The organism is Nocardia brasiliensis NBRC 14402, from assembly GCF_000308475.2.
In the GTDB taxonomy this organism is placed as follows: Bacteria; Actinomycetota; Actinomycetes; order Mycobacteriales; family Mycobacteriaceae; genus Nocardia; species Nocardia brasiliensis.
In genome coordinates this window covers 1-57,671 of the sequence record NZ_BAFT02000037.1, presented here as the reverse complement: position 1 = coordinate 57,671, position 57,671 = coordinate 1, and the positions used below count along the sequence as shown (strand labels likewise).

The 57,671-nt window shown below is 67.2% G+C and carries 44 protein-coding genes, 4 tRNA genes and 2 pseudogenes (1 of these 50 running past the window's edge); 20 read left to right on the top strand and 30 right to left on the bottom strand.

The features are described 5' to 3' along the window. Positions 1-806, bottom strand: the 5' portion of a protein-coding gene (locus tag TY25_RS11225; protein ID WP_042255861.1) for an MFS transporter. 397 nt of this gene lie to the left of the window's left edge; only the first 806 of its 1,203 coding nucleotides appear in the window; it begins with the start codon at positions 804-806; its stop codon lies beyond the left edge, outside the window. 169 nt (positions 807-975) lie between these two features. Next, a complete protein-coding gene (locus TY25_RS11220; RefSeq protein WP_042255860.1) occupies positions 976-1,518 on the bottom strand; it encodes a gamma carbonic anhydrase family protein in 543 nt (180 codons plus the stop codon). A 205-nt stretch (positions 1,519-1,723) separates the two neighbouring features. Here TY25_RS11220 and TY25_RS11215 point away from each other — a divergent pair, with 205 nt between their 5' ends. The 8 genes from TY25_RS11215 (at position 1,724) to TY25_RS11180 (ending at position 11,231) form a co-directional block, all read left to right on the top strand. After that, positions 1,724-2,143 (top strand): hypothetical protein, encoded by a 420-nt coding sequence (locus tag TY25_RS11215; RefSeq protein WP_146153920.1) that lies wholly within the window; start codon positions 1,724-1,726, stop codon positions 2,141-2,143. A 64-nt stretch (positions 2,144-2,207) separates the two neighbouring features. After that, positions 2,208-3,353 carry an LLM class flavin-dependent oxidoreductase gene (locus TY25_RS11210; protein ID WP_042255902.1) on the top strand — a complete coding sequence of 382 codons (1,146 nt, stop codon included), beginning with the start codon at positions 2,208-2,210 and terminating at the stop codon, positions 3,351-3,353. A gap of 13 nt (positions 3,354-3,366) precedes the next feature. After that, the gene (locus tag TY25_RS11205) at positions 3,367-4,215 is read left to right on the top strand and encodes a class I SAM-dependent methyltransferase (RefSeq protein ID WP_081868809.1); all 849 of its coding nucleotides are present in this window, start codon (positions 3,367-3,369) and stop codon (positions 4,213-4,215) included. Between the two features lie 77 nt (positions 4,216-4,292). Further along, the gene (locus TY25_RS11200) at positions 4,293-6,650 is read left to right on the top strand and encodes a hypothetical protein (protein WP_226887250.1); all 2,358 of its coding nucleotides are present in this window, start codon (positions 4,293-4,295) and stop codon (positions 6,648-6,650) included. Between the two features lie 37 nt (positions 6,651-6,687). Beyond that, positions 6,688-6,969 (top strand): acyl carrier protein, encoded by a 282-nt coding sequence (locus TY25_RS11195; RefSeq protein WP_014986612.1) that lies wholly within the window; start codon positions 6,688-6,690, stop codon positions 6,967-6,969. Then, complete coding sequence (locus TY25_RS11190) at positions 6,966-9,308, top strand: MMPL family transporter (protein WP_042255857.1); 2,343 nt, start codon at positions 6,966-6,968, stop codon at positions 9,306-9,308. Before TY25_RS11195 ends, TY25_RS11190 begins: the two co-directional genes overlap by 4 nt. A 25-nt stretch (positions 9,309-9,333) precedes the next feature. Continuing rightward, entirely contained in the window at positions 9,334-10,326 is a 993-nt protein-coding gene (locus tag TY25_RS11185; RefSeq protein WP_042255856.1) for an enoyl-CoA hydratase/isomerase family protein, read from the top strand. Positions 10,327-10,355: 29 nt separating this feature from the next. After that, a complete protein-coding gene (locus tag TY25_RS11180; RefSeq protein ID WP_042255855.1) occupies positions 10,356-11,231 on the top strand; it encodes a MaoC/PaaZ C-terminal domain-containing protein in 876 nt (291 codons plus the stop codon). Between the two features lie 58 nt (positions 11,232-11,289). Here TY25_RS11180 and TY25_RS11175 read toward each other — a convergent pair. From TY25_RS11175 to TY25_RS11125, 12 genes and pseudogenes are all read right to left on the bottom strand, one after another. After that, positions 11,290-14,439, bottom strand: a pseudogene (locus TY25_RS11175) (type I polyketide synthase); the annotation flags it as partial. A 20-nt stretch (positions 14,440-14,459) separates the two neighbouring features. After that, entirely contained in the window at positions 14,460-18,383 is a 3,924-nt protein-coding gene (locus tag TY25_RS43975; RefSeq protein ID WP_156055078.1) for a type I polyketide synthase, read from the bottom strand. Positions 18,384-18,531: 148 nt separating this feature from the next. Beyond that, positions 18,532-20,100 (bottom strand): annotated as a pseudogene (locus tag TY25_RS43630) (type I polyketide synthase); the annotation flags it as partial. 36 nt (positions 20,101-20,136) lie between these two features. After that, positions 20,137-21,519: an NAD(P)/FAD-dependent oxidoreductase gene (locus TY25_RS11165; RefSeq protein ID WP_042255854.1), complete on the bottom strand. Its 1,383-nt coding sequence runs from the start codon at positions 21,517-21,519 to the stop codon at positions 20,137-20,139. Between the two features lie 55 nt (positions 21,520-21,574). Continuing rightward, entirely contained in the window at positions 21,575-22,573 is a 999-nt protein-coding gene (locus TY25_RS11160; RefSeq protein WP_042255853.1) for a 3-oxoacyl-ACP synthase III family protein, read from the bottom strand. A 20-nt stretch (positions 22,574-22,593) separates the two neighbouring features. After that, complete coding sequence (locus TY25_RS11155; protein ID WP_042255852.1) at positions 22,594-23,466, bottom strand: SAM-dependent methyltransferase; 873 nt, start codon at positions 23,464-23,466, stop codon at positions 22,594-22,596. Position 23,467: 1 nt separating this feature from the next. Continuing rightward, positions 23,468-24,403, bottom strand: coding sequence for an SDR family NAD(P)-dependent oxidoreductase (locus TY25_RS11150; protein WP_042255851.1), 936 nt, complete (start codon positions 24,401-24,403; stop codon positions 23,468-23,470). 6 nt (positions 24,404-24,409) lie between these two features. Continuing rightward, positions 24,410-25,453 carry an SDR family oxidoreductase gene (locus tag TY25_RS11145; protein ID WP_042255850.1) on the bottom strand — a complete coding sequence of 348 codons (1,044 nt, stop codon included), beginning with the start codon at positions 25,451-25,453 and terminating at the stop codon, positions 24,410-24,412. Further along, on the bottom strand, positions 25,450-27,114 hold the full coding sequence (locus TY25_RS11140) for an AMP-binding protein (RefSeq protein WP_052382919.1): 1,665 nt from the start codon (positions 27,112-27,114) through the stop codon (positions 25,450-25,452). Before TY25_RS11140 ends, TY25_RS11145 begins: the two co-directional genes overlap by 4 nt. Further along, complete coding sequence (locus tag TY25_RS11135; RefSeq protein WP_042255849.1) at positions 27,111-28,112, bottom strand: acyl-CoA desaturase; 1,002 nt, start codon at positions 28,110-28,112, stop codon at positions 27,111-27,113. Before TY25_RS11135 ends, TY25_RS11140 begins: the two co-directional genes overlap by 4 nt. Continuing rightward, complete coding sequence (locus TY25_RS11130; protein WP_014986625.1) at positions 28,109-28,381, bottom strand: acyl carrier protein; 273 nt, start codon at positions 28,379-28,381, stop codon at positions 28,109-28,111. The genes TY25_RS11135 and TY25_RS11130 overlap by 4 nt, the downstream gene beginning before the upstream one ends. A gap of 158 nt (positions 28,382-28,539) precedes the next feature. Beyond that, complete coding sequence (locus TY25_RS11125; protein WP_052382918.1) at positions 28,540-29,559, bottom strand: ParB/RepB/Spo0J family partition protein; 1,020 nt, start codon at positions 29,557-29,559, stop codon at positions 28,540-28,542. 635 nt (positions 29,560-30,194) lie between these two features. On the opposite strand from TY25_RS11125, the gene TY25_RS11120 reads away from it, so the two are divergent. Next, positions 30,195-30,677, top strand: coding sequence for a DUF2867 domain-containing protein (locus TY25_RS11120; protein WP_052382917.1), 483 nt, complete (start codon positions 30,195-30,197; stop codon positions 30,675-30,677). A gap of 99 nt (positions 30,678-30,776) precedes the next feature. After that, positions 30,777-31,877: a glycoside hydrolase family 183 protein gene (locus tag TY25_RS11115; RefSeq protein ID WP_042255848.1), complete on the top strand. Its 1,101-nt coding sequence runs from the start codon at positions 30,777-30,779 to the stop codon at positions 31,875-31,877. A gap of 20 nt (positions 31,878-31,897) precedes the next feature. On the opposite strand, the gene TY25_RS11110 is transcribed toward TY25_RS11115, so the two are convergent. From TY25_RS11110 to TY25_RS11080, 7 genes are all read right to left on the bottom strand, one after another. After that, on the bottom strand, positions 31,898-32,722 hold the full coding sequence (locus TY25_RS11110) for a carbohydrate ABC transporter permease (RefSeq protein ID WP_370466268.1): 825 nt from the start codon (positions 32,720-32,722) through the stop codon (positions 31,898-31,900). Positions 32,723-32,753: 31 nt separating this feature from the next. Continuing rightward, on the bottom strand, positions 32,754-33,677 hold the full coding sequence (locus TY25_RS11105) for a carbohydrate ABC transporter permease (protein WP_042255846.1): 924 nt from the start codon (positions 33,675-33,677) through the stop codon (positions 32,754-32,756). Beyond that, positions 33,674-34,984 carry an ABC transporter substrate-binding protein gene (locus tag TY25_RS11100; protein ID WP_042255845.1) on the bottom strand — a complete coding sequence of 437 codons (1,311 nt, stop codon included), beginning with the start codon at positions 34,982-34,984 and terminating at the stop codon, positions 33,674-33,676. The genes TY25_RS11105 and TY25_RS11100 overlap by 4 nt, the downstream gene beginning before the upstream one ends. A gap of 20 nt (positions 34,985-35,004) precedes the next feature. Further along, positions 35,005-36,189, bottom strand: coding sequence for a glycoside hydrolase domain-containing protein (locus tag TY25_RS11095; protein ID WP_042255844.1), 1,185 nt, complete (start codon positions 36,187-36,189; stop codon positions 35,005-35,007). Between the two features lie 24 nt (positions 36,190-36,213). Continuing rightward, a complete protein-coding gene (locus TY25_RS11090; protein ID WP_042255843.1) occupies positions 36,214-36,843 on the bottom strand; it encodes a hypothetical protein in 630 nt (209 codons plus the stop codon). 105 nt (positions 36,844-36,948) lie between these two features. Further along, positions 36,949-38,412: an aldehyde dehydrogenase family protein gene (locus TY25_RS11085; protein WP_042255842.1), complete on the bottom strand. Its 1,464-nt coding sequence runs from the start codon at positions 38,410-38,412 to the stop codon at positions 36,949-36,951. A 62-nt stretch (positions 38,413-38,474) separates the two neighbouring features. Further along, positions 38,475-39,008 (bottom strand): GNAT family N-acetyltransferase, encoded by a 534-nt coding sequence (locus tag TY25_RS11080; RefSeq protein ID WP_042255841.1) that lies wholly within the window; start codon positions 39,006-39,008, stop codon positions 38,475-38,477. A gap of 390 nt (positions 39,009-39,398) precedes the next feature. Here TY25_RS11080 and TY25_RS42570 point away from each other — a divergent pair, with 390 nt between their 5' ends. Continuing rightward, positions 39,399-39,725, top strand: coding sequence for a hypothetical protein (locus TY25_RS42570; RefSeq protein WP_146153919.1), 327 nt, complete (start codon positions 39,399-39,401; stop codon positions 39,723-39,725). A gap of 49 nt (positions 39,726-39,774) precedes the next feature. On the opposite strand, the gene TY25_RS11075 is transcribed toward TY25_RS42570, so the two are convergent. Beyond that, positions 39,775-40,032, bottom strand: a complete 258-nt coding sequence (locus TY25_RS11075) for a hypothetical protein (RefSeq protein WP_146153918.1) — start codon at positions 40,030-40,032, stop codon at positions 39,775-39,777. 254 nt (positions 40,033-40,286) lie between these two features. On the opposite strand from TY25_RS11075, the gene TY25_RS11070 reads away from it, so the two are divergent. Next, positions 40,287-40,658: a hypothetical protein gene (locus TY25_RS11070; protein WP_042255839.1), complete on the top strand. Its 372-nt coding sequence runs from the start codon at positions 40,287-40,289 to the stop codon at positions 40,656-40,658. A 124-nt stretch (positions 40,659-40,782) separates the two neighbouring features. Here the strand turns inward: TY25_RS11070 and TY25_RS11065 are convergent, their stop codons facing one another. The 3 genes from TY25_RS11065 to TY25_RS11055 form a co-directional block, all read right to left on the bottom strand. Then, positions 40,783-43,335, bottom strand: coding sequence for a LuxR C-terminal-related transcriptional regulator (locus TY25_RS11065; RefSeq protein ID WP_042255838.1), 2,553 nt, complete (start codon positions 43,333-43,335; stop codon positions 40,783-40,785). Between the two features lie 361 nt (positions 43,336-43,696). Further along, positions 43,697-44,809, bottom strand: coding sequence for an MFS transporter (locus tag TY25_RS11060; protein WP_162184198.1), 1,113 nt, complete (start codon positions 44,807-44,809; stop codon positions 43,697-43,699). A 435-nt stretch (positions 44,810-45,244) separates the two neighbouring features. After that, positions 45,245-45,316 (bottom strand) — tRNA-Val (locus TY25_RS11055). Positions 45,317-46,027: 711 nt separating this feature from the next. Here TY25_RS11055 and TY25_RS11050 point away from each other — a divergent pair. The 3 genes from TY25_RS11050 to TY25_RS11040 all read left to right on the top strand — a co-directional run bounded on the left by TY25_RS11050 (position 46,028) and on the right by TY25_RS11040 (position 46,293). Further along, positions 46,028-46,100: transfer RNA gene (locus tag TY25_RS11050), tRNA-Gly, on the top strand. 46 nt (positions 46,101-46,146) lie between these two features. Then, a tRNA-Cys gene (locus tag TY25_RS11045) sits at positions 46,147-46,217 on the top strand. 1 nt (position 46,218) lies between these two features. Beyond that, a tRNA-Val gene (locus TY25_RS11040) sits at positions 46,219-46,293 on the top strand. A gap of 336 nt (positions 46,294-46,629) precedes the next feature. Here TY25_RS11040 and TY25_RS11035 read toward each other — a convergent pair. Further along, positions 46,630-47,217, bottom strand: a complete 588-nt coding sequence (locus TY25_RS11035; RefSeq protein ID WP_146153916.1) for a hypothetical protein — start codon at positions 47,215-47,217, stop codon at positions 46,630-46,632. A gap of 179 nt (positions 47,218-47,396) precedes the next feature. Between TY25_RS11035 and TY25_RS11030 the strand changes: the two genes are divergently transcribed. Beyond that, positions 47,397-48,341: a LysR family transcriptional regulator gene (locus TY25_RS11030; protein ID WP_052382914.1), complete on the top strand. Its 945-nt coding sequence runs from the start codon at positions 47,397-47,399 to the stop codon at positions 48,339-48,341. 34 nt (positions 48,342-48,375) lie between these two features. Continuing rightward, a complete protein-coding gene (locus TY25_RS11025; protein WP_042255836.1) occupies positions 48,376-48,672 on the top strand; it encodes a DUF6506 family protein in 297 nt (98 codons plus the stop codon). A 565-nt stretch (positions 48,673-49,237) separates the two neighbouring features. Here TY25_RS11025 and TY25_RS11015 read toward each other — a convergent pair. Further along, a complete protein-coding gene (locus TY25_RS11015) occupies positions 49,238-50,254 on the bottom strand; it encodes an NmrA family NAD(P)-binding protein (protein ID WP_052382913.1) in 1,017 nt (338 codons plus the stop codon). Between the two features lie 121 nt (positions 50,255-50,375). Between TY25_RS11015 and TY25_RS11010 the strand changes: the two genes are divergently transcribed. Then, positions 50,376-50,894 (top strand): winged helix-turn-helix transcriptional regulator, encoded by a 519-nt coding sequence (locus TY25_RS11010; protein WP_042255835.1) that lies wholly within the window; start codon positions 50,376-50,378, stop codon positions 50,892-50,894. Between the two features lie 66 nt (positions 50,895-50,960). On the opposite strand, the gene TY25_RS11005 is transcribed toward TY25_RS11010, so the two are convergent. Together TY25_RS11005 and TY25_RS11000 are read right to left on the bottom strand one after the other, a co-directional pair. After that, positions 50,961-51,782: an aminoglycoside adenylyltransferase domain-containing protein gene (locus tag TY25_RS11005; protein ID WP_042255834.1), complete on the bottom strand. Its 822-nt coding sequence runs from the start codon at positions 51,780-51,782 to the stop codon at positions 50,961-50,963. A gap of 536 nt (positions 51,783-52,318) precedes the next feature. Continuing rightward, entirely contained in the window at positions 52,319-53,317 is a 999-nt protein-coding gene (locus TY25_RS11000; RefSeq protein ID WP_042255833.1) for an NADPH:quinone oxidoreductase family protein, read from the bottom strand. A gap of 301 nt (positions 53,318-53,618) precedes the next feature. Between TY25_RS11000 and TY25_RS10995 the strand changes: the two genes are divergently transcribed. Both TY25_RS10995 and TY25_RS10990 read left to right on the top strand, forming a co-directional pair. Beyond that, a complete protein-coding gene (locus TY25_RS10995) occupies positions 53,619-54,683 on the top strand; it encodes a cobalamin-independent methionine synthase II family protein (RefSeq protein ID WP_042255832.1) in 1,065 nt (354 codons plus the stop codon). Between the two features lie 86 nt (positions 54,684-54,769). After that, positions 54,770-55,981 carry a sigma factor-like helix-turn-helix DNA-binding protein gene (locus TY25_RS10990; protein ID WP_042255830.1) on the top strand — a complete coding sequence of 404 codons (1,212 nt, stop codon included), beginning with the start codon at positions 54,770-54,772 and terminating at the stop codon, positions 55,979-55,981. Here the strand turns inward: TY25_RS10990 and TY25_RS10985 are convergent. Next, positions 55,947-56,894, bottom strand: a complete 948-nt coding sequence (locus tag TY25_RS10985) for a hypothetical protein (RefSeq protein WP_226887249.1) — start codon at positions 56,892-56,894, stop codon at positions 55,947-55,949. The two genes, TY25_RS10990 and TY25_RS10985, sit on opposite strands and share 35 nt — an antisense overlap. Positions 56,895-57,671 lie beyond the last annotated feature (777 nt).

The following is a 57,671-nucleotide window of genomic DNA, read 5'->3' as shown; positions in this document are numbered from 1 at the left end:
CTGCTCAGAGTGGTCGCGGCGATCACCGCACCGACCACGGCCGGCCCCGTGCCCAATTCCGCCAGCAGGAACGGCAACTGGGTGGGCGCCATGTAGAAGGCGAGCGTCACCAGGAAGGCGAGCAAATACAGCCCGGCGATCGGCCGGAAGATGCCCGGCTGCGGCAGACCCGCCTCGACCACGCCGACCGGCCCGGTAGCTTTGTCGCGCCGCTGCTCTCGCAAGGCGAACAGTGCGAACGGCAGGATGGCGATCGAGGCGGCATAGATCCAGAACGGCGCCTTCCAGTTCGAGGCGGCGAGCAGGCCGGCCAGCGGCAGGAACACCACGCCGCCGATGCTGGCGAAAGCCTGTTGCAGCCCTAGGAAAGACGCTCGCTTCGGGCCGTCGAACCAGTCGGTGATGGTGGCGCTGACGGCCGTCATGATGCCGCCGACCGCGACGCCGACCAGAGCTCGGGTCACCAGCAGCACGCCGAGGGTGTCGACGAAGAATCCGGCCGCGCCCGCCACGGCGAACAGTGCCAGACTGCCGACCAGCAGGGGTTTACGTCCGATGCGGTCGGCGGTCATCCCCGCCAGCGGTGCCGTGATGCCGATGGCCAGTGACGTGATGGTCAGCACCAGCCGCACCAGCACGTCCGCCCCGGCCACTCCCGCGAAGACCTCGCGCATGGCGGGCAGGCTCGGCGCGATGACGGCCGGCGCCATCACCGTCAGCATCGCGGCGGCCAGTATCGTGGCCCGGGCGGTGCGCCCCGGTGCGGCAGCTTCCCTCTGCACCCCCTCGTCGATTGCCGCGCTCATGGTGTTCCTCCTCGATGTCCCGCAGGTCGTGCTCCCTTGCTGACATCGACTTTTCCACCCCCGCCCCACCCCTCGCGTCGGTGATTTTCACCTAGATCCGCCTAGGTGGCGGCGTAGGTAGCGCGGCTGATCCGCCCCGCGGCTGATCGGGGTCGCCTGAGGAATCTCCTCAGTCGACCGCGGTGCCCGGCACGGCGACAACACCTTTACGGTGGCGCCGCGCGAGGTCCGCGTAGTAGCCGGGATTGATCTTGATCCACGCCTCGAAATCGGTACCCTCGATCGGCCGCCGGACCCGCATCGGCGCACCCGAGGCGAGCACCCCGGGCGGGACGTCGAATCCCGCGGGCACCAGGGAGTGCGCCGCGATCAGCGAACCGGCTCCGATTTTCGCGCCGTCCAGGACCGAACTCATATTGCCGAGAATGCATTCCGCACCGAGTATCGCGCCGTGCACCAGACAGCCGTGCGCCACGGTCGCGCCGGGGCCGATCTCGGTGAGCATGTCGGGCACACCGTGCAGAACCGAATTGTCTTGAATATTGGCGTCTTCGCGAACGATTATCGGTGAGATATCTCCGCGCAGCACCGCCCCGTACCATACGGACGCACCCGCCGCTATCCGGACATCGCCGATGAGCGTCGCGGTCGGCGCAATGAATGCCGTGGGATGGACGACCGGACATTTGCCTTCGAACTCAAAGAGATTCATGCGGAGACAATAGGTGCCACCGCGGCACGGACACCATGCGTACGGGCGTCCCCGACACCGGGCGGAAACGGCTTCCGGCCCCGTTGACACCCGCGATCGAGACCGCCTACCGTGCAAATATCACGGCGGGAATCGAAGTCGAAAGAATATCGCCGCATCCGGCAAAGGCCTATAGCTCGTCGCATTGTGCAGGAGGGGGTTTCTCGTGTCGAATCCACCTGACCGCCGGCTTTTACTCATCGGCTGGTCGGCCTATATGACGGGTTTCGCCCTGCATTCCGTCGCACATATCTACCTCTGGCATCAGACACCGATTGCCGTGCGTATCTGTGGCATATTCGCCGATGTGGTCGGCTTCGTCGTGCTGGCACTCATCGTGCGCCGACACCCGTGGGCCGCCGTCCTGCTCGCGCATTTCGGTTCTTCGGTGGCGTTGAGCCTGATCGTGATCCATATTCCTTTCTACTGGGGGCCTTTCAGCCAACCGTGGTATCTCGGCGAAATCGCACTGCCCTACTGGCTGTCGCTCATCGCGGGCGTCGCGGGCGGACTGATCGCCACCGCGATCGGAATATCCGCGCACCTCCGCTCACGCGACCGCACGGATGCCGAGCTTCCGCAATGAACGACCACGCCGTGCCCAGATACCCGAACCGCAGCCAACGAAAAGGTCACTCATGGATCTCACGATGAAACGTTTTCGGACCGGATTACTCGACGCCGGCCTGCATCCCCGATTCACGCCCGACATGCTGCTGCGCAGCAGCCAGATGCTGGCGGCGGCAGGCGGCGCGGATTCGCTGTGGGTTCCCGATCACCTGATCTCGTTGCAGCCACAATCGGTGTGGACACCGAAATACGTCGGCGCCGCACATCTGGTGCCACGTATCCACGCCTGCTACGACCCGTGGCTCGCGCTCGGCTATCTCGCCGCGAAGAACGGCCTGGCCCGCAAGCGGCTCGGTATCGGCGTGACCGACACCGGTCGCCGCAATCCGGCGGTGACCGCGCAGGCTGCCGCGACATTGCATCTGCTGACCGGCGGGCGTTCGATCCTCGGTATCGGCCCGGGCGAGCGCTTGAACAATGAGCCGTTCGGCGTCGACTGGCGGACACCCGTGGGCCGATTCGAGGAGGCGATGGCCACGATCCGCCTGCTGTGGGATTCCGACGGTGCGCCGGTCAGCCGCGAATCGCCCTATTTCCCTTTGCACAACGCGGTTTTCGACGTGCCGCCCTATCGCGGCACCCGGCCGGAGGTGTGGATCGCCGCGCACGGACCGCGCATGCTCCGCATCGCGGGCCGGTACGCCGACGCCTGGTTGCCGGGACTGTCCATCCAACCGGAAGACTATTCGGCGGGCCTGGACCAGATCCGGACCGCGGCCTCGGACGCCGGGCGCGATCCGATGGCCATCCTGCCCGCGGTGACCTTCACCATCCTCACCGCACCGACTCGTGACGCGGTGGACGAACTGTGCGAGAGCGTCGTCGCACGGACGCTCACCATCAATGCGTCGGCCAAGATGTGGGCCCGGCACGGCGTGGCGCATCCACTGGGATCGACCTTCTCGGGTGCGCAGGATCTGCTGCCGCAGAAGCTCGACGAAGCGACCATGCTGTCCTACGCCGAGAAGGCACCGAGCTCGCTGGTACGCGACCTGAACATGGTCGGCACTCCGAGCGAGATCGTCGAACAGATCGCCGAATGGCGCGATCACGGTGTCCGCTACGCCGTTCTGTTGAACGTCAGCTATTTCCAGCACAGTCTGAGCAAGGGCATGGCGGCGAACGCGCTGCTGGTCCAGATCATGCGGCGGCTGCGCCGACTCTGAACGGATAACCCACGTGGCCGAATCACTGATCTCCGATATTTCCGATACCGCGCGCTGGGTCGCCACCTATCGCGCAGCCGAATCCGCCCGGCCCGACGCGCTTTTCGACGATTTTCTCGCCGCGGAACTCGCGGGCCGGCGCGGTGCGGCGATCGCCGCGGCCGCCAAACGCACGCTGCTCGGCGCGTGGTTCTTCGTGGCCCGCACGAAACTGATCGATGACATGATCGCGACCTGCGTTGCGCGCGGCTGTGATCGCGTCGTCAATCTGGCGGCCGGGCTCGACACGCGGCCCTACCGGCTCGATCTACCGCCCGATCTGGAATGGCACGAGGCCGACCTGCCCGCGATGATCGACGAGAAACAACAGCGGCTCGCGCTGCGCACACCGCGCTGCCGGATCAGCAGACACCGCGTCGACCTGGCCGACCCGCAGGCGCGCCGCGACTTCTTGGACAGCGCCGTCGAGCACGCGGGCAAAACCGTGGTGATCACCGAGGGACTGCTGCTCTATCTCGCCGAAGCCGAGGTCCGATCGCTGTCCGCGGACCTGACGCGTCCCGAAATATCCTGGTGGATAACGGATATCATCTCGCCGGCGTTCGTCGCGCTGTCCAAACCCGCCCTGCGCGGCAAGATGAACAACCTTGTCGTCAAATTCGGCCCGGCCGCGGGCATCGGCTACTTCGAGCCGCTCGGCTGGACCGTCGAGGAGTGCTCGTCGCACCTCGTCGCCGCGGATCGGTGGCATCGGCTACCGCCGCTGTTGCGGCCGTTCGCCCGCCTCCCGCAGCCCGATCCCCGACGGCCGGGCTGGTTGCCCACCTCCGCGGTCGCCCTGCTCGGACGACGTCCGGACTGATCCTCGAATCTCACTGTTCCAGCTGTGGAGGAAGCCAACTCATGTCTGTCAGCCGCACCAGACGCATGCTCGCCGTCGTGTCCCGAAGCGCTACCCTCGGCCCCTCGGCCGCCCGCGTACTCGCAGACCTGGCCGGACCGCGCGACGTGGATATCGCCACGACGCCCGCTCGGGCCCCCGCGCAACCGGAATACGACCAGGTGCTGACCAGGGCCCGCCGTTTTCTGGACGCGGTCGCACCCGATGACCCGCTCTCGCTCGTGCTCGCGGACTCGCTCGAGGCGCTACCGGATGCGCTCGCCGCCGCGGCGGCGGGCCACGCCGCCGTGCTCACCTTGCTCGTCATCGACCACGACGACTGCCGGTATCGGGCCGCCGAGCCCGACACCGTGAACAGGATGCTGGCCAAGGTCGCGATCTCACTGCCCGGCACCGTCGAATTCGATCCCGGCCCGCACACCGTGCACGTGTACACCGCCCCGGACCTCGATACCTTTTACGCCGAGGAACATTTCACGCCGCGGTGGCAGCCCGAGCACGATTGGGTCGTCGCGGCCGATATCGCCTGTGCCTTCGTCGACTCGCTACAGGTACATCTGCACCAGCGGCTGCGCCCCGACTTCTCCGGAAGCGCGGTGGCGCGGGAACTTTCCGCATTTCTCAATCGGCGGGCCGGTCAGGACTGGGGTCTGCACTACTACACGGGATCCGGCGTCGCCACCTTCATCGATGACATGGAAGCTCATGCCACGGCGAACGGCAACCCGATCGTCCGAGCGCCGAGCGAGCACAGTCACGGGTGTTCCGCGCTGGCCCGCTGGACCCTGGACGGCGCACCGTTCGTCATCGTGACGACCAGCGGGATGCACGACGAGTTCCGCGGCACGCTGGCCAACCACGTCGCCACGCGCAGTAAGGGATTCATCGTCTGCTGCGATTCGCGGCCGAACCAGTGGCATCCCTTCCAGGGCACCATCCACCGCACCGGCGATGCGCGGCCGTCCCTGCAGGCGCGCGGGTTTCCGGTGGTCTACATCGAACGGACCGAGCATATCGGCGAGGGCCTGCAACAAGCTTTCGCCGCCTACGACGCCGACCGCGGGCCGGTGATGATCCTCGCGACACGCGAAGTACTACAGGCGAATCCGGAAATGGCAGCTCCTGTCGAACCCGTGGCTCCCGATCGCCCCGCGGCGACCGACCTGCCCGAACTCGCCCGGCTGTCCGAGCTGCTCAACTCGGCGCGAGTCCGGTTGCTGTGCCAGGTCGGCCCCTTGTCCGGCAACGCGCAGCAGCTCATGTACGAACTGTCGCACCGCGCGGGCATCGCCCTGGCCGACTCGGTCGCACAGCCGGGCACAGTGACCCGCTATCGCGACGGAACCGTGGTCCCGGAGTACCTCGGCACCCTCAGCATGTACGGCTACTCCGCGCGGGTGCACCAATATCTTTACGACAGGGGTGAATTGCGGCCTGCCGACGAACAGCAGGTGATCTTCCTGAACAGCGCCATACCGCAGATCGACACCCCGTTCGCCGACTCGTCGCTGCGCAGGCTGGCCCCGATCCAGATCGTCGGACACGCCGTCGACCAGGCTCCCTTCGCGGGCCTGACGGTGACCGGAAACATCGAGAAGGTCTTGCGCGCCCTGCTGGATCGACTCGACGTCGACCCCGAGGTGCTGGCGTATCGGCGCGCCGCCATCGCCGCGAGCACCGACTCGTATGGTGACGTGGTCGGCTTGCTGCCGCTACGGCCGATGACGACGAACTACTTCTTCCGCCGTCTCGGGTCGGTGCTGGAAGAGCTGATCCAGCAGCGTGATTACCGCTACGTCGGCGTCTACGATATCGGCCGGGTCGGCCTCACCGCGGTGAACAACCTGCCCAGGACCAATCGGGGCTTCTCCGGTTGGTACGGACGCGGGCTGATGGGCGACGGCCTGATGGCACTGCCGGGCGTCGTCACCCGGCGCGACGAGCACGTGCTGTGCTTCACCGGTGACGGCTCGGCCGCGATGACTCCGGACATCCTGCCCGCGCTGGTCCATCAGATCGCCGTGGACCGTGCACCGATGCCGAAGAGCCTGAACATCTTCCGGTTCGTCAACGGCAGCCACTCGGTCATCCGCACCTATCGCGAGGGTCTGCGGCCCGGCGCGGTGAGCGGACAGACCGGGGTACTTACCTTCACTCCGGAAGATTGGGACCGCCGGGTCGGACCGCTCACCATCCGCCATCGGCGCGTAATCGCCTTCGATGATGTGCCTTTCGCCGATCAGCTCGACCAGAGCAACACGATCAACCTTTATTCGATCTTTCTCGGCCACAACAACGAAGGTGATGGTTTGAGCAGGTTTTCTGTGTTGGGATGGCAGCGGGACGAACTCGCGCCCGCCGCGCTGGCGGCAGCGGGGACTGCATTGCCATCTTGACGAGATACCAACGCCGAGTGGACCAGGAGGGGACGTTATGAACAGGGTCGAGATCGAGGAACGCGTCATCGCGTTGATCAGCGAGACGATGGCTCTGCCGGTCGAGGAGATGTCGGATCCGGCGACCAATCTGCGCGAAGACCTCGGCATGGATTCGATGGATTTCGTCGACCTGCTCGTGGACTTGGAACGCCACCTCGGACACCGGGTCGATCGAGAACTCCTGGTCGACATCCGCACGGTGGGTCAGGTGGTCGACCTCGTCGACGATCTGGCCGCGCGGCGGGCGCAGGCGGATGCGGCCGAGGCCATTCGTTGACCCGGCAGGCGTCCCCGGCGGCCGACCGTGACGACGCCGGCCGGGACCCGGCCGGCTCCGATGACGGAATCCGTTCGGGCTGGCCGGATCTGGTCGCCCGCTTCACGGCCGGACGGGTCCGATTGCTCACCGTGGTCTGGATCGTGCTGCTCATGCTCGGCGCGCTCGGCGGCGCCACGCTGGCCGAGTCGCTGAACAGCCAGGGCTGGGACGTGCCCGGGTCGGGCACCGTCGCGGTCCGCGACGAGCTCGCCGCGGGCTTGGCGGGCCGCGGCGCGACCGACGTGCTGCTGGTGATCCATGACAAGCAACAGACCGTCGACAGCCCCGCTTTCGAACAGCGAGCGCGCGAGGTGTTCGAGACCACCGTCGCCGACGCGCGGCTCCAGGTGAGCGGCAGCTTCGGCTGGAACACGCTGTCGCCGTTGAACAGAGGAAAATTCGTCGGTGCGGACCGCCGCACCGTCACCACCGCGATCGGGATCGGCCTGGGCAACGACGAAGCCACCAAGAAGGTCCCGGTGGTGCAGGAGGATCTCGGTGCACGATTCGAGGGGCAGGGCCTCGATGTCGCCATCCTCAGCGTGCAGGGCATGCAGGGCGAGGCGAACAAACTCGCCGCCGAGGGCCTGATCCGCAGCGAGCTGCTGGCGTTCCCGTTGATCGTCATCGTGCTGCTGCTGTTGTTCCGCAGCGTGCTGGCGATGGTCGCGGCGATGGCGGTCACGATCACCGGGATCGCGGTGACGCTCGGCATCATCGGCGTCCTCGCGGCCCGCACCGAGCTGTCGATCTTCGTCGAGAACATCGTCCTGATGCTCGGTTTGGGTGTCGGCGTGGACTATTCGCTCGTCATGATCAAACGGTTCAAGGAGGAACTCGCCGCGGGCAACGATGTGCACGCGTCGGTGCTCCGAACCTTGCGCACGGGCGGCCGTACCGTCGCCACCTCGGGCCTGACCATCATCGTGGCGGCGCTGCCGTTGTTCATCGTCCGGATGAACACGATCGTCTCGCTGGCCGTCGGCGCCGTGGTCGTCGTCGCGGTGACCACCCTGACGTCGCTGCTCTTGCTGCCGGTGCTGCTACAGGTACTCGGCCCGCGGATCAACGCGGGAAAGATCCCGATCCCGGCCCGATTCCGCACCGACGAGTCCGCCGACGACACTCGATTGGCGTCGCATCGGTGGTATCGCCTGGCGGCGACGGTGATGCGACACCGGTTCGCCTTCCTGGGCGCGGGTATCGCGGTGCTGGTCCTGCTCGCGATACCGGCGGCGGACATGAAACTGTCGCTGCCCGGCCCGGAGATCCTGCCGTCGTCATCGGCGATCGGGCGCGGATTCGACCGCGTCGCAACACAATACGGCCCCGGCGTGGCCGCCCCCATCCAGGTCGTGGTCCGCACGGACGCCGCGGTCACCGACCCGGCGGTCGGCAGCGAGCTGAGCACGTTGATCACCGACCTGTCGGCGCTTCCCGATGTCGCCGCGGTGAACTCCGCACTGACTGTCACGCAACAGCTTTCACCCGAGTTGCGGTGGCAGGCACTCGATCCCACCACATTCGAGCGGCTCCCGGCCGACGCGCAACAGGGCCTGCGGTACTACGTTTCCGGCGATCGACACAAATCCGTCGTCGAAGTGATCTCGACCCGCCCCTTCGCGGACGACGCCACGATCACCCTGCTGGACCGGGTGCGCGCCCGCACCGAAGCCCTGCCGGACACGATGCACGCCGATGTCGGCGGCAACACCGCACGAGCGGTGGACCCCAACCACGAGATCGAGCGAAAGCTGCCCTGGGTCATCGTCCTGATGCTCATCGCGCTCTACGTCGTGCTGTTGATCTCGTTCCGCTCGATCTTCCTGCCGCTCAAAGCGATTCTCATGAACGGGCTCGCGGTGGGCGCGACCTTCGGCGTGCTCGTCGCGATCTTCCAGAAAGGCTGGCTGCCACAGGTACCCGGGCTGGATCAGCCCGGCTATCTGCTCTCGTTCGCCCCCATCCTGGTGCTCGCGTTGATGGTCGGGCTGAGCACCGACTACGAGGTGTTCCTGCTCAACCGGGTCCGGGAGCGGTACCTGCAGACCCGGGACAACCACGAAGCGGTCGCCGTCGGCATCGCCCGCACCGCGCCGCTGATCACCGGTGCGGCGGTGCTGATGATCGCGGTGTTCGGCGCGTTCGGCTTCGGCGGGTTCCTGCCGATCGAACAGATCGGCATCGGGCTGGCCATCGCGGTCGCCCTGGATGTCACCGTCATCCGCAGCATGATCGTGCCCGCGGCGATGAGCCTCATGGGCCGCTGGAACTGGTGGCCCGGCGACAAGACCTGATTCCGTTGCAAGGGAGTGATTTCCGATGGAGACGTTAGAACTGAGCCAGACCGGGCGAGTGGTCATCGCCCGCTACGCCGATCCGCCGTCGAACTTCGTCACCGCCGCCCTCATCCGCGATCTCGACCTGCTGACGCAGGCCGTGGAGGCTGATCCCTCGGTCGGAGCCGTCGTGTTGACCGGCGGTGTGGACGGCCGGTTCCTCGGCCACGCCGAACCGACCGCACTGCGCGACACTTCCGCGATGGCGCCGCGGCTGCCCGCGCCCCTGCTGCAGATCGGTGTGCGCGCGCTGGATCTCGTCCTGCGGTTGCCCGGCGTCGCCACCGCGGCCGAACGTTTCGGTGGCGCCGCGGGTGTCGGCGCGGTCTGGGCACACCGCTGGCGGCAGACCGTGCTGCGGATGAATCATTCTGGTGCGGTGTACCTTTCGGCGATCAATGGTCCGGCGCTGGGCGGCGGCTTCGAGCTCGCACTCGCCTGCGATCTGCGTTGCGCCGCCGACGACGCACGCATCGTCCTGGGCAATATCGAGATCCTGGCCGGGCTGTCCACCGGCGGTGGCGCGAGTCAACGGCTCGCTCGCATGCTCGGCACGGCGCGCACACTGGACCTGCTGCTCGACGGCGCCACCCTGACCGTGCAGCAGGCACTGCAGGCCGGCCTCGTCGAGGCCGTGGTACCGCCGGCCGAACTGCTCGAATACACCTGCGCCACGGCGGCTCGGCTGGCGACCCGGCCCAGGACCGCCGTGCGCGCCATCAAACACAGCGTCTACTTCGGTGCAAGCCAGCCGCTTTCGCAGGGCCTGCGCACCGAGGCCGCCGAATTCCTCGGCGCGGCCTCGTCCGTTACCGCGCACCGTCGCCTGACCGCGCTCGTGGACGACGTCGCCACGCTCGGCGACACACCGTTCCTGGCCCGGCCGCAGAGCTGGCGCGACGGTACCCGGGTGGGTCGCAAATACGCGGTACCCGAACCCGATCACGGAGCCGCTCCGTTGCCCACGCCGTCCTGACCAGCTCACTACGACGAACGGGTAGCCCCATGAGTTCATCCACCGAGCAGCTGTCGAGCAGACCTCGGATCGCCGAGTTGTATCTGCGGGCCTTCGTCGGCGCACTGCCGATCCCGGTGCTCAATGCGCGGCCGCAGGCACTGCCGAACACGAAACTGACAATGGCCGGCGCACCCGTGCGCCCAGCCGAACTCGACGCGTATCGCGCAGCCTGCGGCCTCCCCGACACCGGCGCACTGCCGCTCACCTATCCGTCCGTCCTGGCCAATCCGGTGGCGATGCGCCTGATGGTGGCCCGCGATTTCCCGTTCGCGCTGCCCGGACTCGTCCACCTGCGCAACGTCATCGAGCAACGACGGCCGCTGCGTAACGACGAACTGCTGGACGTCACCGTGCACGCGGCGGATCTGCGCGACCATCGGCGGGGCAAGGTCTTCGATCTGATCAGCGAGGTGTCCACCGCCGGGGAACCGGTGTGGAAACAGACAGCGACGCTGTTGAAACAGCAGAAGCGTCCCGCCGGTCCCCGCCCGGACGGTCGGAGCGACGACTCGCAGGTGCTGTCCGGCGCCCCGTTGCGCGTCGATCAGCGGACTGTCAACCACTACGCCGCCGCCTCCGGGGACTACAACCCGATCCATGTCTCGGGGATCGGCGCCCGCCTCCTCGGTTTCCCCGGGCCGATCGCGCACGGAATGTGGCAGGCGGCAGCCGTTCTCGGCTCGGTACCGGGCGAGTTCCCCGCCGCCTGCGCCTATGACGTCACCTTCGGCAAGCCGATGCTCGTTCCGGGCGAGGCCCGGCTGGCCGTCGAACGCACGAACGACGGGTCCGGTTGGCACCTGTCACTGCGGCACGCGGACAAGGGATTCGCGCATCTCACCGCCTCCCTCACCCCGCGATAGCCCGCAACCACGGCTCGATGGCGCGCGCGGCCGCAGCGGCGTGCGCGTCCAGGATGGAGAAGTGATCGGCGGCCACCTGCACCTGTGTCGCGCCGATCTGCCAATGCGGCGCGGCAGCAGTGGTGCCGGTCGCCGCCAACGCCAAGGCCGGAACAGTGATCTGCGCAGGGTGCCATTCGTCGAACAACCGCAAGTAGTTCGCCATCGCCAGGAGATTGTCGTCACCGACTACGACACCGGCCGGGTCGAGGCTCATGATGTGCCGCATCGCCCAGCGGAAAGTCTCCTGCCGGTGCCCGGGAGCGGGGTCGAAGGTGTCAACCAGCACGAGGCCGGACGGCGGACGGCCCGCGCGGTCGAGGTGGTCGGTCAACGCGTGCGCGAGAACCCCACCGATCGAATGGCCGACCAGTACGAACGGCAGGTCGCCACACGCCGTCGCGATGGTGTCGGCGAGGGAGTCGAGTGCCGCCTGCCAGGAGTCCGGCTGCGCGGTGGCACTGCCGAAGCCCGGTAGCCGCAATGCGAAAGCACGCGGCCGAGTCGTGAACTCGGTGGTCAGCCGGATGAATTGGTGCGGGCCCGAGCCCGCCAGAAAGGACGGGATACAGACCACGACGGGGCTGGCTCCCTCGGACAGCAGCATGGCCGATCCCGGATGCGCGCCGCGCGTCGCCGAATCGAAACTGTGCCGATAGCGCGAGGCCGCGACGAGCATCTCGACTCCGCCGAGGAGATCGCCCGCCGCATCGGCCCGGCGCAGGAGCGCCGTGAGCGTATGACCGCTCGCGGCGGGGGCCTGCGGGGGCGGCGGCGGGGTTTCGGCAACCGGTTCCAGCCAGAATCGGCTGCGTTGAAAAGGATAGGTGGGCAAGTCGATCCGGCGACCGGGCGGGACCAGGCGGGACCAGTCGACAGTGGCGCCGCAGGCGTAGGCCGTGGCAACGGCGCCGGCGATGTCGTAGGTGCCGGCGCGGTCGAACGGCGCCAAGCCCGCCAGCACGACTGCCCTTCTCGCACTGTCCGTTTCGGCGACCTGCTCGGCGATGCCGCTTGGTCCATCCGCTCGGGGACCGAGTTCGATGAAGGTGCGATAACCGGCCATCACCAGTTCGGCGAGGCGTCGGCTCGGCGGCTGCGACATGTTCGAGACGACTTCCCGCGCAGCCTGTTCCAGCGTGACAGTGCCCGAGAGGAATCGGCCGGCCGCGGGACAGACGTTGTCGTCTATCACAGGTACCGACGCCGGCAGATACTCCTGCCAGACCGCCGCGGATGCCACGGCGAGCGCGAACAATCCCTGCCGTGCGACGTCGTCCCGGTCGGCCGGTGGCGCACCTGTCGCCCCGGTCACCACCGCGCGCAGGTCTGCGCCGCCGTTGCGGAGCAGTGCATCGGCACAGGCCCGGAACCGCTCGGCGAAAACCGGTGCGGCTCTGAGAAGGTCCACCACAGCGCGAGGCCACTCGGCACGGTCGGACCCGACGACGTAGGCGACCCGATGGCCTCCCTTCGTCCCGGTACCGCGGGCGATGCGATCGCGGTACGTCATCCGCTTCGGTGCGGCTTGTTCCGCGAGTACCCGCAGGGCCGAGCGTAATTCGGCCACGCCGGTACCGACGATGGCGGCGCGGTATTCGAGATGCGCCCGGGTGGTGGCCAAACTGTGGGCGAGGTCGACGGGCCGGTGCGCGGGATGGGCGTCGAGCCAGGCGCCGAGCTGCGCTGCTCGTGCTGTGAGCGCCGCTGCGGTCCGCGCCGACAACAGCCACACCGTCGGCGACGTGGGATCCGGCTGCGCGGCAACGTCTTCCACTGCCGGCGTGACGGGCGGCTCTTCCACGATGACGTGGGCGTTGGTACCACTGGCGCCGAACGCGGAGACCCCGGCGCGGCGCGGTGCACCGGCGACGTCTCGACGCCACGGCCGGTGACTGCGCAGCAGTGAGACGGCTCCGTCGCCCCAATCCACCCGGCTGGACGGCACTTCCGCGTGCAGCGTCCGCGGCAGCGTGTCATGCCGCAGGGCCATGATCATCTTGAGCAGTCCGCCCACCCCCGCCGCCGCCTGGGTGTGACCGATGTTCGACTTCAACGAACCGAGCCACAGCGGACGATCCGCGTGGTGGTCGCGCCCGTAGGTCGCGAGCAGCGCGTTCGCTTCGATCGGATCGCCGAGCGTGGTGCCGGTGCCGTGCGCCTCCACCGCGTCGACCTCGGCCGGACCCAGGCCGGCATCGGCGAGTGCGGCGCGGATCACGCGCTCCTGGGCGGGACCGCTCGGCGCGGTCAGACCGTTGCTGGCGCCGTCGGAGTTCACGGCCGATCCACGGAGCACGGCATGAATGTGATGGCCGTTGCGCTGCGCGTCACCGAGCCGTTCCAACAGCAGCAAACCCATGCCCTCCGACCAGCCGGTGCCATCGGCGTTGTCCGCGAAGGATTTACACCGGCCGTCCGGTGCGAGTGCGCGTTGCCTGCTGAATTCGAGAATCACCGACGGGGTGGCCATCACGGTCGCACCGCCCGCGACCGCGAGATCGCTTTCGCCGCGCCGCAGCGACTGCATCGCCAAGTGCGTCGCCACCAGTGACGAGGAACAAGCCGTATCCACCGTGAGCGCGGGCCCGTTGAAGCCGAAGGTATACGCCACGCGACCCGACAGGACGCTGCCCATCATGCCGAGTCCCCAACGTCCGTTGAGGGCGTCCGCGTGCTGGGCGGAGAGCCAGGTGTAGTCCTGATACATCGTCGCGGCGAACACACCGGTCCGGCTGCCGCGCAGGGCAGCGGGGTCGAGACCCGCGTGTTCCAGCAACTCCCAGGTCCCCTCCAGCAGCAACCGCTGCTGCGGATCCAGCGCGATCGCTTCCCGTGGGCTCAACGCGAAGAACCGCGGGTCGAAATCGGCTGCGCCCGCGATGAATCCGCCGGAACGGACATACGAGGTGCCCTTGTGATCAGGGTCGGGGTCATAGAGCCGTGCCAGGTCCCAGCCGCGATCATCGGGAAAGTCCCCGATCGCGTCGCGGCCCGCGGCGACCAGCTCCCACAACTGCTCCGGCGAACTGGCACCACCTGGATACCGGCATGCCATGCCGACGACCGCGATCGGCTCGCGGCGCTGTTCTGCCTCCGCGCGCAGCCGCACGTTTTCCTTCATCGTCGTGCGCAGTGCACGCACCAGCTCATCGCCGTCGACGGCCATGGTGGACAACCCCTGTCGAATCAGTCTTCGGACAGCGCCAGCCGGATGAGCGACTCTGCGTCCATCTCGTCCAGTTCCGCCCCGGCCGCGCTCTGTTCGGCCGCGAATTCCGTTGGTGCGCCTGTCGAGCCGAACATCGCGTCGTGCAGGTAGTCCGCGATCGCGGCGGGCGAGGGATGATCGAAGATCACGGTGGTCGGTATCACCAGGCCGGTTTCGAAACTCAGCCGGTTACGCAGTTCCACCGCACCCAGCGAGTCGAAGCCGAGATCGGAGAAGGCTCGCTGCGGATCGACCGCGTCGCCGGACGGATAGCGCAAGACACTCGCGACCTCCACGCAGACCAGCCGCAGCAGCTCCGATTCCCTTTCGCTGCCCCGCAATTGCGCCAACTGCGCGCCGAACGTCCCCGACACCGCAGTAGGAGCGGCGGCGGGAGCCAGATCCGCGAGTACCGGCGAGAGCGGGATTCCCGAGGCGCGCAGCGCGACCGGATCGAGCGCCAACGGGATGACGGACGGCTCAGTGCAGGCGGCTGTCGCGTCGAACAATCGCAGTCCCGCTCGCCGCTCCAGTGGCAGGAACCCGGCCCGGGCCAGGCGCGCCTTGTCGGCCGCGGTCAGCTCACTGGTCATCGCACTCGGCTGCGCCCACATGCCCCAGGCCATCGACACCGCGGCGAGGCCCTGCGCCCGCCGCCAGCAGGCCAATCCGTCCAGAAAGGCGTTGGCGGCAGCGTAGTTCGCTTGGCCCGGTGCGCCGAGCACGCCCGCCGCCGACGAGAACAGGACGAACGCGACGAGGTCGAGGTCCGCCGTCAATTCGTGCAGATGCCAGGCCGCCGCCTTCGGGCGCAGCACGCGGTCCAAGCGCTCGGCGGTCAACGCCTCGATCATGCCGTCGTCGAGGACGCCGGCCGCGTGCACGATCGCGCGCAGCCGATGCCCGGCGCGGATCCGGGTGAGCAGCGATGCGAGCTCGGCGCGATCGGCGACATCACAGGCGGCGAGCTCGACCTCGGCGCCCGATTCCCGCAGCCGGGCAACGAGTTCCGGCGCTCCGGCGGCCTGCGCACCGCGCCGGCCGACCAGAATCAGCCGTCGCACACCGTGCTCGGCCACCAGGTGTTCGGCGACGAGCGCGCCGAGTCCGCCGGTACCGCCGGTGATCAACACCGAGCCGTCGAGCTCGGACCAGGGCGCGCCGCCGGCCGGCGCGCGCATCGGCCGCAACCGTGGCACGAGCACCTGCCCGTCCCGCACCGCCAGCTGGGGAATGCCTGCACGCACCACACAGCCGAGCGTGCCGGCATCGATCGATGTCTCGACATCGGCGAGCAGGAACCGATCCGGATGCTCGGTCTGGGCGCTACGGACCAGTCCCCACACGGGGGCTACCCGGGGATCCAGCACATCCGAGGACCGCGCGGACACCGCGCCGCGGGTGCAGAACAGCAACCGGGCTCCGGCCCATCGACTGTCCGACAGCCACTCTTGGACCAGGCGCAACGCCTGGTGCGCGACCGTCGTGGCCGCGGTCGGCACGTCGGCGTCGGCGATCGATGCCGAGATGTTCGCGGCGGGGTCGACGACGATCAGTTCCGGTACCGCCCCGCCGGATTCGATATCCGAGATCAGCGCCGGCAGGTCCGCATACCGACGCGCATCGGTGACCTGCGCCGTGCCCACCGCCGCGACCGCCACCGGATCCGACGCCTCCGCGATCAGGTCGGCGACCTGCCATTCGCAACGGAACAGCGAATCCGTCGCAACGGTCTGCGCCGCGGCGAGCTGTGCCAGCGAAACCTTGCGTGCCAGCACCGATTCGACCGACACGACCACGGCACCGGCTTCGTCGACCGCGGTCATCCGCACCGAATCCGGCCCCGCCGCGGTCAACCGGACCAGCAACGCGGACCCGGATCGCCGCGTCGGGTGGATGCGGACCCCCGACCAGAGGAACGGCAGCCATACCGTGCCGTCTTCATCAGGACGTTCCAGCAACGCGGCGTGCAGGGCGGCGTCGAGCGTCCCTGGGTGCACGAGGAATTCGCCCGGCTCCGCCCCGGTGGGCGCGGGGTCGATCCGCGCGTAGAGGCTGTCCTCGTGCCGCCATGCCGCCCGCAGACGCTGGAATTCCGGTCCGTATCCGAGGCCGCGCCGGGCGAGTTCCGGATACAGCTCATCGATGTCCAGTGCGACGGCTCCCGGCGGTGGCGTGGCCGACAGTGGTTGCGCGACAGTGCCATCGGCACTCAACGTGGCCGTGGCATGCCGGGTCCAACCGGCACCCAGGTCGGCGTGCAGTGTGAACGACTGCTTGCCGGCACCGAGCGGCGCGAGCCGGACCTGCACCGCTACCGGCCGATCGGTCGGCACCACGAGCGGCGCCAGCAAGGTCAGTTCGGTCAGTGCCGGAGTGCCCGAGCGGCTTCCGAGATGCGTCGCGATCTCGACGATCGCGGCGCCGGCGACCACGATGGCGCCGAAGACCGTGTGATCACGAAGCCAAGGCTGGGTACTCGCCGTCCAGCTGCCGACGAACAGCGAGCCGGTCCCCTCGGCCAGCTCCAGCGCCGCGGCGAACAGCGGATGCCGATCGGGGACGAGGCCGCAGTCACCGCCCGCAGGCACCGACGGTGCACGCTCGACCCAGTAACGCTGCCGTTCGAACGGATACGTGGGCAGTTCGAGCCGCCGCGTGCTCGCCGGTGGGCCCGGGGACCACGTCACCGGCGCACCGCCGACATAGGCCGTGGCCAACGCCGTGAGCAGGGTGCGGCTCTCGGACCGGCGCGGTCGCATCGTCGGGACGATCACCGCGTCCTGCCCGGAGTGGGCGAGATTTCCTTTGGCGAGCACCGAGAGCTGGCCGCCGGGACCGGATTCCAAGAAAGTGTCGACCCCCGCGGCGGTGAGCCAGGCGAGCCCGGCACCGAACCGCACGGTATCCCGGACATGCCGGACCCAGTACTCGGCGGTGCCGAAATCGTCGGCGGGCGCACCGGTCAGGTTCGAAACGACAGGTATCCGCGGTTTGCCGACAGTGACCCGCTCGGCGATATCGGCGAATTCGGCCAGCATCGGGGTCATGAGCGGCGAGTGGAAGGCGTGACTGACGGTGAGGCGCTTGGTCCGCCGCCCGGCCGCCGCCCACCGCTCGGCGATCGCGACGGTCTCCTCGTTCGAGCCGGAAAGCACTACCGCCGCAGGCCCGTTCACCGCCGCGACGGCCACATCGGTCCCCGCGGCGCGAAGATCGGCGCGGATCTCGGCCTCGGTGGCTTCCACGGCGATCATCGCCCCGCCCGCGGGCAGCGCCTGCATGAGCCGGGCGCGCGACGCCACGAGCAGACAGGCGTCCGGCAGATCCAGCACGCCGCAGACATGTGCGGCCGCGAACTCACCGACCGAATGCCCGATCAGGTAAGCCGGTCGCACCCCGAAGGATTCGAGGAGCCGGTACAGCGCGACCTCGACAGCGAACAGCGCCGCCTGGGTGTAACCGGTCTGATCGAGCAGACCCGGTTCATCCGTGCCCGCGATGATCCGGTCGAGCGGCCGATCCACGTGCCGATCGAGTTCGGTGTGCACGTCTTGATACGCCCTCGCGAAAACCGGGTACAGCGCGGCCAATTCGGTGCCCATGCCGAGGTACTGGGCGCCCTGCCCGGGAAACATCACCGCCAGGGTGGATCTACGATCCAGCCGGATACGTCCCGTGATCACCGAACCGCTCACGGCACCGGTGGCCAAGGAGCCGAGGGCGGTGCGCAATTCGGCGCTCCCGGTCCCGATGAGGGCCGCGCGGTGCTCCAGATGTGCTCGGGTCTCGGCGAGCGCGCTCGCGAGCTCGGCGGGGTCCTGGCCCGGATGCCCGTCGAGCCAGGCGCCCAGCCGATCGGCCTGCTGCGCGAGCGCTCGTGGGGTGCGCGCAGAGAGCACCCACACCGTCGGCGTCTCGGACCGGGGACGCGGCGGCACGGAAAACCGGTTGCGCCGGCGGCTCTTCGACGATGACATGCGCGTTCGTGCCGCTGATACCGAAGGCCGACACCGCGGCGCGGCGCCGCCTGCCGGACCGATCCGGTGACCACGGCACCGCGGCGGTCAGCAGCGAGACCGCCCCGCTTGCCCAGTCCACCTTCCGGGAGGGCGCGTCGACGTGCAGAGTGCGCGGAAGTGTGTTGTGCCGCAACGCCATGATGGTCTTGATCAGCCCGCCGACGCCCGCGGCGGCCGAGGTGTGACCGATATTGGACTTGAGGGAGCCCAGCCACAGCGGGTGGTCGGCCGATCGCGAGCGACCGTAGGTGGCGAGCAGTGCGTTCACCTCGATCGGATCGCCGAGTACGGTGCCGGTGCCATGACCTTCGACGGCGTCGACGTCGGCGGGCGCGAGTCCGCCGTCGGCCAGCGCGGCACGGATCACCCGTTCTTGCGACGGGCCGTTGGGGGCGGTCAGGCCGTTGCTCGCACCGTCGGAATTCACCGCGGAGCCACGCAGGATCGCATGCACGTGATGGCCGTTGCGTCGTGCGTCGCCGAGCCGTTCCAGCAGCAGCAGACCCATGCCCTCGGAGAATCCGGTGCCGTCCGCGCCATCGGCGAAGGACTTGCACCGTCCGTCCGGTGCGAGCGCACGCTGCCTGCTGAACTCCACATGCACTGCGGGAGTGGACATCACCGTGACCCCGCCGACGACCGCGAGAGCGCTCTCGCCACGGCGCAGCGACTGCACGGCCAGATGTACCGCCACCAGCGAGGAGGAGCAGGCGGTATCGATGCTCATGGCCGGACCGAGGAACCCGAAGGCGTACGCCACCCGGCCCGACGCGAGACTGTCCATCATCCCGAGGCCCCACCTGCCCTCGAGGCCGGCCGCCGGTTCCCGAGTCAGGTAGCAGTAGTCACCGCTGCAGACCCCGAGAAACACTCCCGTCGCGCTGCCGCGCAGACTCGTCGGATCGATGCCCGCATGCTCGAAGAGTTCCCAGGCGCCCTCGAGCGGCAACCGGTGCTGCGGATCCATCGCCACCGCGTCGTGCGGGCTGATCCCGAAGAATTGCGGATCGAATTCGGCTGCTCCGGACAGGAATCCGCCGTGCCTGGTGTAGCTGGTGCCGAGATTGGCCGGATCGGGGTGGTACAGCCGCGAGAGGTCCCAGCCGCGGTCGTCCGGGAAATCACCGATGGCATCGCGCCCCTCGGCGACGAGCGCCCATAACTGCTCCGGCGAGGTCACCCCACCCGGATAGCGGCAGGCCATGCCCACCACCGCGATATCCTCGTCAGAATTGTCCGCTTGTTCCGGAAGCTGTTCTACCACAGTAGATTCGAGGGATTTTGGCACACTCGGCGCGATCCGGTCGAGCAGGTACTCGGCCACCGCCGCCGGATTCGGCCGGTCGAACAGCATCGTGAGCGGCAACTCGAGGCCGACCGCTCTGGACAGCTGTTCGGTCAAGGCCAGACCGGCCAGCGAGTTGTATCCGTAGTCCAGGTAGGCCCGATCCGGCACCACCTCGTTCGGTGCGCAGCCGAGCAGTGCCGCAGTCTCGGTGAGCACCAGATCGAGGCAGAGCCCGTATCGCCGGCCGGGCTCGGCGCGCGAAACACGGTGCGCGAAAGCCGAACCCGAGTCGTCCGTCGTATCGGTCATGGGGATCTTCTTTCGATGACGTCTCGTTGCCCGGATTCAGACGAACTGGCCACGAATGAGCTTCGGATGGCGGTCCTGTGCGGCGAGCACCGCGGACACCGCCTTGGCGCCGAGGAACGACAGCGGTTCCGGCGGAAACGACTTCTCTTTGCCCCGCACGAAAAGCAGATTGCTGTACGAGGTGTCACGGTCGAGGATGAGGTCGCGCAACGCTTTGCCCGCGGTGTGTGTGAGCGCGATGCCGTTGCCGCAGTAGCCGTGCGCGTAGAACCGGCCGTCACCGAAAGCGCCGACGTGCGGTACCACCTCCCGGGTGATCGCCACGCAGCCGCCGTAGGTGTGACTGAACGGAATATCGCGCCACATCGGGAAATACCGTGCGAGCACCGCGCGCAGTGCCGCGGTCGCCCGCGGGCTGTCGATGTGGCGGGGCTCGTCCATATCGCGCCGGAAGTGATAGTCGGCGCGACCTCCCCCGAACAGCAGCCGGTTCTGCGCGGTGAGCCTGCCGAATACGATGAAGTTGCCCGCCTCGACGAACCCTTCGCGGTCCGGCCAGCGCACCTGCCGCAACTGTGCGTCCGTCAGCGGTTGCGTCACCGCCGCATAACTCCACACCGGCACCACTTTGCGCCGGAACTCGGCGAACTGATGCTGATAGGCGTTGGTGGCGTACAACACCCGGCTCGCCGTCACCCGCCCCTGCGCGGTGGTCACCTGATATCCCCCCGGAGCTGGTTCTACCCGCAGTGCTCGGGTCCGCTCGTGTACCTGGACCCCGGCCGCGGTGACGACCCGGCACAGGCCACGCGCGAGCCGGTGCGGATTCACCAGCGCCCCACCGACTTTGAAGGCGGCCCGGATGGCCGGGGAATCGATCTTCGCGCGTGCCGCAGCGCGGTCCAGCAGATCGAGCCCGGATTTCGCACCGAGTAGCGCGGCCAACTCGATATCGCGTTCCAGCAGGCGGATCTGGTCGTCGTCGGCGGCGACCTGGTAGTAACCGGCGGGCTCCAGCTCCGCGTCCACCCCGTATCTCGTGCAGAAACGGCCCAGCTCGAGCATCGATTTGCCCACCGCGGCGTAGGCCAGCTTCGAGCGTTCCGCACCGAACCGATGGATCAGCGCGCCGAGGCTGTGCCCGATGGTCGGCGTGACGAAGCCGTCGTTGTGCCCCGACGCGCCCGCGCCCGCGTAGTCGGCTTCGAGGATATGGATGGAGATGCCGGGATCGGCTTGTTTGAGAAAGTGCGCGGTCCACAAGCCGGTGTACCCGCCGCCGATGATGCACACATCGCAGGAGACCTCGCCCCGCAGCGGCGGACCGGGAACAACCGGTTCTGTCTCGCGCCAATATATTTCGTGTTTCACAGGGGCCGAGCCGGATAGTGCGGCCGGGGCCGGTGCGATGTCGGTCATCGGAACCTCTCGCGGTCGGGGCAAGACGTGTCGTGCACGGCAGGCGGTTTCGGGGTCATCCGTGCCATCGGGCAGCCACCGCGGACGCCATATCCCCCGCGTGCGCGAATCCGGCGAAGACGACGAGATCGCCGTCGGCGACCGCGCCGGCCCGCAGGGCACGTTCGAACGTCACCGGTACTCCGGCGGTGTACAGGTTCCCGAATTCGTCGTAGGAGTCGAAGTGGCGCTCCGCAGGCACCCCGAGCGTTTGCCGCCAGGTCTGCAGGAAGAGTTTGTTCGGTTGGTTGGTCACCAGCACGTCGATGTCCTCGGTCGAGACACCCAGCTGCTTGCAGACATCGGTGACGGCTTCGGGCACCAAGCGGTTGCCACGCTGGATGATGTCGCCGAGCTTCTCGTGCGGGAAGCTCACCATCAGCTCCTCGGTACCCGGCTCCCAGTACTTCCGCCCGCCCGACAGGCCGAGGTCGGTGGCGTACTCGGGCGAGTGGATCACGCTGGTGCCCAGCAGCGGGGCGGCGCCCTGCGCGCTGACGTAGGTGACCCCGCAGCCGTCGCCCGCCACCGCCGCGAACGGGCTCTTACGCACGCCGGGTTGCGAAAAAAACTGTCCCGCACCGTTCTGCACGTTGCACAGCAGGGCGGTGCGGGCCACGCCGCTCGCGATCATCGCGTCCGCGAGCCGCATCATGTAGCCGAACGACGCACAGCCGCCGTTGTGCAGATCGATGACCCAGCGTGGTGCGCACCCGAGCAGTGCGGCCGCTTCCGCGCCGGATCCGGTGATCGGATGGTCCGGCAGCATCACATTCGTGAGGAGAATATCGATGTTGCCGGACGGTTCGAGCCCGAGGCGCTCGAACATCGGCCGCGCCGCGGCGGCGATCATCTCCGCGGCGCGCTCGTCGCCGACGTGATGCCGGGTGGCCGGCGCCTTGAACATGGGGTTGTTCGCCAGCGGCGCGGCCAGCTCCTCCTCGGTGAAGAAGAACGTCGCGGGAACCGGCGGGCCGGGCAGGTAGCTGCCGAAATCAACAATTCCAGTGGGCATGTGTCGCAATCCTTCTCGAGCTACCAGCGTTCGAAGACGATGCGGGCCAGTCCGGCATGCTTGCGCCGGAAGACCTCGATGGAGACCCGCAGATAGCGTTCGTAGCGTTCGGTGGTCGCCGGGCCGACCAATTCGACGGCTCGTGCCCGGTCGGCCAAGAGCCGGTCCAGCCAGACCTGGCAGGTACGGGCGTAGTCGGCGGCGTCATTGCGCACCGAGACCACCTCCAGCAGCCCCTCGCTCGCCGCGCACACCTCCGCGAGCCAGGGCACCTCCGACTCCGGGAAGATCCAGCGATTGACCCGGATCATCTCCCGCTGGATCGCCCAGTCCGCAGCCGAATCATGGCCGCGCACAATGGTTTGCAACCCGAGCCTGCCGCCCGGCTGCAGCCATTCACGGCAACTGGTGAAGAATTGCCGATAGGCCGCGATCTTGCGCTCCCGGCTCATGCCCAGATTCGCGAAATGCTCCATCGCGCCGATGGAGACGATGGCGTCGTAGGGCTGTGCGGGCCGGTGGTCGGTCCAGTTCTCCAGCCGGAGATCGCACCGTTCATCCGCCCACGCCGACGTGGCCGCCAGCTGAGCGGCGCTCAAGGTCAGACCGGTGACGTGTCCGACACCGTGGGTGTCGAGCAGCCGCCGCACCATGGCGCCCCAGCCGAACCCGACGTCGAGTACCCGTCCGGCGCCGGCGGCGCGGGTTCGGGTGGCGAGATAGTCGTGCTTGCGTTGCTGAGCACGTTCGAGGGTGTCGTCCCCCTCGGCCCACAGCGCGCACGAATAGGTCATGCTCGGGTCGAGCCACAGCCGATAGAAGTCGTTTCCCGCGTCGTAGTGATGCTGGATCGCGGTCGGTGATGCGCCGAGATAATCGGTGTCAGTGGCCATTTCAAGCCTCCCGGCGATTCGCCGGCACGGTGCGCGCGATCCGGCCGAGGCGTTCCATGCGGGCCGCGAGCGTGATGGTTCCCTCGAGCCGGAACGGCGGCGGTCGACGGCCGTCGACGTCACTGAATCCGTACTCGGCCGCCAGATCGCCGACGGCGACGCGAGCACCGGCATAACCCGCCAGCTCGGCGTCGACGCTGAGCTCGGCCACGGCGCGGCCGACGTACTCCGGCGAATGCGCGACCTCGGCAGGCCCCGCGCCGACGAGATCCCAGGCGCCCGAAACCCGTTCGGTACGCACGAAACCCGGATGCAGGGCGACCGGCACCACGGACGTCTTGCGCAGGTCGTAGGCCATGCCGACCACCATGCGGTCCGAGGCGTACTTGCTGATGTCGTAGGGCACCTGACCGAGGTAGACCGCACCGTCGGTGAACGAGATATTCACGATGAGCCCCGCCGGGGCCCGCGTCAGCAACGGCACCGCCAGGGCGCTCACCGCGTACTGGGCGCGCAGCGAACCGGCGAACAGGTCGTAGCGCCACATCGGCTGCTGCCAGAACGGGGCATGGAAAGGCGCCTCCTCGCTGAACCTTTCGTAACCCGCCCAGGCGTTGTTCACCAAAAGATCCAAGCGGCCGTCGGATTCGGCGATCCGCGCGATCAGCGCGGCGTTGTCCGAATCGTCGGTGTGATCGCACGCCACCGGAATTCCCTTCCCGCCCCGCGCCGTCACCTGCTCCGCGGTGTCCTCGACCGTGCCGGGCACGCCCTCGGTGGTGCCACCGCGCCGGGTGCTGCGGCCGGTGACGTACACCGTTGCCCCGCAATCGCCGAGCGCCAGCGCGACGCCGAGCCCGACCCCGCGGCTGGCACCGGTCACCAGCGCGATCCGGCCCGACAGGTCGGGCTGGTGCCAGTCACTGGTCCTCGTCATAGCGGCTCACCTCTCTGCTGCCCGCGCCACGGCGGTCTCGTTGGCCCAGAACTTCAGGCTGCTGCGGTAGGCGTCGCGGTCGGACGGAAACTCCACGCCGAGCCGTTCGCGCAGTTCAGTTTTCGAGCTGGGCAGCACCCCGCCCGCCGCATGGGTCATCTCGCTGACATCGATCAGCACCTTCAGGAAGGACCTCGTCAACGGCGGTAGTTCCGACAGGGGAACCGGCAGCCGCCGACGCGGGTCGACGATGCGCAGGTCGCCGAGTGGGCGGCCGAGCGAGGCGGCGTGCTCGGTCAGGATGTCTCTGGCCTGCGCCACCGTCATCGCGTCGGTGCCGTAGGTGAGCCATTCGATCTGCCCGCGCAGATCATCGGCCTCCAGGGTGCGCACCACCGCATCGACGGTGACATCGAGTGGCACGAAATCGAGCAGGTTGCCCGGGTGGGCGGGCAGATACGGCGCTTTCCCGCGGCAGATGAACTCCGACATCACCTGCACGATCTGGCGCCTGCTGCTCGCCCCGGTGCGGGAGTCGCCGACCAGATTGGTCGGCCGGTAGACGGCGTACGGGACACCGCTCGCGGCGATCAGCCGCTCCGCCTCGAGTTTCGACCAGACGTAGGGCCGGACAACGTTGTCCTGCGCGACATTCGACAGGCCGGTGCGCTCGATCCCGTGCACGAAACAGGTACTCAGATAGTGCACCGGAGCACCGGCCCGGCGCGCGAACTCCAGCACCCGTTCGGTGCCGTCGATATTGATCTCCTGATAGCGGCTGCGGCTCTTGCCCCACGTCGTCAGCGCGCCCGAATGCACCACGACATCGACGCGCTCGGCCAGTTCGTGCCACCGCGACGCGGTCAAGCCGAGCAGCGGCTTCGCCAGGTCGCCGTGGACGACCTCGGTGACGTCCGGCAGCTCGGTGTCGGCATGCACCAAGCCGGTGACGTGGTGCCGCGACAACGCCTCGACCAGTGCCCGGCCGATCACACCGGACGGACCGGTGACCAGGATGCGTCGTCTTGTGGATGGGGTGGTTTCGTTCACGCCGACTCCGTCTGTTCCGCGAGTTGCACGGTCGCCACCCGCGCGAATCCGCCGGCGGCGAGGCGCTCTCGGCAGCGATGCCGCTGGATCTTGCCGCTGGGGGTCCTCGGCAACGCATTGCGGCGCAGGAACACGCATTCGTCGAGTTCCAGTGCACCCGTTGCCATCGCGGCGGCCGCGGCCGCACGGGCCACCTCGCCGTAATCGGTACGGGCACCGCCCGACTCGACCAGCAGCGTCAGCCAGGGGCGACCGACCCGATCGGAGTCGACCAGCGTCGAACAACCCCACCGCAGACCGCCGGACACCTCGATGGCCTTCTCGACCTCGCGCAGATACACGTTGCGGCCACCCACCGAGATCATGTCGTCGCTACGCCCGACTGGGTACAGGTGACCGTCCACGACGAAGCCGAGGTCGCCGGGATCGAGCACCCCGTCGTCGAAGTGCTGACCGGTGCGCACCGGATCCCCGTAGTAGCCGCCGGCCAACGACACCGAACGGAATCGGATCGGCGCGAGCCGGTCCTGATCCGGCATGGGTTCGACCAGTTCCGTGCCCCGGCAGACCGGGCCCGCGCTGACCACCTTCGTCGCGCCGGGATCGGCCGGATCGACGCGGCGCAGCCGGCCCGCCGCGAGCGCCATCGCGTCCATCGCGAGGAAACGCGGCTCCTCGTTCAACGGCGTCGCGGTCACCGCGAGCGTGCCCTCGGCCAGGCCGTACGCGGGCATCAGCGCCTGTCGGCGTAGCCCGAATCGGCCGAGGTCGGCGACCGCGCTCTCGAGCACCTCCCAATAGACCCGCTCTGCTCCGATGATGGCCGCCTTCAACTGGGCCAGCGATCCGGGCAGGTGTTTCGCGCGCAGCCGGGTGACCCGGGCCGCCACCTGCAAAGCGGTGGGGCTGCCCGCCGTGTAGTGCGCGCCGTAGCGCGCGATGTCTTCGAACCAGGTCTTCGGCGACATCAGAAACCGCTGCGGCGTCGAGTAATACGTGGTGACGTCGTTCCACCAGCCGCTGAGCAAGCCGCCGAACAACCCCATGTCGTGCGACCACGGCAACCAGCAGACCCCGATCTCGCCCGGCTCGGCCTCGGTCAGGTGCGCCAGCATGTCCAGTTGTGCCGCGATCGCCCGCGGTGTCAGCATGCAGCCCTTGGGCGACCCGGTGCTGCCCGAGGAATACTGGATGAACGCCACCTCGTCCACATCGGGCGGCGCCGGCTCGACACTGTCCCGTCCGCGGTCGAGCGATTCGAACGCGACACCGGGCACCCCGTCGGCCCGCGGGTCCGGCAAGCTCGCCAGTAAGGCGGCATCCGCCAGCAGCACAACGGGTTCCAATTGCTCGAGAATGACGCGCAATTGATCCGCGTAGCCGGCGGCGTCGGTACCCGCCACCCGCACGGGCAGCGAAGCCACCACCGCGCCGCACATCCAGCTCGCCACCATTGCGCGGGCCGCGTGCGGGCCGTTCGTGAGCACGATCGCGACCCGGGTTCCCGGCCCTACCCCGTGCCTGCGCAACGCGCGGGTCGTATCCTGCGCCCCGGCAACCAGTTCCGCCCAGCTGGTCGCGACATATCCACCGTCGACCCAGAAGGCGGCGCTGGATTCGAACGATCGCGAATCCTCGAAGAGCCGCTGCCACAGAGTCATTCCACATCCGCAACGTCGACGGGACCCAGGTCCTTGGCGCTCGCCTGCCCGCGCTCGGCCAGTGGGCGGGCGGGCTCGTGCGGTGCGGTGCGGCCACTGCCGACCCGGCTCAGCCCGGCGGCCCGTTGCTGCTGCCGGACCGGGTCGATGCGGATGATGTCCCAGGCCAGATGCAGCTTCTCCAGCGTGTAGATGGTGAGGGCGCTGAGATCCAGCTCCCACCAACGGAATCCGTGCCGCGCCGATCGTGGGAACGCGTGGTGGTTGTTGTGCCAGGATTCCCCGAAGGACGGGATCGACAGCCAGAACACGTTCCGGGATTCGTCGGCGGTGTCGAATCGGCGTCTGCCGAAGTAGTGTCCGATCGAATTCACCGCGTAGGTCACGTGGTTGCCGATGAACATCCGCACCAGCCCGCCCCACAGGATGCCGGTCAGAAAGCCGGCCAGGGTGCCGGTGAACGCCAGCCCGAGCAGCCCCGGCAGCAGCAGACCCGCGAGCACGACCGGGACGAATCTGATCGACAGGAATCGGATGTCGGCGTCCCGGCACAGATCCGGGCAGTAGCGCACCGGATCGGAGGACAGATTCTTGTCGAAGAGCCAGCCCAGGTGCGAGTGCCAGAGACCTTTCACGACGCCGCGGAAGTCCACTCGGTCTTCGAAGTAGGGCGAGTGCGGATCACCGGGTTTGTCCGCCACCCGGTGGTGGCGGCGGTGGTGCGCGACCCAGATGAGCGGCGGCCCCTGACCTGCCATCGCCCCCGCGGTCACGAAGAAGAGTTTGATCGGCCGGGTGGTCTTGAACGAGCGGTGTGCGAGCAGGCGGTGATAGCCGATGGACACGCCGAGTCCGCCGATCACGCTCATGATGACGAAAACGGCGAGGTCCGCGGGGCCGACCAGGGAGTTCCACAGCAGCACCATGGCCGCGATGACGCCGATGAAAGGAAGGATGGACGCCGCGAGAATATATATGTAGTGCTCGCGGCCGTTCATCGCGGAATTTCCTCGCCGGACGGGTATTTCTCGGCGAGGATCTCGTTCGCCAATGCGACCAGGTGGCCCAGCGTCTGGATGTCGGCCGCCTTGGCTGGGTCGAATTCTATCTCATTGTCTTCCTCCAGCTCGAAGACGATCTCGGCGGTCTGCAGACTCGACAGCCCGATATCCTCCAATGCGGTGTCGCCGGAGAGCACCAGATCAGCTGGATAATTGCCCTTGAGCTTATGCCTGATCTTGGCCTCGACCTGGTCCAGGGTAATCATCGATAAGCCCCCTTCTACCGGCGTGACAAATACCGGTGGAGATATCACGGAAATGTTTGCAGGAATCGGGATTCAGCTGCGGGAAATCCTGCTGTGCACGTCGCCGACGTTACTTTCGCGGTCCGCGGAGTGTCAATATTCGATACCGGCCGAGCCGATTATTCGGTTTCCGAGCGTTGATCCAGCATCAGCGCGAGTTGTTGCCAATCCTGCGAGCGCTGGCGGGCGAGTTTCGCGATATTGGGTGCACAGTGGCTCGGAATGTTGTGCACTACGGAGCCCCAATCGGCGCCGTTGTCGAAAGGGGTCTCCAAGCAGCGCAGCAGTTTGCGCCCGGCATCAGTGAAACGGAGCGACGGATCGCGGCGCAACTGCTGCAGCACCTCCGCGGTGACCGCCCATCGCGCACCGAAATCCGCTCCCGCCCTGACCTCTTGCTCATCGCCCGCAGCCCGGCCGGCTGCTGGATCGACGCCTGCCCAGCGGGCCGGCAGCGGATCCGAGCCGTCGCGCAGTTCTTTGCGGACCTCCTTGGCCGTGGTGAGCGAAATCCCCGCGGCCAGGGCCACCGCACGCGCCGACCGATTCGGGTCAGCGGTGAACAACTCCGCGGCACGTCGTCTGCCTGCCGAAACATCGGTCCGATGCAGCACCCCGTTGCGTGCGATCCGACCGGTCGGCTGAGGAATCTCCTCAGCCGACCGGCTGCGGATCACCCCCACCGTCTTGGGCGAGATACCGGCGACGGCGGCGATGGCGCGGTCCGACCATTGCGGATACGCCATCAGAATGCGCAGCGCGGCGGCTTTGCGATCAGACAGCGACAGCGGCAGACCATGTGCCGCATTGAGTTTCACCGCAAGCACGAACGCTTCGGTGATACTGCCGTCGAACAGCACGGCCGAGATCGTGCTGTCGCCACGCAACTGGGCGGCGCGCAACCGGTGCACGCCATCGATCACCTGCGTCGTGCCCCGATGCACGACGATCGGCGGAAAGGCGGTCGACGATTCGGCGAGCATCCGTATGTGCGCCGCGTTTTCGCCGGCCGTTCTGGGCGACGATTCCGGCGGCAGCAGTTCCGAAAGGGGAAACTCGACGATCGCGGAACACAATTGCTGTTCACCGGCCGAGCTTTCGACGAAATTGTTCGCTACCATGGGCAACCCGACATGCATGGGAAACCTTCCTTTACTGTATCGCCGCATCGAATAGAGACTCTGCGCCGTGAATAAGGGTGCGGTCGCCGAGCGCCACCCGAGTCCAGCGATCATCGGCATAGCACACACCCCCGTTCAGCATTCAGCACCGTTGCGACCGATGACCTCTCCCCCGGCCGCGACTCGGAAACAATTACGACAATGTCAGATCGGGCAATGCGCTCGATATCGAGGCGAATAACAGTGCAGCCAGATCATTCTTTGTCAACTCGCTCGTCACCCCCTTCTCGCCACGAGAGATTGCATCACACTTCGTCGGCCGAGGCAACGCGCTATCGCACGTTCCGGCAGTCGAAATGGCAGCGCAGACAGGGTGTTTCAGCGAAACGCAATAGCGATGTCGCATCACCGCACCGTACCGGCGAACGCGAAGTCGACAGCACCTGAGGTCGACAATCGATGGCGAAATCGCGATTCAATTGGTATTGTTGCGCCGTTCCCTTTTCCACCCGCGAATCGAGTTGCACACGCCGTCGATGAGACGCGCGGCGGCGGCGATCGATTCGGCGGTTCCCGGGACAGACACCCCTGCGCGCAGGCAGAATTACTACGAGAGGTCGTAGTAAATCGTCTCGCGCAGGGATGGGTGGAGGATGAAGACGACCGCGCAGCGGGTTCAGCGAGTTGCGGCCCCGCCGCAGCTGCCGATCAGCGAGGACATGGCGGCGGCCGACCACGTGTCGGCCTTCGAGTTGAGTGCCGCCGGGTCGCGCGATACGCCGGAGCTGTGGTCCCGGCTGGTGTTCGAGCGCGCGCCCGCGCTCATGCGCGGTCTGCTGCGGACCGGATGGCGGGTCGTGCTGGGGCTGCGATTGGGACCTCGGTCGGCCGAACACGTACTCGGCTGGCATATCGCGGAGCGCGGACCGAACCATGTTGTGCTCGAAGCACAGTCGCGGCTCCTGGCCGCGCAGAACATCGTGGTGACCACCGGATCGGCGGTAACCTGGACCACGCTGGTCCGGTATGACCGCCGAGTGGCGCGGTTCGTGTGGGCGCTCATGCAGCCCGGCCACAACCTGGTCATTCCCTATCTGCTGCGGCGGGCGGGCAAGTCGGAACCCGTCAACCGGTAAGTCGTCGGCACCGGCGCTGCGCGCTACTCCGCCAATTCGGCGTGTCGGATGGGTATGCGCCGGATGATGTTCGGTAGGGACGCTGAGGAGGGTGGGATCATGCCGAAGAGCCGCACGACACCGCAGCAAGGGACCTACCTGTGTGACAACGCAGGCGACTCGGCCAGCCGGTTCGGGCTCGGGTCGAGCGATCTGGGTATCCCCTATCTACGATATGACGGCACCTGGGGGTACGTCTTCGGCGATTCCTTCCGCGGGCAGGAGGCGACCGGCGAATTCATCGGCAGCCCAGTCGTGTTGTACCAGGCCACTTTCGACGCGAGCGGGCATACGCCGATCACGTTCACCGCGGCCGAGCCGATGCCGACGTGCGCGCAGCTGTTCGACTATCGGCACAACGCGGACAACGGTTTCGGCTTCGAGGTCAGCCGGATCCCGAACGACGCGATCACGCTCACCGTCGACGGGCGGAACCGGATCTTCATCCAGTACACCTCGGTGCACCGGTGGGTCGGGCCGGGCAGCGCCGTGGACGGTTCGCTCATGTCCGGCATCGCCTATTCCGACGACAACGGCGCGACCTGGCAGGATTTCGACCGCCATTGGCCCGGCGACGGCCAGGGCAATCCCGGCAGCCTGGACATGATGTGGTCGTTCGCCGGGGTCGACCCGGACGGGTGGCTCTACGTCTTCAGCAAGGCCTGGAACGGCAGCCACTTCTACACCGGTGACCGGGGCCAGATCCAGCTGTTCCGTTACCGGCCCGCCGATTTCTTCCACGGCGATCTCGACACCCGCGAGCATTGGGTCTACCTGGACGAGACGTGGCAGTGGGTGCCCGCCGTGCAGGCCGCGCCCTCGTCACTGTTCGGGTGGGCGAACGGCATTGCCGAGTTCTCGGTGAAACGCATCGGCGAGCTGTACATCATGAGCTATTTCGACGTGACGGACTTCAGCATCCGCACCCGCACCGCCCCGCGCCCCGATCGCATCTGGACCGCGCCGAAAACCCAGGTGGCCGGGAGCACGATGGGGCCGCCCACGCACCGGTTCCGGCGGACCCAGCCGTTCCCGTACGGCGGCTACCTGCATCCCGGCAGTGCGAGCCCGGCTGAACTGACCTTGCTCATCAGTTCGTGGAACGGACGATTGGGCGAGCGGCCCTACACCGTCACCCAGTGGTCCGGCTTGGCCGCCTGATCTGTTGCGGCGCAAGGGGTTCAACGTCCGGCGAGCCCCGCGGTGGCGATACCGTGCACGAAAGCGCGCTGGGTGAGCGCGTAGACGACGAGCATCGGCGCCAGCATCATCATCGACGCGGCCATGAACACCGGCCAGTTGGCGGTGTACTGGCCCTGCATCCAGACCAGGCCCAGATTGAGCGTGGAGATGCTGTCGCGCTGGATCATGATCAACGGCCAGAGGAAGTCGTTCCACACCGTGACCCAGGTGAGCACGGCGAGCACCAGCACCGCGGGTGTGGTGTGCGGCAACAACACTCGCCAATAGGTCTGCCAGAGCGAACAGCCGTCGAGGATGGCGGCTTCCTCGAGTTCGGCGGGCAGCGTCAGGAAGAACTGCCGCATCAGATAGGTGCCGAAGGCGCTGCCGAACAGGCCGGGCACGATCATCGCCAGCGGGCTGTCCACCCAGCCGAACGTGCGCATGAGAATGAACTGGGGAATCACGGTGACCGTCAACGGCACCATGAGCGTGCCCAGGTAGGCCAGAAAGATCGCGTCGCGACCCTTGAACGGCAAGCGGGCGAACGCGTACCCGGCCAGCGAGCAGAAGAACACCTGCCCGGCGGTGACCAGTCCCGCATAGAGGACCGTGTTGAGGAACATGCGCTCGAACGGCACGAACTCGAAGACGAGGCGGTAGTTCGACCACTGCGGATCGTCCGGGACGAGGTCGGTCCCCGTGATCCGGCCCGGCGGCTTCAGCGAGCCAGCCAGCGCCCACAGAATCGGCAGCAGCGCGCACCACGCCATCACCACCAGCGCGAGGTAGACCAGCACGCCGCGCCGGGTGCGCCGGGCGATGACACGCTGATATTTCGCGGTGGCGGCCACGTCAGGTCTCCTCGGTGCCGGTGCGCGAGAGTCGCAGCTGGAAATAGGTGAGTGCGAGCAGGATCGCGAAGATGACCCAGGCCAGCGCGCACGCGTAGCCGAGATCGTTGAAGACGAACGCGTTCTGGAAGAGCATGATGCCGAAGAGATAGGTCCCGGTTTCCGGGCCGCCCGCGCTGCCGGTCAGCACGTAGGCCTGATCGAAGGCCTGCACCGTGTTGATGATCGTGATGACGAAGACGAAGCCCAGCGCGGGGCGGATCAGCGGCAGCGTGATCGACCGGAACCGCTGCCACCCGCCCGCGCCGTCGATACGCCCGGCCTCGTACAGCTCCGCAGGCACGCCCTGCATCGCCGCGAGCAGCACGGCCGCAGCGAACGGCACGCTCTTCCAGATGCTGACCAGGCACAGCGACACCAGCGCCCAGTTCGGGTCGGCCAGCCACTGCACCGGATCGACGCCGAACCACCCCAGCATCGCATTGAACAGTCCGCCCTCGGTGGCGAACATGAACTTCCAGACGACGGTGATCGCCGCGGTGGACGCGACCAGCGGCATGAACATGACACTGCGGAAAAGAGCTATGCCCCTGACTTTTTCGTTGAGGGCGGCGGCGACGGCGAGGCTGATCACGACGGTGGGGATCAGGGTGACGACGGTGAACAGGACGGTATTGCGCAGCGCGATGTAGAACAGCGGGTCCTCGGCGAACAGTCGGCGATAGTTGGCCGCGCCGACGTACTCCGGGGCGCTGAACATATTCCAGTGGTGGAAGCTCAGATACAGCGACAGCCCGAGCGGGAACACCAGGAACACCAGTACCGCAAGCAGATTCGGCGCGATGAAAGTACGGCCCGCGGCCGCTTTGCGACGGGTCAGGCCGGAGGGGCGCCGACCGGCGCCGCGGTGCTCGACGGCAGTCACACCGACCCCTGGAGCAGCCGGTTGAGTTCCGCGGCGGGGCCGTCCTTGAACCAGGACGCGGGGGCGGCACCGCGCAGCACTCGATCGGAGAAGCGGGTGAAGGCGGCGTCGACCTGTGGCCAATGCGGGCTCACCGGAAGGTGATTGGAGTTGTCGGGCCCATCGATCAGCACCTCGAGATTGCTGATCCTGGTGTGCGACCGGACGAATTCGGCAGAACGCCGGGCCGATTGCAGGGCTGGAACGAACAGGCCCGACTCCGCGACGGCCCGCTGCCCCGCCGGACCGGTCGCGAACTTCACGAACTCCCAGGCCAGATCCTTCTTCGAACTGGACGCGGCGATGGCCAAACCGGTGGTGCCCACATCGGATTTGGCACTCTGCCCCTGCGGACCGACCGGCAGCACGGTGACATCGAAATCCAGATCGGGCGCGGCGAGGAAGCCGCTGTACTGCCAGTGCCCGGTCAGCACCATCGCCGCCTTGCCCTGCATGAACAGATCCAGCGCCGACTGCGCCTGCAGGTCGGCTGCCTGCGGCGCGACCCGGTGCCGCACCGAGAGATCGGTGTAGAACTGGAAGCCCTCGATGAAGCGATCGTCATCGATGTTGGTCCGGGTGGGATCGATCGCGGGCGTGAACCACGCTGCGCCGTTGTTCATCCCGAAGATCGCCGCCGACCAGCGCGGCACCGGCCAGGCATCGACGAACCCCCATCGGGTGGTCTTGCCCGACGCGTCCCGCTCGGTCAGAGCTCGAGCGGTGGCGAGGAATTCCGCGAAGGTCCAGGCGTCCTGCCAACGTGCCGGTGGTGGTTTCAGCCCGGCCTCGTCGAACAGTCTTCTGTTGTAGTACAGGAAGATTCCCGCCCACTGTTCGGGCAGGACGTACTGTCCGCCTTGAAAAGCGAACGTCTCATAGAGATTCGGGGTGCTGTCGCCACGCAATTGCGCGGCGTAGGCGGGGTCCTTGTCCAGCATGACATTCAAGTCCTGCAGCACGCCCAGGGCGGCGAACCGGGAATACGACTCCCACTGCATCAGGATGTCCGGACATTTTCCGCCCGCACAGTAGGTGAGGATCTGCTGCTGCGGGTCGGGGCCCGAAAGTTGCACGCGGATCTCGATTTCCGGGTGCAGCCGCCCGAACGCCTCGATGATCTGCCTGCGCACCCGCGCCTCGGCCGGGGCGGCTTGGAAGAAGAAGGTCAACGCGTTCGAGTCGCCGCCGCAGCCGGACAACCCTGGGGCGGCCAGGGAGGCACCGAGCACGGCGGCGCCGGATAGCAATGCTCGCCGTGTAACCATCAGGCCCCCTTCCGAATCGATTACGCGCCGTACTCCGTCAATTTGGCGTTCAGGTAGTCCCACGGAAAGTTCGGTCCGACATCGGTGTGCGTGCCGTCCCGCTTGCCGATCGTATACGCGTTGTGATCGGCCACGCCGCGCTCGTCGGCACCCAATTCCTCGGGCGAGATCGTCCGGATCGGCAACCCGTACTTGCGGCAGTCCTGCACGGCGAGCCAGGCCGCGCAGTCGATGCCGCGCTGCATCCGCGCGAACCATTCGTCGCGCGACCAAGCCGCCCGCGAACCCGCGAAGCACAAATTGATCGACCGCGAATTACCGCTGAGCACCGACCACGAGGCCAGATCAGTGTCCACCACGTCGATCACCGTGCCGGTGTTGTCGTCGGTGTAGTGGTAGGAGACACCCGAATTCGGGTTCTGCAGATAGTTGGCCAGGGATTGGGCGTCGCCGTTGCCCTCCTGGGTGTGCAGCAGAAACCACAGCACCGGCGCACCGCCACGGGAGGAGGTGTTGGGGCTGATGCCCGTCTGGTCGTCCTCCCGGCTGATCGGCGAAACCGGTCCCGGTGTGCGCGCCGCCGACCATTGACCGTAGTCGGGCTTCAACACCTCGTTGACGTCGATGCCGACACCGGAGATCTCCCGCTGATCGATCTCGATCTGGTGCATGTGGGCGGCCGGATGATGCTCGTTGATGGACGGGTCACCGGACCAGTTGTGCTGCCAGAACCATTGCCCGACACCGTCTTCCAATGCCCAGTCGATGCATCGGGCATTGCAGTAGACGCCGGTCCATTCCGGGCCGACCACCGACGCCCAGCCGCGCAGGAACGGCGCGATCAGGCTGTTCCACTCGTCCAGCGTCGGATTGTCGTCGACCGGCGCGTACAGCGGCCGGTATCCCGGACCGCCCGCCTCGAAATGGAAGCGCAGCGCCGTCTCCGCGTGCCGGGCGCCGCCGTCGTAGCCGCCGCGCCAGTCCGCCGTCGGTCCCTTGCCGTATTGGTAGTTGGTGACGATCTCCAGGCCTTCGGCGCGCAACCGATCGCAATAGTCCCGGCGCAAGGGTTTCGCCCCGAAGTTCGTGCCGGGGCGCGATTCCGAGAAATACCCGACCACGCCGGCGAATCCGGCCGCCCGAATATCGGCCGGCTCGATGAGCGCGGCAGAGAAGTCGATCAACTGGGTCACGGCTCTGCCCATCCCTGTGGTCGCAGTGTATTGGTTTCAGTGCCGAGCGCCGGTGACGGCGAAATGCTCGACCTCGGCGATATGGCCGCCCGTCGACACCGCGATGGTAAGCACACTGCCCGGTGCCGCGGTGAACGGCACGGTCGCCGACCACGGCTCATCCGTCCCGCCCGCGGCGATACCGGAAACCGCGCCCACCGGTTCCGCGCTGCCGTGCACCCGGATCTGCACCGTCAGGCTCTCGTCCACCCCCGTGATCCGGCCGCGCACCGCCAACGGTGAAGTCACCGTCGCCCCGTACCCCGGCTCGTCCACCGACAGCGTGCCGCCGTCGGACCCGACCACCTCCCACGGTGCGTCGGCACCGGCCCCGATGCGCGCCAGATGCAACACCGCCGCCGTGATCTGGGCCCCGTTGGGCGCGACGAACCCGACACCGACGAAACGCTCGTCCCCGCCGGTATCGCTGCGGCCGACTCCGACCACCACCTGGTCCACCGTCCGCAGACCGAGATACTCCCGTGTGAACGTGAGCGCCGTCAGCTCCGCGTCGAGATGCCACGCATCGGCCCCGTCCGTCCGATACGCCGCCTGCCACTCCACCGCCTCGGCCTCACTCCGAAAAGGCCACAACGGTACGAACCCGAACTCCCCCTGCTGCGCCACGGTTCCTCCCCTCTCGGGTGGATTGCCCGGCAACCCGGTGGGCTGCGCCGGCACTTACCCCACCATAACGCGCCGGCACCCCCGAACAGGGCGGTTGCCGCCGATTCAGTACCGGTGGGCCGGGGCAAAGGCGATGTGTTTGTACTCGACGAAATTCTCCAGTGCCGCAAGACCGTTGAGACGGCCCAGGCCGCTCTGTTTGTAGCCGCCCTCTTCGAATTCGTCGTGCACCGCGGCCCAGTCGTTGATCCAGACGGTGCCCGCCTCGATGCGGCGGGCCACGCGCAGCGGCTGGTCGACGTCGCGGGTCCAGATGCTGGCGGCCAAACCGTATTCGGTCGAGTTGGCCAGGGCGATCGCCTCGTCCTCGGTGCGGAAGGTCTGCACCGTCAGCACCGGGCCGAAGGTTTCCCGTTGCACGATCGGCAACGAGTTGTCCCGGACCGCCAGCACGGTCGGGTCGTAAAAGGCACCGCCCCGCAACCGCGGATCGTCCGACGGCCCGCCCCGGACGATCACCTCGGCACCCATCGAAATAGCTTCCCGCACAACGGCGTCGACCCGTTCGACGTTCTGCCGCGAGATCAGCGGACCCATATCGCTCGCGGGATCGCTTGCCGGACCCGGCCGGACCGCCTCGAACGAGGTACGTAACCGCTTGCCGAGGTCCTCGGCCAGCGACTCGTGCACCAGCAAACGGGATCCGGCCATGCAGAACTGGCCCGCGAAAACCGTGACGGCGTCGGTCAGGACCGGAACCGCGGCGTCGAGGTCTGCGCTTTCGAAGACGATCATGGGAGACTTGCCGCCCAGCTCGAGCCCGAACCGCTTGAGCCGGTCGGCGCCGGCGGCGGCGATCGCGCGTCCCGTGGTGGTACTGCCCGTGAAACTGATGACCGGCACGTCCGGTGACTCGACCAGCACCGAACCACCGCTGCCGTCGGTGACGACCGTGTTCAGCACACCATCGGGTAAGTCGTCGACCTCAGCGATGATTCGGGTGAACAGCGCGCAGATCTGGGCGGTCTCCTCCGGGTACTTGACCACCGCCGTGGTTCCGGCCGCCAGGGCCGGCGCCAGTGAGCGCACCGCCAGGATCACCGGCGCATTGAACGGCACGATGACCCCGGCCACGCCCACCGGCTCCCGCAGCACGATCGAAGTTCGCCCCTGGCCCATGTCCGACGCGCGCCCGGCCGAATCCGCCAGCGCCATGGCCGCCCACCAGCGTAACTTCGGTGCGACCATGTCGATCTCGAAAGTGGCTTCCCGCTTGATCTTTCCGTTGTCGAGTGACAGCAGGTCGATCAGCGCCGCCCGGTTCGCTTCGACCGCATCGGCCATAGCGCCGAGCACCTTGGCACGCAGCCGCCGGTCGGTGGCCCACTCGGTCGTGTGGAACGCCGATCGAGCGGCCCGTATCGCGTCCTCGGTGTCGGCACGGGTGGCGAAGGCGTACTCCCCCATGACATCTCCGGTGGCGGGGTCGTAGCTGAGGCGGCGTTCGTCGGCGTCGCGCCAGGTTCCGTCGATGAGATTCAGAGCGGGGGTGAAATGTGCCGGTGCCATCGTCGTTCCTCCCGGAGACTCACTGGGGTAATCGTATACGATTTCGGCACAGCAGCGGATGGCTAATCGAGTACGCGGGTCATCCAAATGGAGTCGCCGCGAACAGGATCCGGGGTGACCCGCCCGCTGTCGTAGAAGTCGAGCTTCGCCAGCACCCGGAACGAAGCGGTGTTCCATTCGCGCACGGTGGCCCACAATCGCCGCCGACCGGTCCGGGCCGCCGCCTCGACCACGACCCGAGCCGCCTCGGTGGCGTACCCGTGACCGTGCGCGCGCTGCGCGAGTTCGTACGCGATCTCCGGTTCGTCGAAGGACCCCTGCCCGACGATCAGCCCGCAATAGCCGATGAACTCACCGGTGTCGCGCCGCTCGATCGGACGCAACCCCAGGCCCGGGTCGGGACCGAGCGGGTTGGCCGCCAGCCAGACACGCATATCCTCGACCGTCGGCCGGCCGTCCGCACCGATCCGATGCCGGGCCCGCGGATCCCGCTCGGCCCACAGCGCGCGATAGTCCGCCGCGTCCGAGGGCAGCCAGGACCGCAGCCGGAGCCGTTCGGTCGCAAGGTTTTCCGGGAAGTCCGCATAGGTCACCACGAAGCCAGCTTAGGAAACCTAGGTTTACGACTGGAGTGTTCTCCCTGGAGCCCGAGCGCACCTCGTAGGGCCGATAGCCCCCGCGGAGAGGACCGAAGTCACTCGCCGCCTCGGCGTTCCATGATGGCCATCACGTCGACGCCGGGCCTTCGTAATTCCTGAATTCGCTACCTATAGTTCCGATTGGACAAAGGTTCGAATCGCGGCGGTACTGGTCCCTATCAGGAATGGTCGTTCGAATCGTTCCCGACTCGATATTCACCCGCCGGATCCGCGCGAGCGTGCATGAATATTTTCCGTGCGTGCACTGTGCACCGACGGTCGAGGTGAAACACAGAAAGGGATTCCATGATCACCAGAATTACTCGGGCTCATATTGTGGCAACAGCGGTGGTTCCGATCATCGCGCTGGCGGGCGTAGTGACCGCGACGCCCGCGCTCGCCGACCCGGCCGTGGGCGCCAAAGGCGCACTCCTGGCGGGCGGCGCCGGACTGGCCATCGGCTGCCTGCTCGGTCTGCCATTCCTGTTGATCAGCTGCCCCATCGGCGCCATCATCGGCGGCGCCGCCGGTGACATCGCCGGCGGGGATCATGTCGTACCAGGAGGGCCTGCGGCTCGGCGAGATGGAGGGTGCGGGCGTGGATCCGGGGAATTCCGTGCCGGTCCGGTGGGTCACACCGATGTGAATGGCAGGTCACCACAGCGCAATTGGTGACCTGCCATTCCCCTTGGCACCGGCCGAATTTCAGGTAACGGCTGCCCGGCTATTCGACCGTCGCCGCGGCGGCGCAGGCCGGCCACGGGCACGGCTTGCCGGACAAGCTGGACAGGCGGGTCAGCAACAGCGCGAAGGCAGTGCTGGCCGACCCCGACTGCACGGTGTCGATCGGCTTGGCGGGTTGCGTCGACGCCTGCGACTGCTCCAGTGGCAGCCCGGGGGCGGCGGCGGCGTAGCCGGATCCCGTCAGGGCCGCCGCGGCGATGATCAGCGTCGCAAGAACCTTCGTAACCATTCTGCCCATTTATCACTCCTTCAATCGAGACGCGTGCCTGCGCTTCGCGTGGTACGGGGACGGTAAATGCCGGATATCGATCGACGGCAGCCACTGATTTCATTGGCAGCAGAGCCGTTGTGGCAGATGTACCTACAAAATCGAGTTGATCACCCGATGCCCGCCGGGTCACCGGCGATATACGGTTCCACTGCGAATTACCTGCTGTCTGAAAATCGCCGATTCGATCGGCGGAGTATCCGAAGAAGGGAACCGGGATTTATATGCGAATTCTGACGTGGGCAGCGACGCTGGCCCCCGTTGCCGCCGTGGTCATGGTCGCCGGCACCGGCATTGCCGCGGCCGAGACCACGGCGGACGCGGTGGGCGGTAAAGAGCAGATCACCGTCTCCGTGAATTCCGACGAGAAGTACTGGGTCGGGTTGGTGGAGGTCGACAATCAGATCCAGGACTTCGTGCTCGGGTCGGTGGGCGAAGGAGTCGTGGGTCCGCGATATGTCATCGAGAAGGTACAGCCGGGTACGCATCGCGTGAAGATCACGGTATCCGTCAACGGCGGGTTCGGGACGACCGCGCTCGACCGCGATGTGGAGGTCACCTCTGCGGCCGGGGCGACGGGTTCGGCGCAGCGCTGAGCAGATCTGAGCCCGTACCCGCGCTGAGCGGTACGGTCACGATTCCACGGGCGGCAGCGTCATGCGCCGCCGCCAGTGGGCATGCCGCCAGGACACCGTCGCGGACGTAATCTGGCCGCGCTGGTCATTTTCCGCGTCGTCGCGCGGTCCGGAAGTACTGTCCCGGATTCTGTTCTGCAGCGCGACCGATCTCCTCGAGAATCACCGGCGGGGCATGCGCGGCGATGTCGGTTCGTGCATTGATCCGCAATTTGCTCAGTATCGCGGCGAGTTGCGCATCGATGGTTTTGCGCGATCGACCGCGCTTGACGGCGATCATGCTGTTCGACCAACCGGCCGCGGCGAGCGCGGCTACCTCGGCTTCGGCGGCGGACAGGTTCGCCCACCGGTCGTCACCGCCATCCGCGGCGTCGAGCTCCGTCACATCCTCTTGGTTCAGGATCAACCGGGCGACCTGACCGGGCCTGTCCATCGGCAGCGCTCGCCCCTCCGCTTCGGCGGCGCGGAAAGCCTCGGCTCCCAGCACATTTCGCGCCCGATCGGCAGCGGCCACCGATTCGATACGAAACGGCTCATAGGGCCGGTCACCAGCGATCGCGGTCTGCCGATATTTCTCCCCGGCTCCCAGCAGCCGGCCGATTTCCATCGCCCGTTCGCGCACCCGGCCGTGCCCGTCTTCGAGCGTTTCCCCTAGCGCCCACGCTTGAATACTGATGGCCCACAGCGCACACCAGGGGTCGCGGTCCATGCCCGGTGCGCGCAAGACCTGCTCGACCAGATCGATCGTCACATCAGGGCGACCCCGCCGGTACTGCGCGATCGCCAGGTTGAGCTTCGCCCACGCGATCGGCCATCGCGCCCCCGCCGCGATCACCTCGGCCAAATGGGCCTCGATCAGGCGCAGGCCCGCGGCGGAGACGTCGTAGAACGCGGTGGCGCCGACCAGGCTCATTCCGCTCATTTCGGCACACCCGATGTCACCCTCGCGCACGAATTTCGCTCGCGCGTATTCGAAGACTTCGATCGACCGCGAATCGTTGTGCACCAGAAAGAGTTCCAGTGCCCGAAACAGATCCACCGCGGCCGGTGCCGCGTGCTCGAGCGAAGGGTCATCGCGCAGCGCTGATGCCAAACTCTGATCGAAACCACTCTCGGCCAGGCAATGAGCGATGACATCGGGTATCCCCGCGACATCACCCTGCAGGACGGAAATGAAACCGGCGAAGGCACGCGAACTAGACCGGAGCATGGCGGCTTCCGGTGCGGAATTGCTGGACACCGCCAATGTCTGTTCGATCCAGCGCTGAACCTGACGCAGCGACCCGGTGAAGTACGGAACCCGCATCGCCAACAGGGTTACCGCGATCTCCAGTCCTTCCAACGCGCTGTCCGGTGTCGCGAGACTGTGCTCGATCGCCGAGGCCAGGTTGTCCCACGAACGGGACGCCCATTCGAGCAGTTCGATTTCCCTGGGCCCGTACCACTCGTCGCGCGAGCCGACGAGCCTGCGTCGATAGTAGTTCCGGTGGCGAGCGATCAGCTGACCGAACTCGTCGTGCCCTCGCTCGCCGAGAGCCTGGATGCCGTATAGCCGCAGGCTTTCGACAAGCGAATAGTGCGACTCTGCTTCGGTCATATGGAGGGTGACCAGCGAACGATCGACGAGTTGTTCGAGTATCGCGAGGACCTCACCGGGTTCGATGCGGGTGTTCGCCGGGTCGCCACAAAGGTTCTCGGCGGGATCCGAGCAGATCGCTCGGATCGCGTCCAGGTCCGCGCCCCCGCCCAGCCGGACGTCGCCCCCGTCGCATGCCTCGAAACCCGGTGCGAATACTGCCAACCGCGCGAACAGCAACTGCTCTTTCGCACCGCACAGCCGAAACGACCAGTCGATGACAGCCCCGATTCGGCGATGCCGTTCTTCGACGCCGGCGTGCCGATCGCCGGGCCATGTCAGCCGCTGGTCGGTGGCCGAGCCGGTCAATTCCCGCTGTACCGACAACAGTGGTTGATAACGCAGTCTGGCCGCCGCGAGGATGATGGCAAGCGGGTGATAGTGCAACCGCCGACATATTTCTGCCGCGACGTGCTCGGTCGGCCGACTCATCGAGACACCGGCGATCTCCGCCCGGCGGATGAACAACGCCATCGCTTGGTCCGGCGTCAACGAGGGAATCACCACCACGCGTTCGCTGACCAACCCGAGAGCAGTTCGGCTGGTTGCCAGAACAGTCAGCGCGGGGTTCCGTGCGAGCAGTTCACGCAGCATCGGCACGATCGCCGCCACCACATGCTCACAATTGTCGACCACGAGCAGAACGGGTGGGCGGCGTCCGGCACCGTCGGTCCGATCCAGGGCGTCGAGCACTGCGTCCCACGCCGAGCGGCCGGAGAAATCCGCCGCGACAATCGCCGCCGCGAGTTCATGCACCACCGCCGCGCGATCGGCGTCCTTGGGCAACCGCGCCAAACCCACCCAGTGCACCCGCACGCGGCGAGCCCGCTGAAAACGCAGCACCGCCTGGCCCGCAATGCTCGTTTTGCCGATCCCGCCGCTACCCACCAGCGTGATCAACCGCAGAGGCCCTAGCAACAGCGTCGCGATCAACGACAGCTCGCGCTCACGACCCACGAAGTCGTCCGTTTCCAGTGCAGCGAAATTCAGTCGAGCAGACATGCGCGCACCTCACATCACACGGCAACCGACAACTCACGGGCGCGGTGCAACTAATTTCAGGGGCACCAGAATTGTTGCCCGTCAACATATTCCGAGTAGGCGAACGCACTTTCGTCGAATGGTGCATCAGCTGGATCAGCATAGAACTCGCCCGCCGCCCCATTCGTCCTCCTATCGGAGGATTCACCCACCGAACTTTCGGGGTATCCCCCCGCGATTCACCCTTCACGGCCTGACCGGGCTACCGGCAGCACAGACGGCGAGTTTCGAACACCGCACCTGATCGGCTGCGCGAATCAGCCTGGCCAGGGGCTGCCTGGCCAGGGGCGCAACCCGTGGCGGCGGGCTGCACCCCTGGGTGTCAGCGGTTTTCGCGTAACAGTGCCACGGCGAGTGCGGCGCCGATCAGCAGAAGCACGGCGCTACAACCGAATGCGATGGCGTAGCCCTGTGTTTCGGCCGCGGCCGCCGTCGCATCGCTGTGCCGGGTTGCGGCGACGGCGATCGTGGACAGCAGGGCCACACCGAAGGCGGTGCCCAGCTCGTTCGCCACGTTGTAGGTCGCACCAGCAATCCCCGAGTCCGACGCCGGGATCCGGTTCAGCACTGCGGCCGAAGCGGACACCAGCGTCGGGCCGACACCGGCCCCGATCAAGAGCAGCGCGGGTAGCACGCTCAGCCAATAATTATGCGGGTTCCGCCGCTGCCACACGACGAACGTCGTCAATGCGACGACGGCGAGCGCACCCGTCGAAAGTACCTGGGCGACACTGCCTTTCTCGAAGGCTCCGATGCAGTAGATCAACGACACGACGCCGAGGGAAGCGGTCAGTGCACCGAACAGGTCGAAATGATGGTCACCGTCGATCCGGGACTCCGGCAGCGAGAACACGGCGCCAACGGCACCGAGTAGCGCGATCGGCGTCGCGATCACCATGCACCACCGCCAGGACGCCAGGCTCGTCAGCAGCCCGCCTGCGAGCAATCCGAGGATGCCGCCCATGCTGGTAGCCGCTCCGTAGATGCCGAGCGCTTTCGCGCGTGCGGCGGGTTCGGTGAAGATCGACGCGAGTAGCGCGAGCGCCGCCGGGGCCAGCAATGCGGCCGAGACCCCTTGTGCCGCACGGGAAAAGAAGAAGACTAGCTGGTGCTGAGCCAGGCCGGCGACCAGCGAGGCGGCAGCGAAGCCGATGAGCCCGATGACGAAAGCGCTACGGCGCCCGAGGAAGTCGGCCACCCGGCCGCCGAGCAGTAGCAGCGCCCCGACTGCCAGTACATAGCTCGACACACCCCACTGCCGATTCGCGTCCGAGATATGCAGCGCCTGCTGCGCTGAGGGTAGGGCGATATTGATGATCGACGCGTCCGCGATGATCAGCAGCTGCGCCGTGGTTATCACCGCGAGTCCCAGCCACGCACGACGCGTGGTGGGCGCTTGACCCAGTTGGGCACGGGCAATTCCAGAATTGGACATGATCATTCCTTGCGACGGAGAGGGCCCGAAGCGGCGCACGACCGAATAGGCCGAACGCTGCTCGGTAAATGGGCAAGAAATGCCGACAGGCCCCGTCGAAGACAGCAAAACCAAGCCTGGGCTGCAGGCTTCTTGCTGATATGCGGGGCCGGGCCGTCGGCTGGACGGCCTAGGGTCTGGTGATCCAGAGCTTTCCGGTGGGCAGGCGATCCACCCCGCGGCACGGTCGCCGACCCGCACGCACGCGAGCAGGTACCACCAGTGCTCGCGCGGGTCGACAGATGATCATGCGCAGATCCTATGCGACGCGCATCGCCATCGACGACATCAATTAGGCCAGTTCAGCAGCGGGATGCCCGTGCGGTACGAGCCGCAGCGCGGGCACAAAAAATGCCAGGTCATCACTATTACTGCGATGACCTGGCATTTTTGCGGTGGTCCCAGCTGGTTTCGAACCAGCGACCTCTCGCGTGTGAGGCGAGCGCTCTCCCGCTGAGCTATGGGACCGGGAGGGGTGTTCTGGGCGCTTCGAGTGCGCTTCGAACGAGATGGAACATTAGCACGGGGCACCGGCGGTTCACCAAATCGCCACCCTGATGAGGGAGAAGGGGGCCGAGGTGGATCGGCCCGGCGGATGCGCCGCGGATGGGCAGCGTTCGGGCAGTGCGGGTTTCGGAAGGGCGGAACCGGAGTCGGGAGTGGCCGCGCGGGTGGCGTCAGGGCAGACGGGTCGCAAGTACGGGTGGGACCGGTGAGTCAATCAGCGGAGTGCTTGCCAATGACACCGTGGCGATGCGGTGGAGGTACGTGACAGTCAAAGGGCGCAAGGCCGCGCCCGCATTTCCCATCGCGGGGCTGAGCCGGGACACAGGGCAGGGCCGGTAGTCACGGGCTGGGGCGGGTCGGACCGGGCTTGGCCGCGCGGGGCTGGGCCTGATCGAATCGGGCCCGGCCTAGCCGGATCGAGTCTGGCCGGGTCGGATCGGGGCCCGGATCCCCCATGCCAGCGAGGCTCTCGGGCTGGGGCGGGATGCGGGGTGGGTGCGGGTGGCACCACCTCTCGGGCCACTGGGTGCTCCTCAACCACATCGGCCACCTCCGCCACACTGGCAACCTTCTGGATTTCAGGCGTTCTACCAGCCGATTTGTAGCTTTCACCGGGCGTCGGCTAATGTTCTGTCTCGCACCACGGAGGCCGGAACAGCCACCGAGATGCACGCGGATGTAGCGCAGCTGGTAGCGCATCACCTTGCCAAGGTGAGGGTCGCGGGTTCGAATCCCGTCATCCGCTCGAGAGGTAGGGCCAGGCAAACTAGTTTCGCCGTACCCCTTCGCACGGTGGAGTGGCCGAGTGGTGAGGCAACGGCCTGCAAAGCCGTGCACACGGGTTCGATTCCCGTCTCCACCTCGCGCGATTAGCTCAGCGGGAGAGCGCTTCCCTGACACGGAAGAGGTCACTGGTTCAATCCCAGTATCGCGCACCACCGTAGTACCAGGTCAGGCCCCCTTTCGAGGGGGCCTTTCTTGTTGTGCACCAGACACCGTACTGGCGCTGCGTCGCGGGGCACCCGGCATCCACCGAAGAACTCGCCACGGGTATCTGAGGATTCTCAATGAGGTCGCTACCGATCTCGATCGCGCGGGCGACGGCTCCATTCTGGCCATCGTGGCCGAGTTCGGGGGTAAGGCGGGTAGACAACGGCGGTGGAGCCGGTTTTGGTTTGTGGGCGACACACCGACAAGAACTTCACCCTTCTTTTCTTGCGGCATGGTCGAATTCCTCCGCAGGCTGATTCTGGACGAGCACGACCCCTACCCCATCAGCATCGACCTACGAAACCGTTCGCTGCGCTACCTGCACCCGCCCCAACAGTTTTCGCTCTGTGCGTGCGGATTTCCGAGCTGGGGACGTAGACCGGATTGAAGCGTTCGCGGATGTGCGCGACGGGGTCCCCGGCCGCGTCCAGGAACAGGTATTCCTTGTAGACGCAGCGCTCGAGATTGTCCGGCCAGGCCGACCAGCCGCTGGCCAGCAGCACGCGCGGCAGCTGACGGCCCGCGGCGGCGAGGGCATGGCCGATCGGCGCGCTCCCGTCGGTGAGCAGCGCGGTGATGCCGGGATCGCGGCACACCACGGTCACCTCGTTGCTCGACACCACCGCACCCGCCGAGGTGCACAGCTGGGAACGCCGATACATGATCTCGTCGGTGACCGCGCACCCCAGTGCGAAACGCACCTCCGGAGCCACGGCAGCGGCGAGGGCGGCCTGCTGCTCCTGCAGCGACAACGACAGCGGTTGCCCCAGTAGCGCTTCCAATAATCGGGTGGTGGAGCCGTCCGCGTGCAGGATCATCCGCGCAATCGGCGGCATGGCCATTTCTACTGCGCTACCGGCAAATGCGCCCACGGCCGAAGTCTAAGGGCACGCGGGGCCGCCCGCAGGGTGGACGGCGATCCTTCACCTTTGTTGAGCCTCTTGCGGTCGGCGTAACCGAGGCGCCGCCGATCCGTGCCCGAGCGTGTGTGACGCGTTGGCGGGTAAGCCGTCGCGCTTGTGGATGCGCATGCGTTCGATAGCGTGACGGCGTGGAACTGCGACAGTTACGGTATTTCCTCGCGGTTGCCGAGGAGCGCAACCTGACCCGCGCGGCGGACGCGGTCGGAATCAGACCGACATCGTTGAGTCAACAGATCATCGCGCTCGAACGTGAGCTCGGTACCGCGTTGTTCGTGCGCGGTTCCGTCGGCATGACGCCGACCCGGGCAGGCACACGGCTTGTGAAACATGCACGGACAGTGCTGAATTCGGTGCATATGGCGCGAGAATCGGTGCGGGAAGAGCTAATTCCGCGTGTCGCCGTGACACCCGGCGCACCGCCGTGGCTGGCTTCGGCGTTGTGGCGTGGATACGCCGAACCCGCTGTCGAACTCTGCGATATGCAAACTTCCGAACAGCTTTCCGCTTTGCGGGCGGGTGCGCTCGATGTGGGAGTTCTGCTCCTGCCCGCCGAGCTGTCCGGACTGGACCACGCCGTGATCGCGGAAGCCGAGCTCGGAGTGCTCCTCGCCGCCGATCATCGGTTAGCCGAGCGCACCTCGGTGCAGTGGGCCGATCTCGAGGGCAGCACACTGCTGTGGTTCACGCGTTCGGCTTCGCCCGGCTATCACGACATGATCCACGAATCGTGGACCCGGGCGGGCTGGCGACCGGCCGCAATCCGGGAGAGCGCGCCGCGACGAGCGCTGTTCACTGCGGAGCTCACCTACGGCGCGGATGTGGTCGCCCTCCGACCGGCGTGGGATGCGCGTGCGGGCGACGGCCTGGTGTGGCGCCCACTCGCCGCTGCCCCACCGCCCATTCGTTATGCGCTGGTCTGGAATTCGGCCGATCCCGCAGCCGCACGGCACCACGCGATGGTCGCCGACCTGCTGCGTGCGGCGCAGCCACACGGGTATCCGGTTTCCCCTCGTGGACAGCGTGCCCCCGAATCAGCTTCTCTGGGAAACGATCTGGTCGCACCGCATCGATGAGTTGTGCGGGCGAAGCTCGACGAAAGGCAGACACATGGCGCTCACCACATGGGGATTCATCTACACCGCGGCCGGTAGCGATCCCGGACAGGAAACCGTAGTCGAAACACCCGCATGCCGGTCGGTCTTCGTCGGTGTCGACAGCCCAGACCAGTGCGTAGACGTGGCGCGCCGCCTGGTCGACGACGGCGTCCAACTGATCGAACTGTGCGGCGGATTCGGTCCGGTGTGGACGGCCCGGGTGATCGAGGCGGTGCATGGTGCGGTTCCGGTAGGCGCGGTGGCCTACGGCGCCGAAGCCGTCAGCCAGGTGCACGCAATCTTCGCGTGACATCGAACCTCTCGCGTGACCGAGGCTGCCCCGACATCGAGTCCGAGGCCAGCCGCGCAGACGAGCCCCGCCGTGCGGCCAGGGCGTTGGCGGCATCGAATGCACCGTCCGGGCCCCGCAGGACGCCCCACATGCTGTCGCGACCGACACCGGTCGGGATTCTTCCCCACCGTCGTCCTCGGTCAGTTCGATGTTCTTCGACACCTGAGCCGCACCGACGGCAGCCGTTTGAGCAACGCGCTGGTGCGCCGCGAGAGCCCGGTCCCCGCGGGCAGAAGTGCCGAAGCACCGGAGAAGGCGCCGGGTGAGGCCACGAACGCCGGCATCCGGGACGTCCCCGCCATCGGCAACAGGATCGGATTGGCACCGAACCAGGAGCCGACCGTGTCGAGGACGCCGGCTGCTGCCAGCGCTACCACGCTCAATGGCCCGGTCCGGATACGTGAGCGCAACGACGCCGGCCCGTCGGTGAAGGGGCACTGGGCCACGACCGCCGCGATCCAGGTGGTCTTGGACGCCAGTCAAGAAGTGGCTCTGCCCGCTCGAACCCCACGCAACGGCACTATCACTCACTCGTGCTGACTAAGCCGCCACGGATTCCGCCCGCCACGGCGGCGTCGCCATGGGATCGGTGAACAGGAGCCGCAACGAAGTGGTGCCGGTATTCGCGGAGGAACTCGGTGAAGGTCTGCTCCGGGTGGCCGATGGCCTCGGCGAGTGCGGTGGGATCAATCGGCGCAGCGGAGGGCAGCCGTGAGAAGGTCGCGCCGATGGCCGAAATGTGCTGCGCCATTGCCGGATTGATCGGGGAACCGGTGCCGTTGGGTGCCAGGTCTATCATTTCCCGCTGCCATTGCGCGGCGGAAACCGGGGTGTAGTGGACCGGCGCTCCGATTTCGGCGCCGATGAGAGTGGCGATCTCGGCATGGCTGTGCGCGGTGGCCGCCTGCGGGTACAGCGTGGCGCCGCGGGGGTATCGGATCGGGTCGGCCAAGGCGGCCACGGCGAGGTCGGCGGCGTCGCGGCCGCTGATCCACGGCACCGCAGCATCGCCGAAGCTGTTGGCGAAATCGCCGGTCCGGCGGATGGATTCGGCGTGCAACAACACGATGTTCTCGTAGAACAACGCCGCGATCCGCAAGATTGTCGGTTCGAGTCCCGCCCAGGACAGCACCTCCTCGGCGACCCACTGCGCCCGGCCCAAACCGCTCGGACTGTCGGAAGCGGAGACCGCCATCGACATCACCACCACGCGCGGGCTGGTCGCGGCGCGGCGGATCGCGGCGGCCAGGCCGGCTGCGGCCTGCACGATGCCGGGGGCGACCGGATAGGTGAAATACACCGTGTCCACGTCCCGCACGGCCGCATCGAGCGTCCGGTGATCCAACAGGTCACCCACCACAATATGCGCGCCGAGCGCCCGAAGGCGTTGTGCGCGTTCATCAACGACGCGTACCAGCACCCGCACCGCGTGTTCGTGTTCGCGCAGACGCCGCACGACGTGGGAACCGGTTCCGCCGTGGCGGCCGCCGGCGCCGATGACCAGCGTGGTAGGTCCGGAGCCGCGAGGAGAAGAAGTCACAGTGTGCCTATCGATCGTTCACCGCGAGGTGAGATGTGGCGTCCAGGTTTCGGCCGCGGCGCTCACACTAAAACCAGTGACTACTATTATGCAAGTAACGCTGCGATGAGAGGATCAGTGGGTGCGACGAACGAGTTTCCAAGCGATGGGATGCCCGATAGCCGGCGCTCTGGAGTACGTGGGCGACTGGTGGACGCTGCTGATCGTGCGCGACGCGCTGGACGGGTTCACCAGATTCGACGAGTTCGAACGCAACCTCGGCATCGCACCGACCATGCTGACCAGAAGGCTGCGCACGCTGGTCGATTCCGGGTTGCTCGAGCGCAGGCGCTACAGCCAGTCCCCGCCCCGCTACGAATACCTCATCACCGACAAGGGCCGAGATCTCTCCCCGGTCCTCATCGCCCTGTACGCCTGGGGCCGCAAACACGCGGGAACGGAAGCGCCCAGCGTGGTCCTGACCGACGGCGACACCGGGCAGGAAATCGTGCCCGGACTCATGGACCAGCACAGCGGCAATCCCCTGTCGGCCCTCAACCTGGCCTTCCTCGCCGGCCCAGGAGCCGATCAACCCATGCGCGAACGTCTCGACCCCGAGTTACGAGCGGCGCGGCGCCAACGCGGGACACACCAGGGATGATCGCGCGGGCAAACGCCCGTGACAGGATGCACGGCCGGGGCGGGTCGATGCCGCGGCAGCTGGTCATCACGCCAGCGCAGGCGGATCTCGGTGACCTGTTGGTTCGGCGGTGTCTTCGACACGGTCGCGGACCCATGCCAGGAAGGTCTGTACGTCCGCGGAGGGCAGCTCGAGCGCCGCGGTGCGTGGGCGCTCGAAGCTGTGCACCGCGGCTTCGAGGAGAGGGCGGAATTTCGGCTCGGATGCCGAAATCAGTTGCGCGGACTTGCGTTTGGCCACCCATCGGCCTGTACGGCAGAAGGCGACGGAGCGGCAGCCGTTGAGCACTTGATTGTCGGCCAGATGGCCGATGCCGGTGGCGTGCTCGCGCACCGAGGCCAGTATCGCGGCGAAGAGCTGACGCTGCGCCGGTGCCGCGAGCACCTGACGCACCGGACGCCCGTAAAGGACTCGCCCGGCCTGGTAAGCGATGGAGCGATCGATGACATACCAGAATGCCGGGGACGCCGCCGGATCGAAACCGGCACGGTGCGGCAGCAGCGGCCCGGTATTGAGATCCAACATGTACCCGGCCCGATCGGAAGCCCGGCCGGCAAAAGACGATTCGTACACAACGAGTTCCAGACCGGCGGCAGGGCACCGCAATGCACTGTGCGCCAACGACTCCGCCAGCGCCCGCACAGCATCGCCGGGAATCGACGGCTGCACGACCATGTTCACGTCGATATCGCTGCGCCCGTGGCGGTAATCGCCGAGCGCGATCGATCCGACCGCGAAAATACTGAGGAGCTGGGGGCCGCAGATAGTGCGTGCGCGTTGCACGAGCTCCCCCAGGTACGGCCGCAACTCGAAGGGAACCGCTGATGGGTCGAGGAGGGAGTGGGTCATGCAGCCAGTATCCGGATCGCCCGACGAACGTCAGCGTGGCGATGAGTTTTCCGGACCGCCTCCGTCCTTACCGACGAACGCGCCACCGACCCGGCGCGACCGACCCAGCAGGAACCAGAGATGACCGCCGTCACCGCCATCCAGAGCACCGCCCGCCCCAGCAAGATCCGCAACCGCGTGCTGTGGACTCTGCAGATCGTGCTCGGCCTGTCCTGTTCTTCATCATCGCCTCCGGCGGCCCGAAGCTCGTCATCCCGGAGACTCTGATGAAGAACAACGCCACGGCGCCGGCTTCAATGCCTTCTTGGCCGGCACTCCGGAATCGGCACCCTTCCCGCTGGCGCTCACCGCGATCTTCGCCTGGATCGCCTACGAACGCCGCGCCTCGCTCACCGCCCTGGGCGCGCTGATCAAGCGATGACCCACGCACAGCGCCCGGCTACCGGCGGCACCCTGCCGCCGGTAGCCGCGTTGTGCGTTACGGGGACGGTCCGGTCGGGGTTGGTCGGGCAGTTCCCGCGAAGTCGCGGGGCGGTTCACGGACGTATCGCGAGTTTCCCTGTGGTGGAGCGGGATTCAAGTGCCATAAGGGCTTTGGATCCATCGGCGAGGTCGTAGATCGTGGGGGTGCCGGGTGGGTAGACGCCGGATTCGATGAGGGTGGCCAGTTCGGTCATCAGTTCGGTGAAGAGGGCAGGGGCGGATTGAATGAGGATGCCCAGGTGCAGGCCGATGACGTGGACGGGGTGCTGGAAGTTCAACTCCCGGTTGGTGACGGCGGATTCGCCGGCGGCGACCCCGTAGACGATCACCCGGCCGGTCACCCGCTTGGCAGCGGCGAGGCCGGCGCGGAAGTTTTCGCCGCCGACGGATTCCAGGACGATGTCGGCGCCGCGGCCGTCGGTCAGGCGCAGGACTTCGGCGGCGACGTCGGCCGTGCGGTAGTCGATGACGTGATCGGCGCCTGCTGCACGCACGGTGTCGTGCTTGTCGGGGGACGCGGTGGCAATGACGCTGGCGCCGTAGTGTTTTGCGAGACGGACGGCGGCTTGACCGACGGCGCCGGCCGCGGCATGGATGAGGACGGTTTCGCCGGGGGCGATGCGGCCCAGGGGTTTCAGCGCGGCAAGGGCGGTGGCCCAGTTGAGGATGAGGCCGAGTGCTTGTTCGTCGGACCAGCCGGGCGGGATCGGCGCGACGGCGGCGGCGTCCTGCACCATGTATTCGGCGAAAGCACCGTAACCGGTGCCGATCACGTGGGCGCCGAGCGCAGGTTCGGTGACGCCGGGGCCGAGGGCGACGACCTCGCCCGCTGCCTCGAAACCGGCGAGATAGGGCGCCTGCGGGCCGCCGTGGTAGGTGCCGTGGGTTTGCATGACGTCGGCGAAGTTCACCCCGGCGGCGGTGACCCGGAGCAGGACCTCCCCCGGCCCGGGCATCGGTACCGGTGCATCGGTGATCAACCGCATGTCTTGCGGACCGGTCAGGGACGGCTGCCGCAACGCGCGCATGGTGCCGGGAATGGTGCGGGTCATGGTGTTTCGAACTCCGTTCTTCGGGACCGACTCGGCACAGCGCCACCGGCCGACCTCATTACTACGACAGCTGTAAGCCCGCGCAGCCCCGAAGTGTTCCCGAGACCGACAGCGGCGAAGATCGAATAGTGCCGTCCAGTTCCGTTCACCCATTCATGCGGCAACCGCATGTGTCCCCGCCGAACCCCGACACATACTTTGTCAGATCCACCGACGAAGTGCTGCCCGATCCGCGCGAGTCCCGAACAGGCACAGGCCATTTGACGATCATGGAAAGAGTTATTCACCTAAACTGCAAAATGTGAGCATCCCCACGGAGCCAATCGGAAGCATTCCCCGTCCCCGCGAATTGCAGGCCGCCATGGCGGCCCATGGTGCAGGCGAAATCGATGACGCTGCGCTCGCTGAGATCCAACAGCGGGCTGTCAGTGACACCCTCGAACGCATGGCACAGACAGGTTCCCCGATCGTCACTGACGGCGAACAGTCGAAACCCAGTTTTGTCACCTATCCGATCGCCGGTTCGACCACCCTCGCCGCCGAGGGCGCGGTGATCCCCTTCGCCGACGGGCACCAGCGGCAACTGCCGGTGCTGACCGGTGGACCGTTCCGCTACCAGGCGCACGCGGTGGACTATCTGCGTGCGGCACAGGCGGCGACGGACCGGCCGGTGAAGCAGGCCGTCATCGCGCCCTCGGCGTTGAGCCTGCTGTATCCGGCGGACGGCATCGCCGACTATCCCCGCGAGACCTTCCTGGCGGACCTGATCGCCGAGGCCGAAGCCGACATCCGCGGGTGCCTGGACGCGGGTGCGCCGGCGGTGCAGCTCGATTTCACGGAGGGACGGCTTTCGCTCAAGCTCGACCCGAGCGGCGGCGTGCTCGATCAGTTCATCGAGCTGAACAATCTGGTGCTGGAACGCTTCTCGGCCGAGGAGCGGGCGCGGATCGGGGTGCACACCTGCCCCGGCGGTGACCAGGATTCCACGCACAGTCTCGACGTCGACTACATCCAGCTGCTGCCGAAACTGTTGCAGTTGAAGGCGGGCAATTTCTATATCCAGCTCGCCAGCGAACCGGATCCGGAGAAGGTGCTCGCGGTGATCGCCGAGCATCTGCCCGCGGACGCCCGGATCTTCGTCGGCGTCACCGATCCGATCGATCCGCGTGTGGAGACCGCGGAGGAGGTCCGCGATCGAGTGCTGGCCGCGGCCCGCCACATCCCGGTGGACCGGCTCGGCACCTGTGACGACTGCGGGTTCTCCCCCTTCGCCGACGACACCTCCACCTCGCGGGATACCGCGTTCGCCAAGATCAAGGCGCGGATCGACGGCACCGCGCTGGCGGCCGCGCAATTGGGGGTCTGAGCCACCGACCCCTTCGGTGCGGCCGAATTGTCGGTACCCGGCATTAGGCTGAGCCGACAGTGCAACCGAGCCGAGGGGGTCGCAGCGTGACGGCAAGCCGGGAGCTCGAGGCGTCGGACGGCACCGACCCCGAGCTACTCGATCTGCAGGACGACATCTCGTTCGAGCTCGAGGAGATCAACGAGCTGCTGGCCGAACTGATCGCACTGCAGGCCGACCGCAAGGCCAAGACCGGCGAGATCCTGTCCGCCCGGCTCGGCGTCAGCGGCGAGCAGCCGGAGACCTTGGCCAAAATCGGGGCGCGCTACGACCTTTCGCGGGACCGGATCCGCCAGTTGCACACCAAGGCGGTGGGCCAGCTGATCCGCGACGCCCAGCTGAGCGGGCACCGCGCGCTGGGCATATTCGCCCAGCGCTATCCCGTCGGCACCCGCGACCAGCAACTGGTCCGGGCCCTGCTGGTGGAGACCTATGCCACCGACACCGATATCGCGGCGCACGAACTGTCGTATCTGAAGCTGCGGCTGGCCGGGCACGCGGCCGAGGACGCGAAACGGGTCTCCGGATTCGTGTCCCAGCGCATCGCGGCCTGGCAGAAGAAGACGAACCGGCGGCTGGCCAAACTCCGCGACGCCGAACCACGCGCGACGAGCCAGCTGAATCCGTGGCTGGGTCAGGTGGATTGGCCGGACACGGCGACCCCCGACGCCTTACCGCTGTCCTCGGCACGCACCGTCGACAGCGACGACGACGGCCGCGGGCGGTTCTATCTGGACAAGGTCGGCCGCGACGTGCCGTTCGATTCGGGGTTGGCGGCGCGGCTGCTCTGGATTCTCAACGCGAGCGACCTGGTCGACTCGTTCCAGGAACAACCCGTGGCGGTCGGTTACACCATCGACGGCGTCGAACGGCTCGGCTACCCGAGCATCGCGGCGCGGCTCACCGACGGGCGCGTGGTGCTGATCGACGTGCAACCGCTCGGACACGTTGCCTTCCACGTCAATCGAGCGAAGTCGGCCGCGGCGCGCGCCTACGCGCATCAGAAAGGCTGGGGCTGGCTGATCTGGACCGGCAGCCTGCTCGGCGTCCCCGACCTGCTGGCCAGGCAGGTCGACGCGGGCGCCCTGCCTGAACTGGTCGAGCAGGGCCCGGTGCCGTGGCCGATGCTCCGCCGACTGCACCAGGAGACCGGGCTGCCGCTGCTGGACTTCATCGCGCTGGTGTTGCGGCACGAATGGCGCTGGGACCGTGCGCCGTTCCGGCTCAGCGCACCACCAGCGCACCCGCCACGAACGTGACGATCAGCATCATCGCGCAGCAGGTCACCAGCTGCCAGTGATTGATGGTCTGTTGCAGGCTCTTGATCGTGTTGCGCAACGTCGTGTCCACCCGGTGGTGGTCGTCGAGTTTGCGCCGCGCCTGGGCCAGCGCGTCGGCTCGCTCCTGCGCTTCCAGTTCCGCCCGCTCCAGCCGGGTGGTCAGCTTCATGACGTTCTTCTGCTTGTCGCGCACGGTTTTCCGGGACAGGGCCAGCGCGGTGCGCTGATTGACCAGCTCCTGGCGCTGCCGGGCGATGATGGTCGCCTGTGTCCTGGTGTGGTGCTCCCAGTCGGCCACGGTCGCCCACCCTCCTGTCGTCACGTCACGATAGCCCCACACGATGTCGCCGGTGACCCAGCCGTGGATGAAGTCGCGCAGCTCGAACGGGTCGCGACGGGGGGCGGCGACCGCGCTGCGCACGGTGTCGAGCATGCCGCGCACCGCCAGGTAATCGCATGCGGGCGGGGCGAAGTCGGCGATGCCGAGGGCGTGCAGGTGGTCGACCCAGTACCCGGGCGGGCACAGCCACAGCACCTCGGTGATGCCGGCGGCGCGCATCCGTTGCGTATGTTCCTGCGCCAGAGTCCGTTCCAGCGAACCGCTGCGCACCTCGATGACGAACTCCCGCTCGCCCTTGCGCCAGTAGATGTCCACGGGCACGCCGTCCACCCGGCGGTCCACCTCGGCCACATCGGCGCCGAACGCGAGCAACCGACCGCACAGCCAATACTTCAACCGCCGCATATCCCATTGCGCGGCGTCACATTCCGGACACTTACAGCCGTATCCGGCGGACTGTCGGCGGGCTTTGCCCGGACCGTCCGCGATACCCAACTCGGCGAGCATCGCCCGGCGACCGCAGGCGATCTCCGCCCGCTGCTTCGTTCTCACGCGACCACTCCCCTGCACACCTCCGCAGGCCTGGCGACCTACGCCATAGATCAAGAGTGCGCCACGCGCGCAAACCTCGCCAGTCCCCTTTACCCCGCGCCCGGGTGCGCCACGATGGCAGATTTCCGGTCCAGCGCCTGGTGTAGGCTGCGGCACAAGGAATTTCGGGTACCGGGCGGCCAGAACACCTCGCTTATATCGGTGGATTGACAGTAGCCGCCATCCTGCGACGACACCGCGCCGCGCGCCGAGTGGGGGCCGGGCGCGGCGGTCGAGGCTGCCATCCGACGGCTTCGGGCTGCCATCCGAGCGGGAAACCGCATAGGCTACGACCGGGGTGCGCCTCGGCTGGTCGCTGATTCGCCTCGGCGGCGCCGATCGCCGAGCAGATCTGTTCCGGACAAACCGGATCACGCCGACCACCGCCTGCAATGGCGCGGGACGGTCCGCCTACGCTGCTTCGATCAGATCCCGAGAAGCCGGTACCGAGCCGGTGTTCGTGAGCTCGAGCGAGGCACAGCAGCAACCGCGTATTTCCAAGTGGGCGGATAGAATCGTCCGGCCCAGCGTGAGCTGAGCCGATACGGGGAAGTGGGTACTGGATGGAGCACGGTCAGCAGGCCGACGAGTCGATCGGCGCGATGTTGTCGAGCATCGCGGCGGTCTTGCGCGAGGTCAGCGACAAACTGGACGCCGTGGCGGCCCGGGTCGACGGTGCGGTCCCGATCCCACCGGCCGAGCACGGCATCGAGGCCAGGCTCGCCAAGCTGGAAGCCT

What these genes read in the sequence shown, in the direction of transcription:
- TY25_RS11210 (WP_042255902.1), top strand. Translation starts at nt 2,208, where the DNA reads ATGAAACGTTTTCGGACCGGATTACTCGACGCCGGCCTGCATCCCCGA.
- TY25_RS11160 (WP_042255853.1), bottom strand. Translation starts at nt 22,573, where the DNA reads ATGCCCACTGGAATTGTTGATTTCGGCAGCTACCTGCCCGGCCCGCCG.
- TY25_RS11195 (WP_014986612.1), top strand. Translation starts at nt 6,688, where the DNA reads ATGAACAGGGTCGAGATCGAGGAACGCGTCATCGCGTTGATCAGCGAG.
- TY25_RS11130 (WP_014986625.1), bottom strand. Translation starts at nt 28,381, where the DNA reads ATGATTACCCTGGACCAGGTCGAGGCCAAGATCAGGCATAAGCTCAAG.
- TY25_RS11085 (WP_042255842.1), bottom strand. Translation starts at nt 38,412, where the DNA reads ATGGCACCGGCACATTTCACCCCCGCTCTGAATCTCATCGACGGAACC.
- TY25_RS11220 (WP_042255860.1), bottom strand. Translation starts at nt 1,518, where the DNA reads ATGAATCTCTTTGAGTTCGAAGGCAAATGTCCGGTCGTCCATCCCACG.
- TY25_RS11065 (WP_042255838.1), bottom strand. Translation starts at nt 43,335, where the DNA reads ATGTCTGCTCGACTGAATTTCGCTGCACTGGAAACGGACGACTTCGTG.
- TY25_RS11000 (WP_042255833.1), bottom strand. Translation starts at nt 53,317, where the DNA reads ATGACCCGCACCATTCCCGGCACCATGCGCGCGTTGCGGCAGCCGTCC.
- TY25_RS11075 (WP_146153918.1), bottom strand. Translation starts at nt 40,032, where the DNA reads ATGGGCAGAATGGTTACGAAGGTTCTTGCGACGCTGATCATCGCCGCG.
- TY25_RS11060 (WP_162184198.1), bottom strand. Translation starts at nt 44,809, where the DNA reads ATGTCCAATTCTGGAATTGCCCGTGCCCAACTGGGTCAAGCGCCCACC.
- TY25_RS11135 (WP_042255849.1), bottom strand. Translation starts at nt 28,112, where the DNA reads ATGAACGGCCGCGAGCACTACATATATATTCTCGCGGCGTCCATCCTT.
- TY25_RS11185 (WP_042255856.1), top strand. Translation starts at nt 9,334, where the DNA reads ATGGAGACGTTAGAACTGAGCCAGACCGGGCGAGTGGTCATCGCCCGC.
- TY25_RS11070 (WP_042255839.1), top strand. Translation starts at nt 40,287, where the DNA reads ATGCGAATTCTGACGTGGGCAGCGACGCTGGCCCCCGTTGCCGCCGTG.
- TY25_RS11095 (WP_042255844.1), bottom strand. Translation starts at nt 36,189, where the DNA reads ATGGGCAGAGCCGTGACCCAGTTGATCGACTTCTCTGCCGCGCTCATC.
- TY25_RS11005 (WP_042255834.1), bottom strand. Translation starts at nt 51,782, where the DNA reads ATGACCCACTCCCTCCTCGACCCATCAGCGGTTCCCTTCGAGTTGCGG.
- TY25_RS11115 (WP_042255848.1), top strand. Translation starts at nt 30,777, where the DNA reads ATGCCGAAGAGCCGCACGACACCGCAGCAAGGGACCTACCTGTGTGAC.
- TY25_RS11150 (WP_042255851.1), bottom strand. Translation starts at nt 24,403, where the DNA reads ATGACGAGGACCAGTGACTGGCACCAGCCCGACCTGTCGGGCCGGATC.
- TY25_RS11025 (WP_042255836.1), top strand. Translation starts at nt 48,376, where the DNA reads ATGGCGCTCACCACATGGGGATTCATCTACACCGCGGCCGGTAGCGAT.
- TY25_RS11155 (WP_042255852.1), bottom strand. Translation starts at nt 23,466, where the DNA reads ATGGCCACTGACACCGATTATCTCGGCGCATCACCGACCGCGATCCAG.
- TY25_RS11100 (WP_042255845.1), bottom strand. Translation starts at nt 34,984, where the DNA reads ATGGTTACACGGCGAGCATTGCTATCCGGCGCCGCCGTGCTCGGTGCC.
- TY25_RS11140 (WP_052382919.1), bottom strand. Translation starts at nt 27,114, where the DNA reads ATGACTCTGTGGCAGCGGCTCTTCGAGGATTCGCGATCGTTCGAATCC.
- TY25_RS11120 (WP_052382917.1), top strand. Translation starts at nt 30,195, where the DNA reads ATGAAGACGACCGCGCAGCGGGTTCAGCGAGTTGCGGCCCCGCCGCAG.
- TY25_RS11165 (WP_042255854.1), bottom strand. Translation starts at nt 21,519, where the DNA reads ATGACCGACATCGCACCGGCCCCGGCCGCACTATCCGGCTCGGCCCCT.
- TY25_RS11180 (WP_042255855.1), top strand. Translation starts at nt 10,356, where the DNA reads ATGAGTTCATCCACCGAGCAGCTGTCGAGCAGACCTCGGATCGCCGAG.
- TY25_RS11125 (WP_052382918.1), bottom strand. Translation starts at nt 29,559, where the DNA reads ATGCATGTCGGGTTGCCCATGGTAGCGAACAATTTCGTCGAAAGCTCG.